The sequence below is a fragment of the Hoylesella pleuritidis genome, from assembly GCF_963541955.1.
Taxonomy (GTDB): Bacteria; Bacteroidota; Bacteroidia; order Bacteroidales; family Bacteroidaceae; genus Prevotella; species Prevotella pleuritidis.
The window spans coordinates 1-57,671 of sequence record NZ_CAUTUT010000012.1 but is presented as its reverse complement, the minus strand read 5'-3'; the positions used below and the strand labels follow the sequence as shown (position 1 = coordinate 57,671).

The 57,671-nt window shown below is 43.2% G+C and carries 49 protein-coding genes and 1 tRNA gene (1 of these 50 running past the window's edge); 36 read left to right on the top strand and 14 right to left on the bottom strand.

The genetic code is table 11. The features are described from left to right. The 8 genes from RWY97_RS06570 to RWY97_RS06535 all read right to left on the bottom strand — a co-directional run. Positions 1-1,196, bottom strand: the 5' portion of a protein-coding gene (locus tag RWY97_RS06570; protein ID WP_315566247.1) for a glycosyltransferase family 4 protein. 79 nt of this gene lie to the left of the window's left edge; 1,196 of the gene's 1,275 nt are visible here — the first part of the coding sequence; the start codon lies at positions 1,194-1,196; its stop codon lies beyond the left edge, outside the window. A 687-nt stretch (positions 1,197-1,883) separates the two neighbouring features. Then, complete coding sequence (locus RWY97_RS06565; RefSeq protein WP_315566219.1) at positions 1,884-2,963, bottom strand: DNA/RNA non-specific endonuclease; 1,080 nt, start codon at positions 2,961-2,963, stop codon at positions 1,884-1,886. 38 nt (positions 2,964-3,001) lie between these two features. Next, a complete protein-coding gene (locus RWY97_RS06560) occupies positions 3,002-3,574 on the bottom strand; it encodes a chromate transporter (protein WP_314078810.1) in 573 nt (190 codons plus the stop codon). Positions 3,575-3,599: 25 nt separating this feature from the next. Next, entirely contained in the window at positions 3,600-4,169 is a 570-nt protein-coding gene (locus RWY97_RS06555) for a chromate transporter (RefSeq protein ID WP_315566217.1), read from the bottom strand. Continuing rightward, positions 4,148-7,936, bottom strand: a complete 3,789-nt coding sequence (gene purL / locus RWY97_RS06550; RefSeq protein ID WP_315566215.1) for a phosphoribosylformylglycinamidine synthase — start codon at positions 7,934-7,936, stop codon at positions 4,148-4,150. Before purL ends, RWY97_RS06555 begins: the two co-directional genes overlap by 22 nt. A gap of 160 nt (positions 7,937-8,096) precedes the next feature. Further along, positions 8,097-10,643, bottom strand: a complete 2,547-nt coding sequence (locus RWY97_RS06545; protein WP_315566214.1) for a M1 family metallopeptidase — start codon at positions 10,641-10,643, stop codon at positions 8,097-8,099. A gap of 117 nt (positions 10,644-10,760) precedes the next feature. Next, entirely contained in the window at positions 10,761-11,246 is a 486-nt protein-coding gene (locus RWY97_RS06540) for a hypothetical protein (RefSeq protein ID WP_315566213.1), read from the bottom strand. A gap of 561 nt (positions 11,247-11,807) precedes the next feature. Next, positions 11,808-12,692: a helix-turn-helix domain-containing protein gene (locus RWY97_RS06535; protein WP_315566212.1), complete on the bottom strand. Its 885-nt coding sequence runs from the start codon at positions 12,690-12,692 to the stop codon at positions 11,808-11,810. Between the two features lie 150 nt (positions 12,693-12,842). On the opposite strand from RWY97_RS06535, the gene RWY97_RS06530 reads away from it, so the two are divergent. The 27 genes from RWY97_RS06530 (at position 12,843) to RWY97_RS06405 (ending at position 40,308) form a co-directional block, all read left to right on the top strand. Continuing rightward, complete coding sequence (locus tag RWY97_RS06530) at positions 12,843-13,373, top strand: L-asparaginase family protein (RefSeq protein ID WP_315566210.1); 531 nt, start codon at positions 12,843-12,845, stop codon at positions 13,371-13,373. 24 nt (positions 13,374-13,397) lie between these two features. Then, positions 13,398-14,588, top strand: coding sequence for a porin (locus tag RWY97_RS06525; protein ID WP_315566207.1), 1,191 nt, complete (start codon positions 13,398-13,400; stop codon positions 14,586-14,588). 237 nt (positions 14,589-14,825) lie between these two features. Continuing rightward, a complete protein-coding gene (locus tag RWY97_RS06520; protein WP_021583791.1) occupies positions 14,826-16,238 on the top strand; it encodes an aspartate ammonia-lyase in 1,413 nt (470 codons plus the stop codon). A gap of 111 nt (positions 16,239-16,349) precedes the next feature. Further along, positions 16,350-17,345 carry a YqiA/YcfP family alpha/beta fold hydrolase gene (locus RWY97_RS06515; protein ID WP_315566205.1) on the top strand — a complete coding sequence of 332 codons (996 nt, stop codon included), beginning with the start codon at positions 16,350-16,352 and terminating at the stop codon, positions 17,343-17,345. A gap of 479 nt (positions 17,346-17,824) precedes the next feature. Then, positions 17,825-18,469: an acetyltransferase gene (locus RWY97_RS06510; RefSeq protein ID WP_024992233.1), complete on the top strand. Its 645-nt coding sequence runs from the start codon at positions 17,825-17,827 to the stop codon at positions 18,467-18,469. An 11-nt stretch (positions 18,470-18,480) separates the two neighbouring features. Beyond that, entirely contained in the window at positions 18,481-19,494 is a 1,014-nt protein-coding gene (gene neuB, locus RWY97_RS06505) for an N-acetylneuraminate synthase (protein ID WP_024992234.1), read from the top strand. A gap of 1 nt (position 19,495) precedes the next feature. Beyond that, the gene (locus RWY97_RS06500) at positions 19,496-20,194 is read left to right on the top strand and encodes an acylneuraminate cytidylyltransferase family protein (protein ID WP_315566203.1); all 699 of its coding nucleotides are present in this window, start codon (positions 19,496-19,498) and stop codon (positions 20,192-20,194) included. A gap of 140 nt (positions 20,195-20,334) precedes the next feature. Further along, positions 20,335-21,489: a UDP-N-acetylglucosamine 2-epimerase gene (gene neuC / locus RWY97_RS06495; RefSeq protein ID WP_315566202.1), complete on the top strand. Its 1,155-nt coding sequence runs from the start codon at positions 20,335-20,337 to the stop codon at positions 21,487-21,489. A gap of 25 nt (positions 21,490-21,514) precedes the next feature. Beyond that, the gene (locus RWY97_RS06490) at positions 21,515-22,405 is read left to right on the top strand and encodes a hypothetical protein (RefSeq protein WP_315566200.1); all 891 of its coding nucleotides are present in this window, start codon (positions 21,515-21,517) and stop codon (positions 22,403-22,405) included. Positions 22,406-22,408: 3 nt separating this feature from the next. Beyond that, on the top strand, positions 22,409-23,665 hold the full coding sequence (locus RWY97_RS06485; protein ID WP_315566199.1) for a lipopolysaccharide biosynthesis protein: 1,257 nt from the start codon (positions 22,409-22,411) through the stop codon (positions 23,663-23,665). A gap of 15 nt (positions 23,666-23,680) precedes the next feature. Then, the gene (locus RWY97_RS06480; RefSeq protein WP_024992235.1) at positions 23,681-24,682 is read left to right on the top strand and encodes an acyltransferase family protein; all 1,002 of its coding nucleotides are present in this window, start codon (positions 23,681-23,683) and stop codon (positions 24,680-24,682) included. A gap of 10 nt (positions 24,683-24,692) precedes the next feature. After that, complete coding sequence (locus RWY97_RS06475) at positions 24,693-25,574, top strand: glycosyltransferase family 2 protein (protein ID WP_315566198.1); 882 nt, start codon at positions 24,693-24,695, stop codon at positions 25,572-25,574. Further along, complete coding sequence (locus tag RWY97_RS06470; RefSeq protein WP_315566197.1) at positions 25,571-26,572, top strand: O-fucosyltransferase family protein; 1,002 nt, start codon at positions 25,571-25,573, stop codon at positions 26,570-26,572. Before RWY97_RS06475 ends, RWY97_RS06470 begins: the two co-directional genes overlap by 4 nt. Further along, complete coding sequence (locus tag RWY97_RS09925) at positions 26,535-27,080, top strand: acyltransferase family protein (RefSeq protein WP_051522084.1); 546 nt, start codon at positions 26,535-26,537, stop codon at positions 27,078-27,080. Before RWY97_RS06470 ends, RWY97_RS09925 begins: the two co-directional genes overlap by 38 nt. 22 nt (positions 27,081-27,102) lie before the next feature. Then, entirely contained in the window at positions 27,103-27,549 is a 447-nt protein-coding gene (locus RWY97_RS06465) for a DUF418 domain-containing protein (protein WP_315566196.1), read from the top strand. Further along, on the top strand, positions 27,550-28,815 hold the full coding sequence (locus RWY97_RS06460; protein ID WP_024992238.1) for a glycosyltransferase: 1,266 nt from the start codon (positions 27,550-27,552) through the stop codon (positions 28,813-28,815). Positions 28,816-28,820: 5 nt separating this feature from the next. Continuing rightward, positions 28,821-29,963, top strand: coding sequence for an EpsG family protein (locus RWY97_RS06455; protein WP_315566194.1), 1,143 nt, complete (start codon positions 28,821-28,823; stop codon positions 29,961-29,963). Between the two features lies 1 nt (position 29,964). Beyond that, positions 29,965-30,834, top strand: a complete 870-nt coding sequence (locus RWY97_RS06450; RefSeq protein ID WP_315566193.1) for a glycosyltransferase family 2 protein — start codon at positions 29,965-29,967, stop codon at positions 30,832-30,834. Between the two features lie 54 nt (positions 30,835-30,888). After that, positions 30,889-31,992 (top strand): glycosyltransferase, encoded by a 1,104-nt coding sequence (locus tag RWY97_RS06445; protein WP_315566192.1) that lies wholly within the window; start codon positions 30,889-30,891, stop codon positions 31,990-31,992. Positions 31,993-32,095: 103 nt separating this feature from the next. Then, positions 32,096-32,314: a hypothetical protein gene (locus RWY97_RS06440; RefSeq protein ID WP_315566190.1), complete on the top strand. Its 219-nt coding sequence runs from the start codon at positions 32,096-32,098 to the stop codon at positions 32,312-32,314. Positions 32,315-32,356: 42 nt separating this feature from the next. Next, positions 32,357-33,040 carry a BT4734/BF3469 family protein gene (locus tag RWY97_RS06435; RefSeq protein ID WP_315566188.1) on the top strand — a complete coding sequence of 228 codons (684 nt, stop codon included), beginning with the start codon at positions 32,357-32,359 and terminating at the stop codon, positions 33,038-33,040. Continuing rightward, complete coding sequence (locus RWY97_RS06430) at positions 32,958-33,956, top strand: VapE domain-containing protein (RefSeq protein WP_315566186.1); 999 nt, start codon at positions 32,958-32,960, stop codon at positions 33,954-33,956. The genes RWY97_RS06435 and RWY97_RS06430 overlap by 83 nt, the downstream gene beginning before the upstream one ends. 122 nt (positions 33,957-34,078) lie before the next feature. Further along, positions 34,079-35,230 (top strand): glycosyltransferase family 4 protein, encoded by a 1,152-nt coding sequence (locus RWY97_RS06425; RefSeq protein ID WP_315566185.1) that lies wholly within the window; start codon positions 34,079-34,081, stop codon positions 35,228-35,230. 71 nt (positions 35,231-35,301) lie between these two features. Then, on the top strand, positions 35,302-36,234 hold the full coding sequence (locus RWY97_RS06420) for an NAD-dependent epimerase/dehydratase family protein (protein WP_315566184.1): 933 nt from the start codon (positions 35,302-35,304) through the stop codon (positions 36,232-36,234). 7 nt (positions 36,235-36,241) lie between these two features. Then, positions 36,242-37,189, top strand: a complete 948-nt coding sequence (locus tag RWY97_RS06415; RefSeq protein ID WP_021583827.1) for an MraY family glycosyltransferase — start codon at positions 36,242-36,244, stop codon at positions 37,187-37,189. Between the two features lie 86 nt (positions 37,190-37,275). Further along, the gene (locus RWY97_RS06410) at positions 37,276-39,198 is read left to right on the top strand and encodes a polysaccharide biosynthesis protein (protein ID WP_315566183.1); all 1,923 of its coding nucleotides are present in this window, start codon (positions 37,276-37,278) and stop codon (positions 39,196-39,198) included. 21 nt (positions 39,199-39,219) lie between these two features. After that, positions 39,220-40,308, top strand: coding sequence for a nucleotidyltransferase domain-containing protein (locus RWY97_RS06405; protein ID WP_273176701.1), 1,089 nt, complete (start codon positions 39,220-39,222; stop codon positions 40,306-40,308). Positions 40,309-41,181: 873 nt separating this feature from the next. On the opposite strand, the gene RWY97_RS06400 is transcribed toward RWY97_RS06405, so the two are convergent. From RWY97_RS06400 to RWY97_RS06390, 3 genes are all read right to left on the bottom strand, one after another. Continuing rightward, on the bottom strand, positions 41,182-41,640 hold the full coding sequence (locus RWY97_RS06400) for a plasmid recombination protein (RefSeq protein WP_315566182.1): 459 nt from the start codon (positions 41,638-41,640) through the stop codon (positions 41,182-41,184). Beyond that, the gene (locus RWY97_RS06395; RefSeq protein WP_315566181.1) at positions 41,607-41,753 is read right to left on the bottom strand and encodes a plasmid recombination protein; all 147 of its coding nucleotides are present in this window, start codon (positions 41,751-41,753) and stop codon (positions 41,607-41,609) included. The genes RWY97_RS06400 and RWY97_RS06395 overlap by 34 nt, the downstream gene beginning before the upstream one ends. Before the next feature lie 271 nt (positions 41,754-42,024). Next, positions 42,025-42,097: transfer RNA gene (locus RWY97_RS06390), tRNA-Pro, on the bottom strand. Between the two features lie 162 nt (positions 42,098-42,259). Here RWY97_RS06390 and RWY97_RS06385 point away from each other — a divergent pair. The 9 genes from RWY97_RS06385 to RWY97_RS06345 all read left to right on the top strand — a co-directional run bounded on the left by RWY97_RS06385 (position 42,260) and on the right by RWY97_RS06345 (position 55,211). Then, on the top strand, positions 42,260-43,411 hold the full coding sequence (locus RWY97_RS06385) for a zinc-dependent metalloproteinase lipoprotein (protein ID WP_315566180.1): 1,152 nt from the start codon (positions 42,260-42,262) through the stop codon (positions 43,409-43,411). 30 nt (positions 43,412-43,441) lie between these two features. Further along, the gene (locus RWY97_RS06380; protein WP_315566178.1) at positions 43,442-44,692 is read left to right on the top strand and encodes a 3-phosphoshikimate 1-carboxyvinyltransferase; all 1,251 of its coding nucleotides are present in this window, start codon (positions 43,442-43,444) and stop codon (positions 44,690-44,692) included. Positions 44,693-44,705: 13 nt separating this feature from the next. Continuing rightward, complete coding sequence (locus RWY97_RS06375; protein WP_273177970.1) at positions 44,706-45,095, top strand: hypothetical protein; 390 nt, start codon at positions 44,706-44,708, stop codon at positions 45,093-45,095. Positions 45,096-45,107: 12 nt separating this feature from the next. Continuing rightward, positions 45,108-45,935, top strand: coding sequence for a metal ABC transporter permease (locus RWY97_RS06370; protein WP_273177973.1), 828 nt, complete (start codon positions 45,108-45,110; stop codon positions 45,933-45,935). Between the two features lie 25 nt (positions 45,936-45,960). Next, entirely contained in the window at positions 45,961-48,924 is a 2,964-nt protein-coding gene (gene porW, locus RWY97_RS06365) for a type IX secretion system periplasmic lipoprotein PorW/SprE (protein ID WP_315566175.1), read from the top strand. 135 nt (positions 48,925-49,059) lie between these two features. After that, positions 49,060-50,634 carry a T9SS response regulator signal transducer PorX gene (porX, locus tag RWY97_RS06360; RefSeq protein WP_315566173.1) on the top strand — a complete coding sequence of 525 codons (1,575 nt, stop codon included), beginning with the start codon at positions 49,060-49,062 and terminating at the stop codon, positions 50,632-50,634. Positions 50,635-50,676: 42 nt separating this feature from the next. Beyond that, entirely contained in the window at positions 50,677-51,090 is a 414-nt protein-coding gene (gene tsaE / locus RWY97_RS06355; RefSeq protein WP_025065961.1) for a tRNA (adenosine(37)-N6)-threonylcarbamoyltransferase complex ATPase subunit type 1 TsaE, read from the top strand. An 18-nt stretch (positions 51,091-51,108) separates the two neighbouring features. Further along, positions 51,109-53,100, top strand: a complete 1,992-nt coding sequence (locus RWY97_RS06350; protein WP_315566172.1) for an ABC-F family ATP-binding cassette domain-containing protein — start codon at positions 51,109-51,111, stop codon at positions 53,098-53,100. Between the two features lie 71 nt (positions 53,101-53,171). Further along, positions 53,172-55,211 (top strand): M13 family metallopeptidase, encoded by a 2,040-nt coding sequence (locus RWY97_RS06345; RefSeq protein ID WP_315566170.1) that lies wholly within the window; start codon positions 53,172-53,174, stop codon positions 55,209-55,211. Positions 55,212-55,359: 148 nt separating this feature from the next. Here RWY97_RS06345 and RWY97_RS06340 read toward each other — a convergent pair whose 3' ends face one another. From RWY97_RS06340 to RWY97_RS06330, 3 genes are all read right to left on the bottom strand, one after another. Then, positions 55,360-55,809 (bottom strand): HU family DNA-binding protein, encoded by a 450-nt coding sequence (locus RWY97_RS06340; RefSeq protein ID WP_315566168.1) that lies wholly within the window; start codon positions 55,807-55,809, stop codon positions 55,360-55,362. Positions 55,810-56,085: 276 nt separating this feature from the next. Beyond that, positions 56,086-56,238: a hypothetical protein gene (locus RWY97_RS06335; protein ID WP_315566167.1), complete on the bottom strand. Its 153-nt coding sequence runs from the start codon at positions 56,236-56,238 to the stop codon at positions 56,086-56,088. Between the two features lie 79 nt (positions 56,239-56,317). Beyond that, entirely contained in the window at positions 56,318-57,220 is a 903-nt protein-coding gene (locus RWY97_RS06330; RefSeq protein WP_315566165.1) for a hypothetical protein, read from the bottom strand. Positions 57,221-57,671: the final 451 nt, after the last annotated feature.

The window sequence follows — 57,671 nt, the reverse complement described above, 5'->3', positions numbered from 1 at the left end:
TTCGACTGCACTTTTTGTACTGCATTGCGTCGCAACTCATCGTGATCGGCTTCGTGCAAAACCCAAAACAAGCCTGCCGCAAAGTCTGATGCGTCTTTAAATTCGGCCACATAGCCATTTATCTTATGGTCGATCATCTCGGGAATTCCGCCTACACGGAATCCGATACACGGCACGCCGCACGCCATTGACTCCATAATGGTATTCGGAAGATTGTCTTCCAATGATGGAAGAACGAAAACATTGGCCGAATTATAAATATCCACGAGTCGCTTTTCATCTGAAACGTAGCCCAAAGAATACACTGGCAACGGCAGATTGTCGGTAATTGCCTCTGACTGTCCGCCCAAAATGGCCACGCCTAAATGGTCTTTCAGCTCCGGGCGAGCCTCTATGAGTTTGCCGACAGCTTCGATCAAGAAATCGATACCTTTGCGTTTGTCCGTTACTCGTTGTGAGACAAATAATATCAGCTGCTTATCCGTGATAAGTCCGGCCCTTTGTCGCGCTTCCTTTTGACTTTTCGGACAAAACATTCGCGTATCAATCGGATTCGGAATCGTCACCACCTCCTGGCCCCGAAGCAGTGCGCTCTGGCGCGCTTGTCGGCCAAGCCACTCGCTGCAAGTGACATAATAGATGTTGCGGTTGTGTAAAACGCGTTGCTTCCGGTGCCAAATCTTGTTGGATAGGTCGGTCTTCGAGCCGCCGCCGGGCAACAATGGGCACTCGTGACACGCGGTCTTGAACTTCGGACAACCGTGTGTGTAATGGCAGATAGCCGTAGCCGGCCACGCGTCGTGCATCGTCCAAACTACCGGTTTGCCTGTATCTAAAATCTTGCGAATGCCGTTCAGTGAGAGCATTCCTTGATTGATCCACGCTAAATGAATAACATCTGCCTCTTTAAATTCGGGTAATGACGTGATGTCCGAGCCCGAATTGGCGATGTCTATTTCGAAAAGGTGATCGCGAGAGAAGTGCAATTGCCGAAAGATACACCATCGTTCCCATAGAAAATGCCATCTGAGCATCGGTGAACGAGGCAATGCCGCCACCGTGATATGATCGGTTTGCTTGTCCCGAACCAGCATTTTGGCTTTCACGCCGTTATTGTTCAGTGCATCCATCAGCCGATTGGAAGCTACTGCTGCACCGCCCGTCTTCTCGCTGGTATTCACTATCAATACACGCATTGCTATCTTGTTCTTAATCCGAATACAAAGATAATACTTACCGATGTATTTGCAAAGAAAACCGATTGAAATGCCTTTATTTTCCATTGTGTACGTACACAACTCATTGATTTATGTCAATAAAAGTGCATTTTACTGTAAAATGAAAGGCAAAAGTATTGTGCGCGTGCAAAATTCAGCGTACCTTTGCATCGTCAAAAGGTTAATAGATTGTTTAGGTTAGTAGTAATAGATTTAGGTTTTTAGTTATTAGGTTTAAGGTAGATTTTACAGATTGTTTAACGGGTAACAATGAAGGCCGTGAGGTTTTCATTTCGTTCGAAAAAGATTTAAGTTAAACATAAGGGGTGCGCCGCAGTTCGTTGAGAATTGCGGCGCATCTTTTATATACTCAAAGAGAGTTAAATGGAAGAATAAAAGGGTATGAGTAAAGAATGGCCTCACTCTCTAACCTCTCTTCAAAAGGAGAGAGAAGCAAGTTGCTTTAATATCGCTCATATAATATTTAATAGCTATTGCATAATTCTCCCCTCTCTAAAAAGAGAGGGGTTGGGGTGAGGCTCCTGTCTCTTTGTTGTGTTTTCCTTTGCATTTAACTGTTAATTACCTTGCAACTAACGGTTAAACGGCGTGCGATTAACCGTTAATCGCGCGCCGTTTAACGGCTTTTCATCGTGTATTTAACTGTTAGTTGTTTTGCGAGCGATGATTTTTTATGTGCCGAACAGACTGATGAGGCGTTTTGATACGCCACGCATTGATATTTAACCGGCTTTCGATCTCATCCTCGATGTCATCCGGAAGATTGCAGAAGAAGTCAATACCGGTGCGTCGTTCCAGCTCGTCTATGCTGATGGCATATTGTGAAAAGTCGCCCGAATGTTTCTTTTCATCGTGTAAAGTCCATAGTCCGATGGCCTGATAGTGGCCGTCTTTCTTGCACAATACAGCCATATAAAAGTATTTCGGGATAAGTAACCCCGAGCGCGTTGTACCTGAAATCTGGTCGTCTCGGTCTATCGTGGCGGCCTTGACGACAAAAAGCGTGTCGCGAAAAGCCGTGTTATTCCACGCGCGTACCTGTGTTTCGAGTCGCTTCCAGACGCCGGCATTGTGGCGTTGGTACTGCGGTTGCATATTGCTTAGATAGAAAGTTTGTTGGTTCTGAACCTTAGAACAGCGTCGATCTGCTGCCGGACAGAGATGTCCTCGTGAAAAACCGGAACCTACATACTGGCTGAGAACAGTACGATAGGCAGTCGGAATGTCTTCATCTTCTCTGAAAGTATTGTTTCGTTTCTCGTTATCACAAGTGTTTCCGTCATACATTTGATAGCACGTCCAGCGATTGGATTTCTTTGAACAGTCCCATTCAAGGCTGTAAGTATTGCCGTATTCAGGTGTGGAATGCTTGATAAGAAGATTCATTTCGCCCTCTTTTCGATGTGGAAATTCCAATTGTGAGGCTTGCGGATCGGTGTTCCGATTTCGGTTTACGGCTCTATTGGATGGGCTGTTCGGAACGGATGAGTTTGCGATATAGACGATGCTGTCTATCCGATGATTGAGAATAGTATGTCGGGTATTGTCTGTATAACGAATCAGTGTCAGCGAATCGCCGAGATACGTGATTCTTTTCAGTCGGTCGAGTACTACATCATAGGTTGCCTGCCGATGCAGATAATAACGCAGGATGCCGCTTGCAGTTTGGCTGATAGCCGCGAGTGAGATGGTGAGCGACAAGAAAATGATCGATAGTTTTTTCATAAATCAGATGGATTGGATGACTGATAGATTGCCGATTCTTAATACAAAAGCAGAAGACCGGCTACGGCTGCATAACCGATCATCCGTATAGGATTGATTCGTATTATCTTTGTGCCGACGAAAGTGGCGATGAACAGCCCTATGCTTATGCAAAACTGCCACGGGTGATCGGGGCTGCTGAAGTTTTCGGGAGTCATCAATAGCAGCGCAGCAGCGGCAAGCAGGCCTACGACTGCGGGTCTGAGACCGGCAAAAATGTTTTGAACCGGCGCCGTGTTCATATATTTCATAAACATTTTACTGATGAGTATCATCATAATTAACGACGGAAGCACCAATGCAAACGTTGCGACAGCACTGCCGAGAGCAGCCATCGCATTGCCGTAACCGGCATTATGAACTGCCGTGTAACCGCAATATGTGGCCGAATTGATGCCGATCGGTCCCGGCGTTATCTGTGAAACGGCTACGATATTGGTAAATTCGGCGGCCGAAAGCCAATGGTGATGTGCTACCGTTTCGGCTTGAATGAGCGATAACATACCGTAACCGCCGCCGAATCCGAATAATCCTATCTCGAAGAAAGTGATGAACAAATAGACGAAAAGCATATTTTGAGTTTATGAGTTGTTGCATTCAGGTTTCTTTTAAGAACTTCCCGTAAAGATAACCGCCTATTCCTGCGATGATGATTACGTACACGGGATTAACGCCCAAGAGCCAAATTGCAAGGGCAGAGACCAACGGAATCCAACAATTTGTTAGCGAAATATTCGTACTTTTAGCTAAACTGAACGTGGGAGCGGCAATCAATGCCACGACGGCCGGACGTATGCCGCGAAACATTGCAGCTATAATCGTATTGTCTTCAAATTGCTTGAAGAACATAGCTATCAGCAGAATGAGCAGGAACGAGGGTAAGGTTGTGGCCAAACTCGTGCACAATGCACCTCGGAGTCGGCGTAGTTTGTAGCCGATAAAGATGCTCATATTGATGGCGAAAACGCCCGGACAGCTCTGGGCAACGGCAATTAGATCGATGAAATCTTGTTTTTCGAGCCATTTGTATCTATCAACGACTTCGGCTTCGATAATGGGGATCATCGCATAACCGCCTCCAAGGGTGAATGCTCCTATTTTAAAGAAAGTCTTGAAGCTGTTCCAATAGAATCTGTTCGTGTTGCTCATTTTCTCTCTTCTATCCATTTTCGTGCATTGACAAACGCCTCAATCCACGGTGTGATGTCATCAGCGCGGTGCTCATTAGGGTAGAATGCGTTCTGCCAGGGAAATATGGCGCGTTCTAAATGAGGCATCATTGCGAGGTGACGGCCGTTTGCTGAGCAGATGGCTGCAGCGTTATAGTCGCTTCCGTTGGGATTACCGGGATACTCGGCATAGTTATATTTGGCAACGATTTGGTATTGGTCCTCGGGCTCGGGTAAGTAAAATCGTCCTTCGCCGTGGGCGACCCATAGTCCGAGTTTGCATCCGCTGAGACTGCCGAACATCACACTGTTGTTCGATGGGATGCTTAATGTGAGATAAGCACTTTCAAATTTACGCGAGTTATTGTGACAGAGATGGCCCCGATGACGGTGTTCGGGATTGATTAAATTCAATTCTGCCATCAATTGACACCCGTTGCAGATACCCAGGGATAATGTATCGGAACGCGAATAGAAACGATCGAGCGCCTCTTTGGCTTTCGGATTATAGAGGAAAGCACCTGCCCAGCCTTTTGCCGAGCCCAAAACATCGGAATTGGAAAAGCCTCCGCAGAACACGATCAGGTGGATTTCATCCAATGTTTCGCGGCCGCAGATAAGATCGGTCATCGTGACATCTTTCACATCGAAGCCTGCGAGATAAAGTGCATAAGCCATTTCGCGCTCACCGTTGGTTCCTTTTTCGCGGATGATGGCAGCTTTGATACCGGTCGGTTTACGACGGTCGGCATCGAGGTCGTATTGAGAAAGCCTCCCCGTAAATTCCTTTTTAAATTTGAACTCGATAGGTTGCTTCTTGTAATTCATGTATCGTTTCTTTGCCATTCCGTTCAAACTCTGCTTGGAATCGAGCAAATAAGAGGTCCGGAACCACGTATCGCGCAAGGCATCTATATCGAATGAATGTGTTATTTCGCCTTTCTTAACGATGAGTGTGCGTTTATCAGGGGTCGGATAACCGATTTTTGCAAATCCGATTCCTCTTTCTTCTAAGTAGTTTTGCAGTTCGTGCTTGTGCGAATCGGCCACTTGGATAACGATTCCGGGGTTTTCGGCAAAGAGATTCTTCACTAAGTCGTCGTCTGCTAAATCGTGAAGATTGATGTGTAAACCGCCTTTTGCATTGGCAAAAGTCATTTCCAACAATGTGACAATCAGTCCGCCGGCACTGATATCGTGTCCGGCCATAATCCATTTACGGTTGATCAACTCCTGAACAGCCTCGAAACAATCTGCGAAATATGCAGCATTAGATACGGTCGGCACGTCATCGCCCACCTTTCCGAGGCTTTGTGCAAAGGCAGAACCGCCTAACCGCTGAGCATCGAAGCTGAAATCAATGTAATAAAGAGACGAGTTCTTATCGTTAATAACCACCGGTGACACCACGTTACGCACATCTGAAACCTCACCTCCACTCGTAACAATAACCGTTCCGGGCGCAATCACTTTTTCACCATCAGAATATTGTTGAGTGAGTGACAGCGAGTCCTTACCCGTCGGGACGTTGATTCCAAGTTTGCAACAGAAGTCCGATAAGGCTTTCACAGCCTGATAGAGTCGCGCATCTTCGCCTTCGCGCGACCGACAGGGCCACATCCAATTGGCCGAAAGCGACACACTGCGCAGTCCTTCACGCAAAGGTGCCCACACAATATTGGTCAACGACTCGGCAACTGACAGCACTGAGCCTGCCGAGGGGGATGCAAGCCCCGCCTGGGGAGCGTGCCCTAAGGCTGTAGCAATACCCTTACGACCGCGGTAGTCGAGTGCAACCACACCGCAATCTGATAACGGAAGCTGGATCACTCCTTGACATTGCTGCCACGCAACCTTACCAGTCACGGAACGGTCTACTTTATTTGTCAGCCAGTCTTTGCACGCAACGGCTTCTAATTGCAGTACGCGTGCAAGGTATTCATCGATTTTTTGCAGGTCGTAAGATACGTTTTCATAGTGTCGTTCTACCGTCTTGTCCGTCATTATCGTCTTAGGCGAATGACCGAACATCTGTGATACATCAAGATCGAACGGCTTGACGCCATCCTTTTGGACAAAAGAGAAATGCGCATCGCCTGTCGTTTCGCCCACGACATACAGTGGAGCACGTTCCCGTTCGGCAATTTTTCGTACGCGATCGATGTGTTTTTCATCGATAAGTAAGCCCATTCGCTCCTGGCTTTCATTTGCAATAATCTCCTTGGCAGAGAGCGTTCGGTCGCCGATGGGTAGTTGATCCATCTCTATTTTACCGCCGCATTCCTCGACAAGTTCCGACAAACAGTTGAGATGTCCTGCTGAACCGTGGTCGTGAATGGACACAACGGGATTGTCATCTGCCTCTACCAAGGCACGCACAAGGTTGTAAGCACGCTTCTGCATCTCCGGATTGGCACGCTGAACGGCGTTGAGCTCAATGCCGTTGGCATATCGTCCTGTATCAACTGACGATACAGAGCCGCCTCCAAGACCGATTCTGTAATTGTCACCACCCACAACTACCACTTTATTTCCAGGCTGCGGAGCTTTCTTTAAACAGTCTCTTCGGGTGCCGTAACCGATTCCTCCTGCCAACATAATCACTTTATCATAAGCCAAGAGAGAGTTATCTATTGTCGCTTCTCTCGTAGAAGAAGGAGTTTTAGCAGTCGTTTCTTGGTGTTCAAAAGTAAGAACGGAACCGCAAATGAGCGGTTGTCCGAACTTATTTCCAAAGTCAGAGGCTCCGTTCGAGGCTTTAATCAAAATCTGTTCAGGAGTCTGATACAGCCATTTTCGTGCGGGAATCAAATTCTCCCAATCACGAATCACGGAGTCTTCTGCTCTTACCTGAGATAAATCGGGGGTGAGTCCGGCCTCTAATCTCGGGTAAGCTGTCATATAAACAGCCGTTCCCGCGATGGGCCAAGAGCCCGTTCCGCCTGCCATTCGATCACGAATCTCACCGCCTGTGCCTGTTGCAGCACCGTTGAAAGGCTCCACTGTGGTAGGGAAATTATGTGTTTCGGCTTTTAACGAGATGACACTCTCTACATCTGTCACTTGGAAATAGTCGCTTGTCGACTGATCCTTAGGTGCAAACTGTTCGATGATCGGCCCCTGTGCAAAGGCTACATTATCTTTATATGCACTCAAAATACTATTCGGATTCTCATTGGTTGTCTTCTTAATCATTGCAAATAGCGACGACTCCATCTCTTTTCCGTCGATGACGAACGTACCTCCGAAAATCTTATGACGGCAATGCTCTGAATTGATTTGCGCAAATCCGAAGATTTCTGAGTCTGTCAGCGGACGTCCGTTGGCCTTTTCAATGGTGTGAAGATATTTTATTTCCTCCGGCGAAAGCGCTAAACCTTCCTGCTCATTATATGTTTCTATATCGTTGATATATTTGATCGGTTCGGGTTTACGGTCTATCGTGAAGATGTTCTGATCCAAATCGTCATACATTCGTTGCAGCATTGGATCGTGTTCGGCTTCTTTTGAAGCAACGGGAAAATATTCCTCAATACGCAAAATGCCGTTAAGATTCATATTCTGTGTAATCTCAACGGCATTCGTACTCCACGGAGTGATCATCTCTCGACGCGGTCCCACGTAATAACCGGTCAGTTCCGGTGTATCGATCAGCGTGGCATCGCCATACAACCAGCATAGTTTGTTTGTCTCGTTTGTACTCGGCCGATGGTCGAAAGCTGTTGCAATCACGGTCTCTTTGGATGTTTTGAAGAAAAGAATCATAGTCGTTCTGAATATAATTAGGTAATGAATGATGTTGCAAAGATACGCCAATTCGGTTGAAGAACAAAATAAAATACAGAGTTAATTGCCTGTTGACGACTAACCATTGATGATTGATGGCCTTTCAGATGTATTGCAGACAAAATTCAGTTCTACCCCATTATCTCAACAGATAATAGGCATTCTCTTTCAGTTTATTCATCAATGATACCGGATAATGGGGATGAGCAGCAATCCATTGCTGTACAATCTGCTTGGCTTCGATACTTTTGTGTCCTGCAAGCAGTGCTGAAAGCCAGTAACCGGGGAAGAAAATGTCACCTGTTTTCTGCACATCTTGCAAAGCATCTAAGCCCGGCCGGAGATACCGATTGCTGTGAGGCTCACGCGTAGAAGCGTTGAGCAGGGCGAGCATTGACTGTGCCCACGGCTCAACGGAGCGATTCTCGCGTTGCAGCAGACTGTCAAACAGTTGCCGTTGAACCAACGTGTCGGGGTTGCAAGCACGTGACACGAAGTCGAACTCACGTGTTTGGTCGGTGTTTTTCAGTCTTGTGCGTTGCACGTCCAGTATCTCTTGCCATTGGGTGGGAAGCATAATAGCTAAGTGATAGGCAATATGCGTATAGTCGTTGACGGTGATCGACGAGTCGGCTTGCGTCTTCCAGATTTCGTAAATCTTGCTGATGATATCGGGGGCAACGGCTGATGTACCCAAGACTTGCAGTATCTTCTTCCGCACCGATGGCAATTTGTGGTGATAACCGTATGTCCACAGATTGCGTTCGGCATCCATTCGCCGATTATCGGGTGTTCCATAAGAGGGCATCTCGACCGAAATACGCCGCAAATAATCAATGCATGTAGAGGCAATTAGGTCGTTTCGTTCATCGAGAAAGCCTCGGAACAAGTATTGAAAAGCATGTTTCGAGTTAATATTGCGGGCTAAATAGTTCTCGTAGAGTGTCATCATTAGTGCAAAACGAGATGTTTCGGGCTGTGTAAACCACGCCGCAAGTGCTTCGGTCTGCGATTGATCGGCCGTCAGAAAGCGACCGTAACCGCTGCCATCATAGTTAGAAAAGAGTGTCAAGGGCTCGTTTGAGAGCAGTGTTTCACAATGACCTGCCTCCACATTTTGCGGGATTCGGCACAGCGAGTCACGATAAACCGCTCCAACAACGAACTGTTGCGGCCAGACAAGTCCGCGTCCGAAAGGATCAGTTTGGGTCATTCTGATCTTCCCATTTGTGTATTGACAAACAATTGTCGGCATCCCTTTCTGTTTCACCCATATCTCACTGAAAGCGGGGAGAGCGGCTTCCGGTTTCACACTATCAAGTATTTGGATGAGCGAGTTCCACGTTGCATTGCCATAACTGAACCGCTTCAGATAACATTGCAGCCCTTTTCGGAAAGCCGATTCGCCCATTCGCTGCTCTAATTTGAGCATCATCACGGGTGCCTTGTGATAGATAATGTTGCCATAAAGCAGCCCGGCACGATTGAGATTAGCTAATGATTGCTGAATGGGATGTGTACCTTCAGTGCGGTCGGTATTTATTGCGCGAGTCTGATAACTCTTTAAGAAGTTGAGGTCGTGGTTGATTTCGGGAAACTGTTCACGTGCAATCTTCGAAGCCATCAGATTTGCAAACACCTCTTTTGTCCATACATCGTCGAACCAACGCATTGTAACCAAGTCGCCGAACCACATATGTGCCGTTTCGTGTGCAATCAATTCAAGGCGCTTAAGTTCTTCATCGGGTGTGGGATTAGGGCCGAGAAAGAGCGTGCGATCACGATATTGAATAGCCCCCGGATGCTCCATTCCGCCGAATTGATACCCCGGAAGAATTGCAAATCCATATTTCTTGAAAGGGTAAGGAATGTTGGTGTAACGTTCGAGCCAACGTAATGAGAACGCAATTTCATCGAAGATTTTATCCAATTGGGCCGTTTTCTGCGGGTCGGTCTCACGATACAGGGCTTCGAGTTCGCGCCCGTCGCGCATTGCTTTGCGTGTTCGAAATTTACCGGCAGTGAAAGAAAAGAGATAGGTCGGTATCTTTTCTGTCTGCGAAAATGTATATATATCATTTTTATATACTGTATTCGCACTTTTATTCAATCGTTTTCCGGGAGCATTAGACAATACTTTCCAACCCTCAGGAACAGTAAGTGTGAGTGAGAAATGCGCTTTCAAATCAGGCTGGTCGAAGCAAGGGAACACGCTCCGAGCGTGATCCGGCACGAAGAGTGTGTACAAATAGTCGGCGCTGCGATTAAGAGACTTATTCTCGGAAGTGCCTGCTAACACGATCTCATTATACCCCTTATGCAGCCATTTACCGGGAATGACGATGTGTTCGTCAATCACCTGCAATGGTCTTAATTCGCCATTGATACGCGATGCACCTGTTTGCAGGGTTCCTTGGAAATCGAGTTGCAGATCAGTTGTAGTATTTCGATTAAAGCGAATGGTATCGATGAATGTTATATCTTGGGTTAATCGCAATGGAATTTCAAATGAAATGTGATACGAAATATTGTTGATTTCGCGTGCTCTGACTGTTGCCAGCTCTTTCGATACGCCCTTTTCTACTTTCACATTCATAGCTGTTGCAGGTCTTGAAGCCTGAACTGGGAGCAGCACAGACAGTATCAGCACTGCAAAAAAACATCGAAACGTCTTACTTGTTTTCATTTTTTGTTTGTTTGATTGTACAAAGTTACAATTTATTTTGTCATTTTGTGCAATTTGATTCGATATGAATTGAAAAATCTAAGATACTTAAACACACAAAAGCTCATAAGTCCTTATTCAGTAATTTTCTATGGCCTTACGTCTCTTCGCACGCTCTTTCTTCGATACGTATCCCTTTTCAAAGATGCGTAACCAGCCGAGGAAGTTCATCCCCGAAGGTTGTTGAGCGCTCTCGAAAGCGCTCTTTTTAACGCTTTTCATTATATCGGGGCTGATACGTGGGGCTTTTGCAGTGATGATAACTTCGTTGACCGTAATGCTTTTCGGCAATAAAAATATTGTGTCCTGCATCTCTTTTCTATTTAAGATACGGCGGATATAATTGCCGTGAGTAATGGTTACACTTCCGAAAGTCGTCGTAATGATAAACCGGCCGGCCTTATTCGTTGTGAAAGTTTTATTGTTGTCGGTAAAGATATTTACGTTTGTGATAGGCAAGCGGGTCTGGATGTCTAATACGATACCCGCAGTTTGTGCCTTGCCCACGTATTGGTTGAGAGCAAGAATGCTGATAACGGCGAGTCGTAATTGTGCTTGTCTCATCTTCTTATATCGCTTTTCGATAAACAAATATAGATGAAAAATTCTCTGATTGTATCAAAGAAACGGCAGATTTAATGATATTTAAAGAGAAAAGAGGGAATAAAGGGAAAGACAAGTCACTTCTTTTCCTCTTCGGAGGAGCTGGAAATGGTAGGCCGGAAAGCTATTGGCAGAGATTGTTTTCGATTTATATCTAAGGAGGCAAGCACACAAATTAAAAAGAGGATTGTATATAGTTGATTTTCAATAAGATATAATTCTATTTCCAACTAACGGTTAAATATGTTGCAACTAACGGTTAAACGCACTGCGTTTAACTGTCTTTTACAAGGCGATTAACGGTGTTTCGTAAACCCCTTTGATATGGGCGATATTGCATAGAAAGATGAGGGGGTGAAAGGGGAAAGATGAAATAGTGTGTCGGTGGGGGAGAGAAGGACAAATGATGGATTGTGAATAATGAGTCGTGAGTTGTCAAATGCTCTCCGTCTATAAATTGTAGGTCGTCTGATTGAGAGACCTCAATTGAATCGTCAGGAGGCGATTATAAATGTCTGCGTGTTATTCTCGGTTGCGATAACTCAATGGGGAGATGCCGGCACGGCTTTTGAAGAAGTTGGTGAAGGCCGAGATGTCGTTGAAGTGGAGGCTGTCGGCAATCTCGCCAATGGTGAGATCGGACGTGCGGAGCAATGTGCAGGCCTCGTTATAGGTAAGAAGTGCGAGATGATCGTAGATTGTTGTGCCCGAAATTTCGCGCACTGTACGCGACAAATAAGTGGTTGTCATATTGAGTTTGTTAGCATAGAAGCGGATTTGTCGCTCTTTTCGGAAGTTGGAATGAGCCAAATGGATGAAGATTTTAAAGATGTTTTCCTTGTGCTTGAAGTCGTGTGTGAGCAGGCTGTTGTCGTAAGGCAGCTCGGTGATAAACAGTAAGCAGACGTGAACCAGCGATTGGAGAATCTCTAATTTGTAGAGATGAGGCTGGCGAACGACCTGCTTGATCTGGTGTAAAAGCTCAATGAAAGAGCTTGTCTGATGGTGGTCGAGATGGAAAACGAGGTTGGAATGGGTGATCACTGTGGGCATCATCACGTCGGTTTCGCGGTCGATCGAGCGCAGACCGGCATAGAAATGAGTCTCGATGAGCAACCCTTCCACCTCTGTATGAGTATCAGTGGGGCGGGTAACGACGGGTTGAAAGGGGGTGAGCAGCAGCAAATCGCCGGCCTGTAACGTGATGTTGTTATCGCCGACACATACTTCCATCTTCCCTTTTTTCACCAACAGTACCTCGTAAAAGCTAATTCTCCCGCTGAAAGTGAGCATCGATGCACTGTTGCCGGAGGCTGAATGGAAATAAACCAAACAGGCTCCGAAGATGTCTTCAATGGCATAACGCGCTGCCATCTGCTGTAAATTCAGGATTCCGTTGTTGCTCATTGTTGTGCTTTGGATGCAAAAATACGAATAAGTTTCGTTATTTACAAAAAATGAACAGATATTTATAACTCTCGCATTGATGATTTTTCCTATCTTTGCCCATAACTACTGAACCGGTAACTATTGCCGTTCGACAAAGAAAGAAACTTTATGTTGACAGCCCTTATACTGTTACAATTGACCATTGTACTGACTTTGATCTTCATCGGAGCACGTGTCGGAGGCTTCGGGTTGGGTATTCTCGTGGGCGGACGGGGCATTGAACTTAAAAGTACGGAGCAGAACCGGCACACTGCACAGCGTGAGTTCAGCGTGGATAATATCGGCAAACTGTCCCGCGTGGGCATTGTTTATGGGTATGCCGACTGTTCGTCGGTGCCGATGCGGGCTTTTACCGATGCTGGATTCAATGGTATTGTATGGGGTGGCGTGGGTGATGGCAGCTTCTATAAAGATGTGTTCGACGTGGCGTTGAAAGCTCGTGCAAAGGATATCAACATTGCTTGCTCGTCGGGTATACCTATGGAGACTACGTGTTTGAGCGGAAAAATAGACGATGCTCAATATCATTTCGTGGCTACACTCACACTGAATTTGAAGAAAGCACGTGTGCTCTTGATACTTGCTCTGGCAAAAACGCGCGTCTGGCAACGTATTCAGGAGTTTTTCAATAAGTATTGATTTCACCTTAAAATATACCGACCGATGAAACGAAAACAATTCTTCCTGATGGCCGCGGCACTTTCGGCAGTCTTGCAAGTCAATGCACAGGGCAACAATACAGATATGGGCGGCCCTGACGGCGATTATCGGTCGCTGGCCGACCGCGTGCTGAAATTAGAGAAAAAGACCGATGCTTTCAATCTCTATCTCAACTACGCGGCGGCTGCTCAAGTACGAGACGAGAGCGGATCGTGGATCAGTGGTTTTGTCAACAAGCAGTTACGACTCGAGATCAAGGGAAATCTTACCGACCGACTGTTCTATCGTCTGTGCCACAGACTCAACAAATCGAATACTGCCAAAGGGGCCGACAACTTCGCAAAAGCTACGGATATAATGCTTGTGGGGTATCATCTCGATAACAAGTGGACTGTCGAAGCCGGTAAGATATGCCAACACTGGGGCGGATTCGAGTTCGACATCAATCCGATGTACATTTACGAGTTCTCGGATATGGTGGGATCGATGGACTGTTATATGGCTGGTGTGTCGGTGGCTTACCGCCTTGTGCCTACGCAAGAGTTGGTGGTAGATATTACGAACACCGACAATGGTACCTTAGATGAAGATAATGCGGCCCTGACTTTGCGTAATATTCGGGCGGCTAAACGCCCGTTTACCTACATTGTCAATTGGAACGGCAGCTTTTGCGGTGATCGGTTGCAGACTCGTTGGTCGTGGGGCTTGCAGACGCAAGCGCAACATAAATATTCGCGTATGCTCATTTTGGGGCAGAAACTCAATCTTCCCACTTTTCAATGGTATGTTGATTATATGGGCGAATTTGATAGTTTCGACCGGCTCGGTATTGTTTCTGCCGAGGTGAAAGATGTTGCCGGTACAGCCGGTGCCCCCGCAATGCATAGCTATACACCCGTGCACTATCACTCGTTGATTACCGAAGCCAACTGGCAATTCCGTCCGCGGTGGAACGTTTTCGTCAAAGGTACCTACGAAACGGCCAGTATGCCACACTCCGATAACTTCAAAGACTATCGTAAATCGATGAGGTACTTGGGCGGAGTAGAGTATTATCCTGATCCGACACAAGACTTTCGTGTGTCACTCAGCTATATCGGACATAACCATAAATATACAAGTGCATCAGCCTTGACCGATAACCATACCAACAGAGTGGAACTCGGGTTTATGTATCGCATTAAATGCTTTTGATAGATAATAGGTGAAGGATTTTGGATGAATGATGAAATGAGCAATGGAAGTCTGATAGCTATTGGGGATGTACGATGAAAGTCGATGTCATTAATGGCGGGGTGATATGCTGATAGTTTTTCTATAAAGATCGTGGAAAGTTCCTGCAACAACTCAATAACTTACAAACTTAGAAACTCAAAAATAAAACAACAATTCAATAACTCATAAACTAAAACATTTAAAAACTAAAACACGATGTCAGAACAAAAATTCAGAGTAGAGTCCGACCTCTTAGGCGAACTCAAAGTGCCCGCAGAGGCTTATTACGGAGTACAAACCCAGCGTGGTATTAACAACTACCACATCTCGCGGAAGAAGATTCGTGACTATCCCGATTACATCATCGCGATAGCTTATGTCAAGTTGGCGGCCGTACAAACCAACCACACATTGGGGGTGATCAACGACGAAATAGCAGGTGCTATTTCGCAGGCTTGCCGTGAAATTATTGATGGTAAGTTCCACGAAGACTTCCCCATCGATATGATGCAGGGTGGTGCGGGTACGTCGGTCAATATGAATGCCAATGAGGTGATTGCCAACCGTGCCCTTGAAATTATGGGACATAAAAAAGGGGAGTATCAATATTGTTATCCCAATGATCATTGCAACTGCGGCCAGTCTACCAATGACGTCTATCCGACAACCATTCGTCTGGCTATCATTCGAATGAACAAAACGCTTGTTGCCAGTCTCACGGGGCTCATTTCAGCCCTCCGTTACAAAGGTGATGAGTATAAAGACGCTTTGAAAATGGGGCGGACCCAATTGCAAGATGCCGTTCCGATGACCGTAGGACAGGAGTTTAACGCTTACGCTACCAACTTAGAAGAGGAAATTCTCAATCTCGAACGCAACGTGAAATTGCTCCACGAGATCAATATGGGAGGTACTGCCATCGGCACAGGACTCAATGCCGTGCCTGGATTTGCAAAGCTCTGTGCTGCCAATTTGAGCAAACTCACAGGCGAAACATTCACTCCCGCATCCGACCTCGTTGAAGCAACGCCTGACACCGGGGCCTATGTGAGCTATTCGTCGGCACTGAAACGCTTGGCCGTTAAGCTCTCCAAAATCTGCAACGACCTGCGACTGATGGCGTCGGGACCGCGTTGCGGCTTGCACGAAATCAATCTTCCGCCCAAGGCTCCTGGATCGTCCATTATGCCGGGAAAAGTGAATCCTGTGATTCCTGAGGTTACCAATCAGGTCTGTTTCAAGGTGATCGGTAACGATACCACGGTTTCTTTCGCCGCCGAAGCCGGTCAGTTGGAACTCAATGTGATGGAACCTGTTATCACGGAGTCGCTCTTCGAGAGTCTGTGGTGGTTGCGCAACGCTATCGATACACTGACGGAGGAGTGCATTCTGGGCATCACCGTCAACAAGGAACATTGTTATGAGATGGTCAAGAACAGCATCGGCATCGTTACGGCACTCAATCCTTACCTCGGATATAAGACTTGCAGTAAGGTGGCTAAGGAAGCTTTGGACACCAACCGATCTGTTTACGACATCATTCTCGAGCAGAAGCTGATGACGAAAGAGAAGCTCGATGAGGCGCTTGATCCCAAACAGATGCTCGCATCTCATCAGTTTATGAAATAAGTTTGCATAATTAAATAGGTTGGGAGGTCGTATTTGTCAGTTCAAATGCGACCTCTTTTCATCTCTTTTCTGTAATTTTGCAGATGTACCTGTATGAAATATATCAGCAAAATGGAAAATCCATATATCAAACAATATCCCGATCTGATGGCGGGGAAGAAGATTTTGTATGTTCACGGATTTGGTTCATCGGCCCGATCGGGTACGGTGATTCGTATTCAAAGTGCTTTGCCCAATGCCGAAGTTATTGCTTATGATCTGCCGCTGCATCCTGCGGAGGCAATGGAACTGTTGCACCGGGTGTGTAATGAGCAACAGCCCGATTTGATTATTGGTACATCTATGGGTGGAATGTATGCTGAAATGCTCTATGGTTATGACCGGATATTAGTGAATCCGGCCTTTCAGATGGGTAAAACAATGCACGAACACAATATGATGGGTAAGCAAACGTTTCAAAATCTGCGTGCAGACGGTGTACAGGAATTTATCGTCACGAAAGCCTTGGTCAAGGAATATAAGGATATTACCGAACAATGTTTTTCTGATGTCACGCCCGAGGAGCAGCAACGCGTATATGGTCTCTTCGGCGATGAAGACACCACAGTACATACATTTGACTTGTTTCGCAGTCATTATACCAACGCAATACATTTCCACGGCGTTCATCGGTTGGATGACCGATCGCTGATGCACGGCGTGATACCTGTTGTCCGTTGGATGGATGATAAGCAGGAAGGACGGGAACGGAGCATCGTCTATATCAGTGTTGATACATTGGCCGATGTGTATGGCAAACCGAAGTCGAGTCTCAATAAGGTTTATGATTATTTGATAGAGCATTATGATGTTTATATCGTTGCTCCCGCTCCGACCGATGATCATCCTTATCTCACGCAGACACAGCAGTGGGCGGAGCAATACCTGAGTACGCCTGCTCACGATCGTGTCATTTTCTGCAACCGTCATTCCCTTCTTTATGGCGATTATTTCATTGCTTCCATTCCCGATAAAGATTTTATGGGCACTGGAATTGCTTTTGGAAGTGATGAATTCAAAACGTGGGAAACCGTACTCACGTTTTTTGAACGGGTGAATGGGGGATAAGTAAAAGTGAACTATTTATTGTCATATTTTAATATTGTGTTAAAATATCTCTCTAAATGTTGTTTTGTTGCTAAAAAAGGCCTATCTTTGCAGGCGAAATAGAGATATAATATCTGGTAATCAGCAACTCTGCGGGTATACAAAATACCCTACGGCGGAGACGGTTCTCAGAAAAGAAAGTTTATCCTGATGTGAGATACTCATTCAGGGAAAAGGAAGTTTAACTTTAAAATAAACATTCTTTTAGAGAGTTATTGAGCGTTTTGCTTTGGGGTGAGAGAATACGCGAGAGAGTCATTGTTCGTATTCTAATGGTAATTTTTTTTTAGAATTTAGTGGGAAATGTTTCCGATTTTACTAATGATGCAGTAAAACTGTATGTTGATCATGTATATGAAAGATGTACTCAGATTTATACCGATATAATTACAAATGTAATCATAGATTATTTGTATTAATAAAGTATTGGATAAAAATAAATGAAAAGCCTAATTATTATTGGAGCTGGAGGATATGCTAAATCTGTCTTAGATTCTGTAGATTATATGAACTTCAAGATGGAGGGTTTCCTTGATGATATAAAACCTATTGGGACAGAGCATCTTGGCTATCCTATAATAGGAAATAAGGTCGAAGATATAGAGCATTATAAAAACTATGTATTCTTTGTTGCGATTGGAAATAATGCAAAACGAAAGTTGTGGTTTGAGAAATTAAAATTATATGATCTATCACTCATTAATGTTATAGATCATTCGGCTATAGTATCTAAATATGCTACTATGGGAGAAGGATGTTTCGTGGGTAAACTTGCCATACTTAATCATGGATGTATTGTAGGTGATAATTGTGTTGTTAATACGAGGGCTTTAGTAGAACATGGCTGCAATATTCATAATCATGTTAATTTATCTACTAATTCGACACTTAACGGGGATGTTATTGTTGAAGAGGGAGGATTTATTGGTAGCGGGACCGTTATTAATGGACAAATCACAGTTGGTAAATGGGCATTAGTAGGTTCGGGAGCCGTGGTAATTCGTGATGTCAAGTCAAATACAACTGTCGTTGGTGTCCCAGCCAAAGAGATCATTTCAAATAGTCATAAATACAACTCTTTTTAAAAATAAGAAAGATGCAACATATTTATATTATTGCCGAAATAGGTTGTAATCATTGTGGTGATCCTATTCTTGCAAAAAAAATGGTTGAAAAGGCGAAATTGTGTGGTGTAGATGCCGTTAAATTTCAAACCTTTAAAGCCTCTGCGCTCATTTCAAAATATGCTCCTAAGGCAGATTATCAGAAAATCACTACAGGAGAAAATGAAAATCAACTTGAGATGACACGTAAATTGGAACTTCCTTTTGCTGATTATGAAAAATTAAGAGACTATGCTATTAGTTTAGGATTGGACGTATTCTCTACAGCATTTGATATGGAGTCTATTGATTTACTGGAGCAAAGTGGTCAATCCATTTGGAAGATACCTTCTGGTGAGATTACTAATTTACCGTATCTTGAAAGAATTGCTAAGATAAGGGTCACAGGTAAGAGAATCATTCTGTCAACAGGAATGTCAACAATAGATGAAATTCATCAGGCTGTAGATACAATATTGCAATATGAAGTAAAAGAAAACCTTACAATCTTGCATTGTAATACTGAATATCCTACCCCGGATGAGGATGTCAATCTAAGTGCTATTGATACGCTACATCAAGAATTTCCTAATTTCAAAATAGGATTTTCAGACCACTCTATTGGAACTGTTGCAACAATTGGCGCATGTATGAAAAATATAGTTCTTATTGAAAAGCATTTTACATTAGATAAGAATCTTGAAGGACCAGATCATAAAGCGTCAGCTACTCCAGACGAACTTCTTCTGTTATGTGAATCGGTAAGGAGGATAGAAGTTATTGCGGGAGGGAATGGAAAACGAGTAACTGCATCTGAACGTAGAAATATCAATATTGCACGTAAGTCTATCGTTGCAAAAACAACCATTAGGAAAGGAGATATTCTATCTGAAAACAACATTACTTGTAAACGGCCAGGTAACGGTGTTAGCCCTATGAAATGGTATGAGGTTTTGGGAACTAAGGCAATCAAAGACTTTAGTGAAGATCAACTCATAGAATATTAAAATGAAGAGATTGGCAATAATACCAGCGAGATCTGGCAGCAAGGGACTTAAAGATAAGAATATTATTGAACTCTGTGGAAAACCGATGATTGCTTATTCAATTATCGCAGCAAAAGATAGTGGTCTCTTTGATAAAATATTAGTTTCTACAGATTCTACTTATTATGCTGAAATTGCAGAGTCATATGGTGCAGAGACGATACTGAGAGATGAGATACTTGCAAGTGATCAAGCGACTTCATTTATGGTTATTGAGGACGTACTAAATAGACTAAATGCCCGTTATGATTATTTTGCCTTGCTCCAACCTACATCTCCTCTACGTACAGCTAATCATATACAAGAAGCTGCAGCCAAATTTGAGGATAAATATGCAATTTTTGATTTCTTGGTATCTATGAAGAAGTTGGAATTTAACAAAGATTTGGTAAATATGATTGACGAAGATGAAAGCCTTAAGTATTTTGACAAGGACTTTTCCTGTTATCGTCGCCAAGGTTATTCTTATTATTCACCAAATGGAGCTATATTCATAGGGAAACCCGAAGCATACCTAAAGCACGGACATTTCTTTGGTGCACGGGCATTGTCCTATATTATGAGTGATATTGACTCTGTGGATGTCGATCATTCTATTGATTACGAACTTGCTAAGATTTTGATGGGAAAAAGGATTATTCGTGAGAGTCTTTTCGATTGAGAATCTCAAAGAGGTCTGAATTCTGCCCATTATAGTTAGTATCTTTTCTTGGGTACAACAGTGATTATCCTTTAATCTTTATTACGCATTGTGTATTATTAATAACTAGTATATTTTATAAAGAACGAAGGCTGAGATATATGCATAAATATAAAGTCTGTTTCGCAACAGGTTCAAGAGCTGATTATGGTATAGTAAGATCCTATCTTCGATTGCTGAACGAGGATGACTGTATCGATTTATCTATACTTATTACAGGCGCTTTATTGGATACTAAGTATGGTAAGGCGAAATCTATCATCCAAGATGACGGTTTTAATATTGGTTTTGAATGTCCTGTACCCTTAAAGGTTGAAAGATTATGTGATACGACATTGACAATGTCTGCTGTACTTGATCAGTTCGGTAAATATTTTGAAGAAAACAGGTACGACTTGGTAATTATTCTTGGCGACAGATATGAAATCTTTTCCGTTGCTATCGCAGCTGCAATGCAACATCTACCTATTCTACATTTACATGGTGGAGAAATTACTTTGAGTAACTATGATGAATTCATACGGCATAGTATTACCAAGATGAGCCGATTCCATTTTACCTCTACTGAAGAATATAGAAATAGGGTAATACAATTAGGTGAAGAACCTTCAAGGGTGTTTAATTTGGGAGCGTTAGGAGCAGAGAATTGTCTCTTTATAGATATGGGACAGGTTAATGAAGACATTAAGCTACTGCCTGAAAAGAGATGTTTTACGGTGTTATTCCATCCAGAAACATTAAATGTACAGTCCCCACTTATCCAAGTAAATGAACTTTTAACCGCTATAGAGAAGTATTTGCCTAATTATGAATTTTGTTTTATAGGTTCAAACGCCGATACAAAATCAGATATTATTAGAGAAAGGATACAAGTATTTTGTGGGAATCATAAGCACACACGCTATTACGAAAACCTGCATCCTGATGCATATCATTATTTAGTAAAAAAATCTATAGCATTGTTAGGTAATTCAAGTAGTGGAATTATTGAGGTACCATCACTAAACTCATTGACAATAAATATTGGTGATCGCCAAACAGGTCGTGTAAAAGGGAATAGCATTATTGATGTGCGCTGTAATACTAATGACATAATAAGGGGTATTGAAAAGGCCATAAATAGTGATCAAATGGTTATAATAAATCCGTATTTAAAAGAGAATTCTACAAAGCTCTATTACGAAGCGACAATTAAAATTTTAATGAGATCAATAAGTAGTAGGTATAAAAAATTTTACGATTTAAAAATCGAATAATAATAGCCTTATGATATAAATAGTTATGATACAGAGATTCCGTCACATCGTTCATTTTATATTAGCTTTCCTTTCGGATTATCTTTATTTATTAGGAAGGCCTTTGTTTTATCAAATTCAGTTCCAATATTTTAGAAATGAATTTGATAAAGAGAAGCAGGCTAATAGATTATGTATACTTGGTAATGGACCAACTTTTACTCAAATAGAAGAACATTTAAGTGAACTAAGAGATGTCGATTTTTGTGCTGTCAATTTAAGTGTAAATACAGAAATCTTTTTTCGTATAAAGCCCAGAATGTTTGTTATTGTGGATATGATATTTTGGCAACAACCGGAAAAGAAGGGTATAAAAGAATGTTGGGAGAATATACAAAAGATAGATTGGAATATAACGATTTGTATCCCATATAATTTCCCGAGCTATATGAAGAAGACTTTCGAGAAAAATCCTTTTGTCAAGGTTTGTAGATATAGTAACAATGCTTGGGAACCTGAATTGAGAAAAGCAAAGAAATTGAAGATGTGGCTTTATAAAAGGGGCTGGGTATCTCCAAATGGTTCGAATGTCAGTATTGGAGCAATTTATTCCGCTATATTGAATGGATATAAAGAGATTAATCTTTTAGGACTTGAGCATTCTTGGATGAAAGATATCAGAGTTAATGATAAGAATGAAGTTGTTTTGATAGATCGTCATTACTATGGTGATGTAGAACACGTCTGGTTAGACTATGAAGGAAATCCTATCAAACTGATAGATTTTTTATCTTCACAATTAGTAACATTTACTGGTCACCTGAATCTAAAAAACTTTGCTGATTATTTGGGTGATGTCAAGATAATTAATCGTACAAAAGATTCCTATATAGATGCTTATGAACGGGCTTCTTTCGAAAGTCTTTTGAATGAGTAATAGATGGATAAGTTTATTGACAGACTCTTACATAATAAAACCATAAGAGATGGAGGAGTCTTTGCTTTCTTCTCTTTCCTAAATCAAGGACTCAATTTCTTCTTGTTAATCATCCTATCTTGGTATATACTTCCCGCTTCTTATGGTAAATTAAACTTGTTTTATACAAGTGTGAGCGTTGTTTCATTTGTCATCTGTTTATGCACATCGGGAATTGTTAGTATAAAGTATTTCAAGGTGACAAGGGAAATTTTGTTAAAATACATAAACGTTGTATTGTTAACAACCCTCATAATATCAGGTCTGTTACTGCTATCTATATCTTTTTTTTATCCATTTCTTACGAGGATTGCCAATATAGAATTATCTATGCAGATATGGTGTGTCTATTTATGTGCTGTATCAGTGATGTATAATCTCTTGCTAGATATATATAGATTAGAAGAAAAATCAATTAAGTATGGTGTTTTTACGATAATATCAACATTACTAAATATATGTGCATCTCTAATTTTAGTTGTCGCGTTAAAACAAGATTGGTATGGACGTGTTGAAGCTAATATAATTACTTCAACAGCCTTTTTGTTTATAGGGATATATCTGCTTTTTAAGAAAAAATATTTAACCTTGGAAAAACCGACGAAGGAGATTTATAAGGAGACATTATCTTATGGAATTCCACTGATCCCACATAGCAGTAACGGTTTTCTCAGACAAGGAATGGATCGCTATATTATTAATTCACATTTTACATCGTCATCAGTCGGACTATTCAGTTTTGCTATTAATTTTGCCTTTATTATATATTCTGTAGGTTCTGCTTTCAATAAATCAAATTCTGTATATATATATAAGTCGTTATCGTACGGACAAGAGGGTGTCAAGGCTAAATTGAGAAAGCAGACTGTCTATATACTAGTATTCTATTTAGGATTTTCTCTTCTACTTTGTATCTTATGCAGACTTCTCATACCCATTCTTTTCCCTAATTATAAGGACTCTGTTATATATCTTTTCCCTCTTTGTATGAGCTGCTTCTTTCAATGTGTTTATTTGCAATTCTGTAATTTTTTGTTTTATTTCAAAAAGACAAAAGAGTTGATGTATATGACAGTAGGAGTTTCGTTAGTGCATCTGCCTTTATCCTTATTGTTAACAAGATATTCCGTGTTGTATGCAGCATATATTAGTATGTTGTCTTCTTTCATTGAGGCCTTGTTGGTATACGCATATTCACGCAAATTATATAAAATCATTTAGAATGCATAGAAAACCATGAAACAGGAAAGAGTACATTGGGTAGATATTGCAAAATGCTTATTAATAATCTGTGTAATAGTGTATCATATCCCTGTTTTTGCCGAACAAAATGGAGTTCACGGATTGGAATGGATGTATGGTATGAGACCTTTATTTCGGGCTTATTTTATGCCTGCATTTTTTGTGATAACAGGGTTTTGTAGTTTATTTAATGCTTCTTCTTTCTGGAGTTTTGCTTATAAGAACTTTAAACTTCTGATGATTCCTAATTTTCTACTTGTGGTTGGCACGCCAGTGAGTTCTTTTCTTTTAAGTAGAAATATGAACATTGTAGTTTATATCGAAGCAGTTAAGGACTTTTTTATTTCAGGAGGTTTTTGGTTTCTTACATCGCTTTTCTTTGCTAAGTTGGTATACTATGCAATGAAACGTTTCGGTAAATCAATGTTGTTATTAGGGGTGATGTCTTTGGGAATAATGGTTACAGGAATTATTCTTCATGATATGGGAGTTCTTAATTTTTGGTGTTTTCAAAACACTTTGGTGCTCATCCCATTTCTCTGGATAGGTCAGCTGATATATAGGTATCAAGTAATGTTGTTTAGATTTAAGAATCTTATTATGCTAAGTTCTTTATATCCAATTGGGCTTTTATTGTTTTACTTGATATGTAAAGGTGATGAACCCTTTGTAACACTTCACGTAACTGTTGGTATAAAAGAGCTTCCTGCATTCTTGATCTTAACGATATCTGGTACATTCCTTTGTTTTACGGTATCTAGATGGATTCCTCAAAACAAAGTAATGGAATACATTGGCAGGGAGTCTTTAACTATTTATCTTTTCCACATGTATTTTCTACTGAAGCTTTTACCCCATTTGTCAAACGTAATTGTTTCTGGTGTGATGAGGTGCGTTTCAGGTATCCTAATAGTAATTGCCACCCTTGTTTTCTGTACGATAGTTAATGTTATTCTGAATACTAAGTATCTTAAATGGGTACTAGGTAAATTTTAAACTTCTTGAAATGGACGTTTCCGTAATTATAGTAAATTATAATACTAAAACTTTAACTTCAGACTGTATTGATAGTATTATAGAAAAGACTCAAGGAGTCGACTATGAAATAATTTTGGTGGATAATATGTCTGAGGATGGCTCAAAAGAGTTTTTTGAGAGTGATGAACGTTTATCAACATACATTTATAATAATACAAATTATGGTTTCGGTATTGCTAATAATATAGGGATGAAAGCGGCTAAAGGGAAGTATTTTTTTTTGCTTAATTCTGATACCTTACTGGTCAACAATGCAATAAAGGAATTCTTCGATTATGCGGAGAAAAACGATGATGGTTCTGTATACGGTTGTTATCTTGTAGATAAAAATAATGCAGACAATCTTTCATATTTTGATTTTCCGGCATTTACAGTATCTGAGTTTATCAAGAAAAGATTTTTCAGAACGTTAAAAAAAGAAGACTACTCAATTAAGTATGTTGAGGCGATAACGGGAGCGGATCTTTTTGTTCCACGGCGTACAATTGAATTGATTGGTGGTTTTAATCCTAATATCTTTTTATATGGTGAAGAGAGTGAATTACAGTATAGAATGAAAAAGAAAGGAATAGCCCGGATTATTTTACCAATGCCTAAAATTATTCATTTTGGGAAACAAAGTATGACTTTCTCTGTTTTGAAGCAGGTGAAAATGCTGGATAGCAGTTTTACAGTTTTAAAGCTACATATGAATACACTGACTTATCTACTTGCAAGAATATATTATGCTGCAAATTATTCATTGCGTGCTTTGTTATGTTTGCTGAATGGTCGGAATGGAGCAAAAGAGATATTCTTAGGAGCTTTCAGACGGGTGGAACTCAAAGATTACGATTTAAAAATTCTATGAGGATTAAATATTGGATAGCTTATTTCTTGGATTTATTTATTCGAGAACCGAGACTGATTCTAAAATATTACAGAACGTTTAGCTTTTCCCAACGTAAGGTAGCTGGAGAGCGTTTGATTTTTATGGCTGATGGAAAATTTCCTCATGGGGGTATGTTCGATCGTTTGAAAGGAGCAATCTCTGTATATGCAGTTTCTAAGGTCCAAGGAAAGGAGTTTAAATTGAATTTCTCTTCGCCTTTTAGTTTAGAAAGGTATTTAGAACCCAATCTATATGATTGGACTATTAATCAAACAGAACTAAATTATCATTATCCTTCGTCTCGTCCCCTTTTCTTATATGGGGAATGTCTGCATCCTTGCCGGCTTATTAAAGTTCGGAACTGTGAAGTACATTTTTATTATGGTTATGACTCTCTTGATTATATAAATTCTAAGTATGATGTTGATTATGATTGGGGGAAACTGTATCATGAACTCTTCCGTCCTACCGCTTATTTGCAAAAATATATAGATTTTTATAAGAAAGATGTCGGAAAAGATTATGTTACGCTTCATTTTCGCTTCTTAAATCTTTTGGGTGATCGTACAGAATTTGATATAAATCCCACTTTATGCACAGTGCGGCAACGTGAGTTGATGGATCTGTCTGTGGAAAAGATGAAATGTATAAAGGCAAAATATCCGTTTTATCGAATAATGTTGGCTACGGATAGCAATCGTTTTACGGAATATGTCAGAGAACAGCTCCCTGATGTATATATTGTGCCAGGAGAGATACGCCATATTGGTACAACCGACGAAACGAATGATACTGAAAATATAAAAATGTTTATAGACTACTATCTGATAGCGGGAGCCAAGAAAGTTTATAATATTGTTGGGCCCGGAATGTGGAAAAGTGCATTCCCTAAGTATGCTGCAAAAATAGGAGGTGTAGAATTTGAAAGACTCATAATAAATGGAGACAGTGATAAAACAGAGGGTCTTATATCTTGATGTTGTTAAGTTTGTTGCGATTACACTTGTTTGTATAGGGCATAGTTATCCTTTGACAATAGGTTATGAAAGTCATTTGAGGCCAATCATCTATTCTTTTCACATGCCGTTGTTTATGCTTATCTGTGGATATTTTTCTGTATCTTCTTTTCAAAGAAACTTTAAATACTTCTTGAAGCAAAAGACAACACAATTGTTAATTCCGGCTTTCTCCGGAATAATGCTATCACTTTGCTTGATGTTTATTCTTGCAAGTGAAAGTATTTTCTTGTCTACCGTTGTCGCTGAATTATATGGAGGGCTATGGTTTTTAAAGACCCTATTTATTTGTTATCTGATCGTTTACGTTTTCAAAAGATTTTATTTGCCAGACTGGTTTGCCTGTCTTAGTTCGATAATCCTTTTTCTAATTCTTCCATACGGAGGGACATTACAAGTGAATTTTCTACTTATAATGTTTTGGATGGGTTATTTTGTTAATAAGAGTAAATGTGCGGGGGGGGGGTAATTGCAAATTACTATTAACGTCAATGTCGCTATTACTATTTATACTCGTAATATATATTGGTATGGCTCAGCCTGTGCAACAAATTACATCAGAAGTCATATTTACTCATCCTTTAGATTTGGTTCGTCAATTTTTTGTAGGTATTGCAGGTTCAATCTCTATGATTGGTATTATCTATTATATATGTAGAAAAACACCGGTAAATAGTACTTTTTATAAAATTCTTACATGGTTGGGGACTGTCGGGCGTTATACTTTGGGAATTTATGTTGTTCAGACGTTACTTTTAGAGCGTCTGTTTTATACACTATGTCCAAAGATTAATCATTTTGCATCATATACTCTGATTGATTTTGTTTTTACACCAATAATTGGTATTGCCTTTTCTTTTTTATCATACTATACTGTTTTATTTTTGAAAAATAATAGGTATATGAATTTACTGTTATTTGGAGGAAGTTATAAATAGATGAAAATCATATTAATATCAAATATGACACCTTATCGGGAGAATTTTAACGGAACATCTGCTCTCCCTTATCATCTGCTTTATCGCCGTAATGCAGGGACGGAAAGTACGAATATTGCTATCGATTCAGAGTCTTGCGATACGCAGAAGGAAAAAATCGAAGTTGAAGTCTATTCATTTAATATTAATAGATTACCTGACGAGAAGATTCGTGAAGCAGAAAAAGAATTGGGGATAAAGATTCATATTATGCCTTTGTCAAGGTGGTTTGTATTCCTTTTTAAGTTCCATTTACTTTTCTTTCGTTTATTCTTAAAGTATCCTTTACACTATTATTTGAAATTATCTCCGTTCTATATAAAAGAGATTGAGAGGTTGCATCCGGATGGAATATGGGTATATGGAGAAGAAATGTCTCGTGTTATAAACCAATTCTCCGGTTTGAAACGTGTACATACAACAGTAGATTGTACTTCTTTATATTATCACAGATTGTTGAAATCCGGGTTACTGTATGGTTGTGCAGATAGACTGAAAGCTAAAATTAACTACCGTAAATTTTATAGACTTGAAGAACATTATTTGAATGGCAAAGACGTGAAATACCATTTGGTCGGGCAGGCAGACCGTGATTTCCTTGTGGATCATAATTCCGAATTACAGGCCTATTTTATCAGGCATCCCCATTATGAGGTCGTTGATAGTGCTGAAAACAGAGAGTTTCATACTTCCATACGTTTGCTCATAGCAGGACAATGTAATCTATATATGCAACGAGATACAGAAGAATTGGTAAAAGAACTGTGTCTTTTCAGTGATGTATTGTCCGATGGGGGAGATATTCGTGATTGCTATGAGTTGCTGTTTTTAGGAAAGGGTTGGGAACAATCCGTAGAAATTTTAGAGACGAGCGGATGGAAGGTTAAGCATATTCGGTTTGCACCAGATTATATTAAGGAGATCAAAAAACACGATATTCAGCTTACACCGATATCTATCGGCACGGGTACAAAGGGAAAAGTGCTCGATGCCATTGCCAACGGATTGCTTGTGATAGGTACCCCCTATGCTTTAGAAAATATTGCCGTAAAATCTGGAGAGTCGTGCATTGAATACCATTCTACGGCTGAAGCCATAGACATTTTACGGAAAATTCCAATGGAAAGGAAAAAATATGAACAGATAGCCGAACAAGGAAGAGAAGCTGTATGCCGATATCATAGTCGTAAATTAATTTCCGAACAACTCTTTAATTTATTTAAATAGGCGCAATGTATCTTTATATCCTCATATTCGTTTTTGTCTTATTGGCATATTTGTTTACCTTTGAAAAGAGTGGCATCAGTAACAAACAACTTGCGTTATTGCTGGGAGGCTTGGCCGTATTTGTAGGAATTGCAGATATGCTCGGTGGCTTCGATAGGTATAGTTACGGTATGCTTTTCGATGATCTGGCAGATGGCATCCGAAACGAGGATAGTTTCTGGGACAGTATGATCATTCAAACATATCCGAAAGAGTTGGGGTATGTTGGTCTGAACTATCTGATTGCTACCTTTACAGCCAATCGATACATATTTATCTTTATCGTCACGCTGGTTATATATGCTCTATTTTATAAATCTCTTATAGATTATACGGACAATTATCCTTTTGCCGTATTGTTGTTTTTGGGCTTGTTATTCTTTTTCTCTTTTACCTATTTAAGACAAATATTGGGAGTCGGTATAGCATGGATTTCTATTAAATATGTGTATGAACGTAAGTTATGGAGATTTCTGTTGATTATGTTTATCGCATTCCTGATGCATAATTCCGCTCTGATATTGGTGCCAGTATATTGGCTACCGATAAGAAAATTTAGCAAAGGAACCGTGCTGCTCGTGTTAGCTGTTTGTCTTGTTTTAGGTATTTCAGGTTTACCGAGCTCATTGTTCGAAATATATGGCTCCGCTTCGGATATGGAGATGAGGGCTTCCCGATATACAGAAGATATGGGATTTCGTGTAGCTTATTTTGTAGAAGCTGTGTTCTTCTTGTTCTTCATTCTAATCAATTATCACAAAATACCGAAAGAGCCTAAAAGAATCGTATTACTCAATGTTGCCCTGATGTTTTGTGCAATATTGCTTGTTTTCATAAAATCTGAGAATGGGGGACGCTTGGGATGGTACTATATGATTGGTATTATTTCCACATTGACTTATCTCGCTGTAGTCAAGCGGAACAGCCAGATTTATCGTTTCTCTATGATTATAGTTTCCGCTTTGCTTTTTCTTCGTATTCTGCTGCAATGGGACAGTATGCTTTATCCCTATAAAACGTTCTTTACTAATGGGCATAGAGCAGGTGATCCCATATATGAAATGGACGAATATGATGAACAATACGATTTAGATAAATTTTATCGGTAAAATGCAGATAACCGTATTTACCCCAACTTATAACAGAGCAAGTCTATTACCAGCATTATATCAAAGCCTTTGTCGGCAGATATTTTCCGATTTCGAATGGCTTATTGTCGATGATGGTTCGGAAGACGATACAGAGAAAGTTGTCGGAGCTTTCGTTGAAGAGCATAAGATCCCGGTCCGGTATATCAGACAGGAAAATAGAGGAAAGCATGCAGCCATAAATTTAGGGGCGGATGAGGCGCAAGGAGAGTTGTTTTTCATTGTCGATAGTGACGATAGTCTACCCCGGAATTCTTTGGAAATAATCGATTGTTTTTATTCTCAAATTGCGAATGACGTCTCGTTCGGAGGAGTTTGTGGATATATGTCTCATCACGATGGCACGGTTATAGGTCGTGGAAACGAGGATGAAATTCTTGACGCCAGTTCTGTCGATCTGCGATATAAATACAATGTTGTCGGTGATATGGCAGAGGTTTTCAGAACAGAAGTCATAAGAAAGTTTCCTTTTCCAGTGATTCAGGGTGAGAAATTTTGTCCGGAAGTGTTGATATGGAACAGAATATCTAAGGAATACAGATTGCGTGTTTTTAAGCAAGTAATATATTATCGGGATTATTTGCAAGGCGGTCTCACCTCTAAGATGACAGAAATAAGGATGAAAAGTCCTATTGCATCTATGATGTGCTATGCAGAAATGAATGTTTTGGATATTCCTTTTAAGGATAAATTGAAGGCGGCTGTCAATTATTGGCGTTTCTGGTTCTGTTCGAAAGCGGGAGATAAACCCAAGATAGGTAAGTCGTGGAGATGGATTAAATTCTTTGGATGGCTAATGTATAAGAGAGATTTAAGTCAATGCAAAAAGTAACATACGGTAGGATGTTATGTAAAAACGACATCTTAGGAAGAACGATTTGACATTATGAAGATACTGTACGTTATAACATCTCTCTTGATGGGAGGAGCCGAAAAGCTTGTGGTGGATATGATACCACGCTTGAAAGCTGATGGACACACCGTAGATTTGGCGGTCTTTAACGGAGAAGATACGCCGCTGATGCGGAAACTGTGCGCCGAAATTCCCGACGTTAAAATATATAAACTCGGTCACGGATACTATAACCCACTGTACATATTAAAGCTGGTTAAGATTATGAGACAGTATGACATCGTGCATACGCATAACTCTTCACCTCAATTATTTGTAGCAATTGCGAGTGTGTTATGCTCGGTGGAGCTATGCTCCACCGAGCATACCACTTCCAACCGCAAACGCGGTTGGAAGTGGTATGCCCCCGTTGAAAGTTGGATGTACGGCCGATATGATCGTGTGATCTGTATCAGCAAGATTGCAGAACAGAAGTTGCGGGAATATATGGGGGGAGATTGGCTTGATGACAAATCGGAGAAATATAATCGTATCTTAACCATCAACAACGGAGTAGATGTGGAAGCTGTCCGTAATGCACAAGCTGATCAGGCGTTGGTGCAAGTTAAGGAACATCGGACTGCAATCTTGATGGTGGCCGGGTTTCGTGAAGCTAAGGATCAAGACACGCTTATCAGGGCCTTGCGTCTTTTAGGTGAGCAATATGAAGTCTGGTTTGCAGGTATTGGTGTGAGAATGGATCTTGTCAAAGAGCTGGCCCGGGAACTCCACGTGGAAAGTCGGGTAAGATTCCTTGGATTGAGAACAGACATCCCTAATGTCTTAAAAGCTGCGGACATTATTGTGATGTCCTCCCATTGGGAGGGATTGTCACTTTCTAATGTAGAAGGAATGTCGGCAGGCAAACCTTTCATTGCCAGTGATGTGAATGGGCTACGTGAAGTAACGAAAGGATATGGACTTTTGTTTCCGAACGAAGATGAGGAAGCTTTAGCCGGGATGATTCGTAGATTGCACGACGATGTCGATTTTTATCAAGAAGTGGCGGAGCGGTGTTATCTGCGAGCGAAGGAGTTTGATATCGGGCAGATGGTAGATGGCTATGAACAGGTTTATCTACAACTCTTGGAAAATTAAAGGCTGATTTTATATACATATTATGCATTCATCAATAAGGCGTTGATTTATAAGTAATTAAGGGGGTGAATGAAAAATAACACTTAATACATCTATATACACAATGACGAAAGTAACACTTATTCGGAAAGGCCAGAGAATCCCGACTTATATCCGTATAGATCTGAAAAGTCTATACCAAGACATTCGTTCGGGAGCTTATCTTAATATGGTTGAGCAGGTGAGGGAAGACTATCCTCTCACGCTGCTTCATAATGGTTGGAAGCTGACAGATATGGAACGGCTGGATAAAGTACCCCGTATCTGTTTTGCCTGTGAATAGCGTAAAAAGAGAAATCAGGCTTCTATTGATGCATTCAATGGATTGATTTTATTGGAAATCAATAGTTTGGCTGATGTGGATGATGTGCAGAGTATTCGTACAAAAGCGGCGCAGATTCCTTATTCGCTGTTGACTTTTATTGGTGCGACGGAACATTCCGTTAAGATCATCTGTCAGGCACAGCGTCCTGACGGTTCGTTGCCGGTGACCCGGGAAGAGCGTGAAACATTTTTGGTTGAAGCTTACGACAAGTTGCATTATATTTACAGCACCCAGTTGCAGATGACGGTGGATAATATTAAGCCGCAATTAGACTCTTCCTGCTATGTCTCTGTTGATGAGGGGGCTATACTAACGGATAATGCCGTTCCGATCATCGTAACCGTAGCAGACCGCACCCCGCACTTGCACCATACTGAAATGAAAGTAAGCAGTAAGGAACTTCCATTATTTAAGGATAGGGGAGAAGCTGAAACTCAGCGATTATTATTCCATTATTGTTTGTTGGATGCATTGAATGATACGCGTCTTGAAAAAGGTGACGATGCAGAAGAGAAAGTGTTGAATGTCTTGGCCAAATATTGCTGTGAGTCGGGATTGCCGATGGCAATGTGTATGAAGCTGATCAAGTATAATCCGGACTATGGACGTGATGATTTGCTCGTGGAAAATATCTTCACTGCGGTTTATCATAAAAAGCTCATCAAGATATATCCCTATTTATGATCCGATTGATGACTATCTCTCTCATCTTCCTAAATGGGATGGGGGCGAGCGGGTGGAAGAGTTAGCGAAAAGAATACCTACTGACAATGGAAATTTTGCGCATTGTTTTCATATTTGGATGTTATCGATGGTAGCCCATTGGATGGGGCGGATGTCGAGTCAGGCCAATGTTCTCGTACCTTTGCTGATCGGTTCACAAGGATGCGGCAAGAGTTCTTTTTGCGCAGCTTTGCTGCCCGACGAACTTCAACCTTATTATAACGATCGCATTGATTTTCGCAATGAAACTTCGATGCTGATGGGACTTACCAATTTTGCGTTGATCAACATTGATGAGTTCGACTCGGTGAGTCGGGGTAAGCAGCCGCTGTTGAAATATCTTATCTCTACTCCGGCTGTCAAAATGCGAATGCCCTATCAGACGAGTATCTCAAATCGCCGTCGCTATGCCAGTTTTATTGCTACGACCAATAGCCGAAAGCCATTAAAAGATCTGACGGGGAGCCGGAGGTTTCTGTGTGTAGAGATCAATGGGAATATTGATTTTCTTTCTCCCATTGATTATGGCCAATTGTATGCACAGTTGGTAGAAGAGATTGCTGCGGGGGCCCGCTTCTATTTTAATGAAGAGGAGACACGTGGGATAATGGAAATGAATCAGCGTTTCGTTGACATTGATGATTTAGAGTTGCTGATTGACAGTCTGTTCCGTAAACCCAATGGGATGGATGATTTCAAAGAAGTGTCATTGCCGGAAGTCGTTGAGCTTCTCAAACCGTATGATAAGCAACTGCGAGGTAATCGCCAAGACCTGATCAGAATCGGTCGAATCCTCCGGATGAAAGGATTTCAAGTAAAGCGTACAGCCACGGGTATGAAATATAAGGTGATTAACGGTGAATCGGTGGCCATTTAACCGCTTTTTGGCAGGTGATTAACGGTTAAATGTAGTATGGATGTATATATATAGCATTGCGTAAAGTGCTGAATTACAATGCACTTTTTGTTAAATGTAGGTGTGTAGGAGAATTTGGATTTATGGATTATAATAAGAAAAATATCTTACATGTAGTAAACATTTATTTCGTAATACCTTATTTTATAGGCGGCCAGTTCAGGTATTTCCGCCAAAAGGGATACAATCTGCATGTGGTATGTTCCCCGAGTTGTTATCTGAAAGACTATGCCAAGGAGCAGAATTTCGATTATCGGGAGATATCGGTACTGCGGTCGATCGCTCCGTTACAGGACATTAAGTCTATTATACATATCTGTCGATACATCAAGGAAAAGGACATCGGCATCGTAGTAGGGCATACCCCCAAGGGAGGATTGCTTGCTATGCTTGCCGGATGGCTGATGCGTGTGCCGCAACGCATCTATTTTCGCCACGGGCTGGTATACCAGACGGCGAAAGGGCTCAAGCGATTTATCTTGATAACGGTAGATCGAATAGCCTCGCGCTTGGCAACAAAGATTGTTTGTGTTAGTCCCTCAGTTTTGCAGCATAGTATAGAAGACCGCTTGGCACCTGTACGCAAGCAGCTTATTTTGGGCAAAGGCACCTGCTCGGGTATCGATACGCAGGGCAAATTCAATCCTGCAAATATAAACGCCCGTAAACTGTCGGAGATGAAAAGACAGTGGGGAATAGCCGAAAGCGATTGGGTTATAGGCTATACAGGCCGACTTGTGAGAGATAAAGGTATTATCGAACTGGTTGAGGCTTTCAGAATACTGAAAGAGTATGATCCTCGTTTCAAGCTTCTGTTGGTGGGTATGTTCGAGATAAGGGATGCCCTACCCGAAGATGTGCAGCAGGATATCAGGAATGATCCGCAGATTGTGTGGACTGATTTCCAGAATGTAGATATGGAATACTTTTATTCTATGATGAACGTCTATGTGCTTGCGAGCTATAGAGAGGGCTTCCCAACGGGTGTACTCGAGGCTCAATCAATGGAAGTTCCTGTGGTTACAACCAGAGTAACGGGCTGTTGCGACTCGATACAAGAAGGGGTGACGGGTTTATTTGTACAACATAATGCTCGCGAGTTGGCAGCCTGCGTTTTTAAAATACGCGACGGAAAGACTGAAATATCGGGAGCCCAGGCGCGCGCCTGGGTGGTAGACAATTTCGATAACCTGAAAGTATGGCGAGAAATCGAGAGGTTATTCGAAGATAAATAAGCGGTTTTTGAAATTAGCAGGGGGTAACTCTTTAAATTCCCTGAACTTCTTAGATATATACAACTATAAAAATGAAGATATTGATAACCGGTGTCCGCGGCTTTGTAGGGAAAAATTTAGTACCTGCCTTGTCTGCCCACCACACCGTATATGGCCTTGGAAGAACCGTAGAAACAGTGGCCGGCATAGAGAGAATGTACACTTGGGAGGATTTAGATTGTGGTGCAGTGCCCGAAGTAGATGCCATTATCCACCTTGCAGGCAAGGCCCACGATACGAAGAAGCAGACCGGAGCTGAAGTCTATTTTGTCGTAAACCGTGATCTGACCATCAAAGTGTATGATTACTTTCTGCATTCTGCATCCCGAAAGTTTATCTTTTTCAGTTCTGTGAAGGCTGTTGCCGACTTTGTAAACGGTACTGTGCTCACGGAAGATGCGGTGCCTAAGCCCGTGGGAGCCTACGGCGAGAGCAAGATAGAGGCCGAAACGTATATTCTTGGCCATCCTTGTGAAGGTAAAGATGTGTACATCTTACGCCCCTGTATGATGCACGGACCGGGCAACAAGGGCAATCTTAACCTGCTTTACAAAGTTGTTCGTAAAGGCATTCCGTGGCCTTTGGGAGCTTTTGAGAACCATCGTTCCTTTGCTTCTATCGGCAATGTGTGCTACGTGGTGTGCCGTTTGTTAGAAGAACAGATACCGAGCGGCGTCTATAACTTGGCCGATGATGAGCCCGTTTCTACCAACGAATTGATTTCGATTATCTGTGAAGTATTGGGAAAACAGGCTTGTATTCTCAATATACCCCCTTTGTTGATGAAGAGCGCTGCGAGGATAGGCGACTTGCTCCATCTGCCTCTCAACACTGAGCGAATAGAGAAACTGACGGAGAATTACGTTGTTTCGAATACAAGGATTAAAAGTGCACTCGGTATAGAGGTTATGCCAACCGCAGTGAAAGTCGGCTTGAGAGGAACCATCGAGTCGTTTAACAAATAAATCTGCTATGTCCTATATCGTTATTGCACTGCTCCTTCTGGCGCTTGAATTACTTTATTTCAAGGTAGCCCGTCGGTATAATATCGTTGATAGACCTTCGGAGCGCGGATCGTCTAAAAATATAACCCTGAGAGGTGGCGGCATCGTGTTCTTCTTCGGAGCTCTTGCCAGCTTTGTTTATTCGGGTTGGCAGTATCCGTGGTTCATTGCAGGACTTACGCTGGTGTCGGTCGTCAGCTTTTGGGATGATATTTGCTCGTTGAGTCCGCGGATCCGATTGCTGATACATTTCACGGCCATGCTTCTGATGTTCTATCAGTTAGACCTGTTTACGGCTGACCGTTGGTGGATGATTGCCGTTGCACTCGTGGTATGTACCGGGGCAATGAATATTTTCAACTTTATGGATGGCATCAATGGCATCACCGGAGGCTATGCATTGGTCGTTTTAGCAGCCTTAGGCTATGTAGATATGCGGGTTACGCAGTTCGTAGACGTCCGTTTTATCCTGATTACAGCCATCGCAGTTGCTGTGTTTTGCTTCTTTAATTTCAGAACTAAAGCTCGGTGTTTCGCCGGTGACATCGGTGCCGTGGGCATTGCATTCATCTTACTTTTCTATATCGGATGTTTGGTTCTGCACACACATGATCTCTCGTGGTTCGCTTTTCTTGCCGTGTACGGCGTAGACGGCAGTCTTACAATTATCCATCGTTTGCTGTTGCACGAGAACATATCCCTCCCGCACAGAAAACATACTTATCAAATTATGGCCAACGAACTGCACATTCCGCATATTGTAGTTTCGGTAATCTATATGTCTATGCAAGGAATAGCCTGTATCTGTTTCCTTCTTAGTCCGGGATATTCTGCTTTCCTGCTGATTGTAGCGACACTTGTTGTTATGTATATCTTGTTTATGAAGAAATATTTCCATCTTCATCAGGTAAATTAGCGACAGAAAGAATAATTTTTAAGCTGATATTTGATATTGTCCTAAAAAATCTTTAACTTTGCTTTGTTTTAATAAAGAAGAGTGTTATGAGTTGTATAAATAGACTTGTTAATTGGTATTTCAAGAGAGAATCCTTGCCTTACTGGTGTATTTTGTTTATCGATAGTCTGATCTGTTACATATCGGGCATATTCGTATGTTGGCTCTTCTTCCGTGGGGCAATCACCTTAGACAATATCGTTCCCATCACCAGAACCCTTCTTTTGTACACGATATTCAACCTCTTAGGGTTTAGAATTTTTCATACTTATTATGGCGTAATTCGTTATTCCTCGTTTGTAGACCTGCAACGTGTGGGGTATGCTATGGGGGTGAGTTTCATCTGTGTGGCTATCTTGCATTATCCCATTATCTGGGGGAATGGCTGGAATGGCTGGCTCGTTCCGCTGCATCTCCGTCACATCATCAGTATATATATTGTTGCCACGGTTTGGATGTGGGCATTCCGTGTCATTGTAAAGATGGTTTATGACACGACATTTGATAATGAAAGTGCTGTGCGGACACTTATCTATGGTATCAAAGATGGCGGGATAGGGCTGGCAAAGAGTATCAATAACGAAAAGCCGCAGCGTTTTCAGCTCAAGGGGTTCATTGCTCACGATCCTACAATGACTGATCTGTACCTCCTGGGACAACGTGTTTATCCTGCCGACGAGGGACTGACCGATGTCATTGTGAAGCAAAAAATCAAAGCTGTGCTTATCTCTCCGTTGCGCAATGACGAGTTCCGAAGTAATGAGAAACTGCAAGATATCCTCATCAATGCCGGTGTGCACATTTATATGACCGAAGGTGCACGCGAATGGAGCAGTGATTCTGAGAATATGGCAAAATCGACCTTGAAGGAAATCAGTATTGAGGATCTTTTGCCACGTGATGAAATTCAAGTAGATATGGAGAGTGTCGGTCGATCGATTCAGGGTACTCGTGTACTGATTACCGGATCGGCGGGTAGTATCGGTTCTGAGATGGTCAGGCAGATCAGTCTGCTTCACCCTGCGGAATTGATGCTTATCGATCAGGCTGAGACGCCACAGCACGATATCCGGTTGATGATGGAACACGATTATGCGGATATCAGGACTTCGACGATCGTTACATCAATCACGAATCGCGAACGGATGGAGAATATTTTTGTTGACTTTCGTCCGGACTATGTTTTTCACGCTGCTGCTTACAAGCACGTCCCGATGATGGAGGATAATTCCAGTGAGAGTGTTCTTAACAACGTTAACGGCACCAAGATTATTGCTGATCTCAGTGTGAAATATGGTGTCAAGAAGTTTGTGATGGTTTCTACCGATAAGGCTGTCAATCCGACGAATGTGATGGGATGCTCCAAGCGTATCTGTGAGATCTATGTGCAGAGTCTCGACAGGGCAGAAAAAGAAGGTAAGGTACAAGGAAATACGCAGTTTGTTACCACGCGTTTCGGAAATGTCTTGGGTTCTAACGGATCAGTTATCCCCCTGTTTAAAAAACAAATCCGCGAAGGTGGGCCCGTTACCGTCACAGCCCCGAACATTATTCGATTCTTTATGCTTATCCCGGAGGCCTGTAAATTGGTGCTTGAAGCGGGTACCAAGGGTAATGGTGGAGAGATTTTCGTCTTTGATATGGGCAAACCTGTGCGTATTGCCGATATGGCTGAGCGAATGATTCGCCTTTCGGGAGCTACTAATGTCAAAATTGAATATACGGGGCTGCGCGCCGGTGAGAAACTTTATGAAGAGGTTCTCAATGATAAAGAGGATTCATTACCATCGTTTAATCCGAAGATTCGTATCGCTAAAGTGCGTGAATACGATTATCGTGAAGTTGACAAACATATTACCGAACTGATCACTGTGGCCGGCGGATTTGATGATATGGCAATTGTGAAGAAAATGAAAGAACTCGTACCTGAATTTATCAGTAACAATTCTGTGTATTCCGTTCTGGACTGATTGTCTTTGGATATACTGACAATGACGCTTACTGACCATCTTTTTGCCCTTCTGCGTAATGCTCTTTGGGGAGAGGATTTACCGCAAGAAACGGTTACTACCCCTCCCTTTCAGGCGTTGATGCAGGTGGCTGAAGCGCAAACTGTGAGTGGACTGGTTTGCGGTGCACTCATTCGCAATAATGTTCAGTTGTCGATGTCTGATGCCATCACTACGTTTTCGTATGTCAAACGTATTGAATTGTCAAATCTTCGGTTACAGGCCCAATTGTCAGCACTTCTCGATTTGTTTGCCGAGTACCGACTTCCGTTAATTGTTTTCAAAGGGCAGACGTTGGCGACACTTTATCCAAATGCAGCCGAACGCGTGCCGGGGGATATTGATTTCTATTGTGATGAGAAGCATTTCACACAGGCGGTGACAGCTTTGCAGGAGACGTGGAATCTGAAACTGAATACCGGTGAGTCCTTGCAGCATATTGATTTTGAATACAATGGGGTACTGTTTGAGTTGCATTTCAATATGATCAATTTCAACTGTACTGCGATCCAACGTACTTGGGATTGGCTTTTGGCCGAAGATCCCGGAACTGTGGTTGCTGTCGGGAAGTTGTCTGTCCCCACGTTGAGTCCGACTCTCAACATCATCTACACTTTCTTACATCTTTATCATCATCTTGTAGAATTGGGGGTTGGACTGCGCCAGTTCTGTGATATGGCTTGTCTCATCCATCATTACCACGCCGTAGTAGATCGTGCAGTGCTTGGCCGGCAACTTGATGCATTGGGATTTACCCGCGCTTTCGCTGCTGTTGGTTGGGTATTGGTCCATCGGTTGGGACTGCCCATTGATGAGTTCCCACTTCTGATTACGGCAGAAGACAAGAAATACGAACGTATAATCCTCAACATCGTTTTCACAGGCGGTAATTTCGGCAAGTATGGGCGTAAAACCGTCGTGCGTTCAGGACTCGGTTATTATATCGAAACGCTCCATTTGAAACTCGTCCATTATCGTCTTTTTTGGCGATTGTCACCTCGTGAGATCCGTGCGACACTTTTACACGAAATTCCTAAAAAGATATTGATGGCTTTTAAGCAGAAAAGGTAAATTAATGTGAGTTCGATACAAGAAAGTCGCTTAAGAAGTTGTAGGAGTGAGATCTTTCTGTGACTTTATAGATGGAAATCAAATAGTTGCAAAAATACCCACTTCTGTAACTGATTCAAATTTAATTGAAATTATTGCTGTCCGGTAAAATAATATAATTTCGGGCTAAGTACCTAAAACACAAGAGACTGTGATGTAATGTAGATCGTATAGGTAACGATTTCGAAATGAGCGGAGTACTTTGAAAGTACATTGTTTTGTATGGCCAAAGGACGCTCACTTTTATCACTTGCAAAGATATATATTTGTGTGGAAAAATGAGCGTTCTTTCGTGATTTTCTTTTCAGAAAAGTTTTGTTGGGACATAAATACAACGATGAAAGGGAAAGAGGACTTTTCGGTTTTTTATTTACAGTCGTTGCGAATGATTGCGGTTAATAAGTCGTTCCCATTTCTGTTCGCACCAATTGGTAATGGGAAGTCCATTGATGGTAAGGATAGGTTGGTGTTTCTCGTTGGTGGTAATGCGTAGCTCGGCATTCTCCTCACTAAAATTGCGTTTGTATATTCCCGAATATGCCGTGCCCGTACCACGCCACGGACTATATTTTGCTTTTTGTACATTTTGACCACAATGTCGTCGTCAAAACCCATCTTACAGAGCATCAAGCAAGAGATAGAAGCTGTGGAAGAAACGCTTGATCAAACTCCGCTCTTCCTCATACACCTTGAGTTATCGTTGTTGTTCAGTGATAGTCTTGTCCTTTCCCTTGATAGTGTCTTGCGGGAGAATGACTTTCTTGCGGATTTCCTCTTTTTCCTTTTTCGAGAGATAGCGTTGTTGCTCTGCTTTTTCCCTAATTCTGCAATGCGTTACTCTGCCTTGTCGAGTTCGGAGTTCCCAAAGAGTGAATAAAGCGTACCTTTCATTCGGAGTTTTCCTGCCTCTAACTCCTTTATCTTGGCAGTGAATTCTGCTTCTTGTACCTTTTTCTCTTTCGTGGATTTGAGCACATACTTGTAATAGTTTATATTAGAGCAGTACTTTGCTTCCGAACCATACACTCCTCGCACCAATCCGAACGAACTCATCTGCTTGGCATAGGTCGTTTGGTACTCCTCCAACTTCTTGGGAAAACACATCATCGGCAGAAAGTCGCACCTTGTCTTTCTTCGTTTTGTACTTCCTCTTGCCATTCTCAGCTTCTGCCTTGGCTTTTGTCTCTCTTCACGCACTATCGGTACTACCGTTGCGTGAATATGCGGTGTCTCCTCATCTACGTGTAGTATGGCTGCCACTACATTTTCCTTACCAAAGTGGTGTAAAGCCATTGCATCGTGCTGTCGCACCACTCATCTGAGCGACCTTCGCTTTCAAATTGGAGTATATTTTCGGGCGAACCCAAGAGGACAAAGCGTAGTGACTTGATTTGATTGTCTGCCACCTTTCGGTAGGTTGAAGACTGTCCGCCGTTAAGCAAGGCTAAATACTATATTCTTGTGTAGACGTGTTAATAATAAGCGGTTGTAGTGTATCAGTATGGGTATATGAATGTTATCGACAATACATTGTCTTGATCAAGGTTGGCAGTAGGGTAGAAGGCGTCTTACAGGCTATCCTTTATCTTCAATGAAGGGAAGACTTTGAAGACATCTTAATGAGGGAAAATAAAAAGGAGTTGCAATCAAATGATTAGCAACTCCTTTTCTGCAAAGTCGGGATTACTGGACTCGAACCAGCGACCTCGCGCCCCCCAGACGTGTGCGCTACCAACTGCGCCAAATCCCGATTTATTTGTTGTTCGGTGTGCAAAGGTAAAGAGTTTCGATGATATATGCAAATTTATCTCATTGTTTTTCATTTATTTTTCTTATTTGATGCGATTCCGATCGAATCTGTTTTGTCGTGCGGGTTTTATTTACTAAATTTGCAATGTTTAGTTGAAGGATTATGAAGTACTGTTTTTTTACGGCTTTGGCTGCGGTTTGTCTGATGTTCACTGCGTGTGGAGAAGCAAATGCTCCGACAGAAGAAGATGAGATTATCAAGAATCCACAGGAGGAGATTGACCCAAAAACGCTTGAAAACGACTATGTTTATACATTGCCGGTGATTTTTCACGTGCTTTACATCGACCCGAATGACGCTACGCAGTATGTGTCTGCGACGCGACTGAAAGACATTTTGAATAATGTCAACGATCTTTATGCAGGCAATGTTTACGGGCCGAGTGAGGCAGTCAATGTCAAGTTTACCCTTGCCACGCACGATGAGAATGGGCGTAGGCTCGGGACGCCAGGGGTGGAATATGTACAGTGGAAAGAGGAATATCCTATCGATGTGAATGCTTTAATGACCGATAACAAACGGCGATATACCCGATATATCTGGGACCCTAACAGTTATATCAACGTAATGGTCTATCATTTCAAGAAGAATGAAAATATTAACGGCTCGCTTTTAGGTATCAGTCATATGCCTTATACGGTGAAAGGTGACCACGCATTGGCCGGTCTGGATACGGTGACAGTGGCCCAAATCGACAAGAATGCATTGCAATATGCTTATTGTTTGTCTGTCAATAGTCGATATATCAACAGTGAATCGAGTCGTTATACGACAGACCGCGGTCGCTCTTCTTATCAATATCAGCCTACGGATATCAACGTTACGCTAGCTCACGAACTCGGTCACTATCTTGGATTGCATCACGTTTTTGCAGAGAATCGGAGCAAACAGACGCTGACTTATGCCGATGCTTGTTTCGATTCGGACTATTGCCACGATACGCCGAGTTATAATCGAGTTGCTTATGAGGCTGATATAGCGAAATACTTGGCGGCACATCCTGACCCAAACAGTATTTCTTTCGAGCAATTGATTCGTAGAACACAATGCAACGGAACTTTCTTTAACGCTGAGAATCTGATGGATTATGCCATCTGTTCCAGTTTCCGATTCACCAAAGAACAAAAGAAGCGTATCCGGAACGTGCTTCTTTACAGTCCGCTGATACCCGGTATCAAGTTGAATCGCAAGCCGATCGGTCGGTCAGAAACAGTCGATAAGCCGCTGAATCTGCCTATTCGATATGTTAGATAACAGGCAACTACCTTTCAAAACTTTGTCTATATGTCTTACAAAATAAGTGCTCCCGATTTGCTGCGAACCTCAATTGCATTGCCAGCATCTAAGAGTATCAGCAATAGAGCATTGATTATCCACGCCCTTTCGGGTAGTGATATCCGGCCGGAAAACCTTTCCGACTGCGACGACACAGCAGTTATCATCAATGCTTTGCGTGATATGCCCGAGGTAATCGATGTTAAATCCGGTGGAACGGCTATGCGTTTTATGACTGCTTACTTATCTGTCAGGCCCGGCGAGCACGTTATCACGGGTACGGAGCGGATGAGGCACCGTCCGATTCATCCTCTTGTGGATGCGCTGCGCTATCTCGGTGCAGAGATTTTTTATGCAGGCGAGGAGGGATTTCCGCCGCTGCGCATTTGTGGGAAAGCACTTGACGGCGGTCATTTAGAAATTCCTGGCAATGTGAGTTCGCAATATATATCGGCTTTGTTGATGATTGGTCCGGTGTTGAAAGACGGGCTTGACATCCAACTTACGGGCAAAATCATCTCCCGCCCGTATATCGATCTCACCATATGTATAATGAAAGCTTTCGGAGCCGATGCCGAATGGACCGGTTTTGACACGATAACAGTCCGCCCGAAACCTTATATTCACCGTCCTTATCGCATCGAGAGCGATTGGAGTGCAGCATCTTACTGGTATGAAATGATGGCACTCACGGCCGATGATGATGCCCGAATCGTGTTGCAAGGTCTTGAAGACGGATCGCGGCAGGGTGACTCCGTGGCTCGGTATTTATTCAGTCTGTTGGGTGTGAAGACCGCGTTTGCACCTGCAACACAAACCGAGCCCTCCACAGTTACACTCACTCGGCATCGCCGTTCGGTTCCCCGCGTAGACTTTGATTTTACCAATTGCCCTGATCTTACTCAGACATTCACGGTGGTTTGTGCAGTATTGGGCATCCCGTTTCATTTTACCGGCCTTGCAAGTCTTAAAATCAAAGAGACAGATCGCATTGAAGCCTTGAAGCGAGAATTGCTCAAATTAGGCTATGTCATCAAAGATCAGAACGGCAGCGAGCTACTGTGGGATGGCGAACAATGCGAGCCCATACTCGAGCCGATAGACACATACGAAGATCATCGTATGGCAATGGCTTTCGCTCCGGTGGCAATTGCTTGTCCAGGAATACGTATCAATCATCCTGAAGTGGTTTCTAAATCTTATCCCCACTATTGGGACGATTTGCAAAAAGCAGGGTTCTGCATCGACAAACAAGATTAATCATATATCGTAAATGGGTTATCTCATCATTGCACTCATCGCGCTCGGTGTACTCACGGCTGCATTCAGTATGCTCGTTCACCGGAAAGGAGACGACGAAAGAATCGTTCTCCCGTCCTCAGCAGATTGTGCTACGTGCAGTGGCAGCGACGAATGGTGCGAACAGGAATGTATGATGGAGGCTGCTACCAAGCCCATTGAATATTATGATGATGAGGAGTTGGATGTTTTCAGAGGCCGACCGGCCGACCGATATACCGACAACGAGGCGGCGTTGTTTGCCGAAGTGCTCTACACGATGCGTCCCGACGAGGTGCGGGGATGGACTCGCAGCCTTACGCTCCGCGGTATCGATCTGCCCAACCAACTCAAAGACGAAGTTTTCTTAATGACCGAAGGATAAACAAGCAATAGTATGGAAATACTTCAATACGCCTTTTTTCAGAACGCTTTGGCAGGTTCTCTGCTTGCAAGTATCGTCTGCGGATTCATCGGAACTTACATCGTTACGCGACGATTGGTGTTCATCAGTGGCGGTATTACACACGCCTCGTTTGGCGGAATAGGACTCGGCGTCTTCTCAGGCATCAATCCTGTGATTTCGGCAATGGTTTTTGCGGTGCTCAGTGCGTGTGGAGTGCAGTGGCTTTCTCAACGTGGCGACGTGCGCGAAGATTCTGCCATAGCCGTCTTTTGGACATTCGGGATGAGCGTGGGAATCATCTGTTGCTTTCTTACGCCAGGTTTTATGCCTGACCTTCCGTCGTTTCTTTTCGGTAGTATCCTTACTATCGGCAAAGCCGATTTATGGCTTTTGGCAGGCCTATCAATTGTGGTAATTGCCATTTTCACCTTATTTTATCGTTCCATTCTCAGTGTCTCGTTTGATAATTGTTTTGCACGCTCTCAGCATTTGCCCGTTACTTTCATCGAATATATGATGATGGCGCTTATTGCTATGACCATTGTCTCGACGTTGCGAATGGTGGGTATCGTCCTTGCCATCAGTCTTTTGACCATCCCGCAGATGACAGCCAACCTCTTTACATATAGTTTCAAGCGAATGATTGGCCTCAGCATCGTTATCGGATGGGCCGATTGCCTTAGCGGACTTGCCATCTCTTATGCGCTAAACGTTCCTTCGGGAGCCTCCATTATCTTTGTAAGTATCATCCTTTACGCCCTGTTCAAAATCGCCAAGACACTCACTTCAATGTATAGACAACCTCGTGCCACGGCTTGACAAAAGACATATCGCTCCCTTCCTGATGCTGATACTCAACGTAATGGCAATAGGATGCTCTGTGAAGCAAAACACTTCGCAGAGTAGATTGTGGCACGCTTTTACGGCGAATTACAATACATACTATAATGGTTCGGTAGCTTATATCGACGGCTCATTAGAAAAAGAGAATGGCAATCACGATAATTTCACCGAACTGATACCACTTTATACGGTAGGAAATAAGGCAAGTATAGATTTAGGGAGTGCCAACTTCGAGATAGCTATTACCAAAGCAAAGAAAGCCATACATCAACACAGCATTAAACGACGTCCTACCTGGACACCAGGGCGGCGCAAAACACAGAAAGATATCGAGTGGTTGAGTCGTCGGGAGTATAATCCTTTCCTGTGGAAAGCGTGGTTGCTGATGGGTAAGTCACAATTTCATAAAGGCGCATTCGAGGATGCTGCCTCGACGTTTGCTTATATGAGTCGTCTCTATTCCACACAACCTGCCATCTATGGGAAAGCCCGTGCATGGCTTGCCAAATGCTACATAGAACAAGGATGGATGTACGACGCTGAGGAAGTAATTCGCAATATGCAGCGCGATTCGTTAGATTGGCGAGCTGTCAAGGAGTGGGATTACACCTATGCGGATTATTATATCCGTACTGGTAATTATGAGAAGGCCATCCCTTATCTGCAAAAGGTTATCCGGCACGAACTTCGTCGCAAACAGCGAGCACGCGAATGGTACTTGATGGGACAGTTGGAAGCAGCCTTAGGACGTAAAGAACTGGCCAATAGAGCATTCCGACGAGTCATTCGTCAGCATCCTCCTTACGAACTGGCGTTCAATGCTCGCATTGCGATGACAGAGGTTTCGGCCTCAGGTCAAGGCAAGAAACAGCTTCATCGACTTGAACGAATGGCCTCATCGGATAACAACAAGGATTTTCTCGACCAAATCTATTATGCCGAAGGCAATATCTTCTTGGCCCGACGAGATACTGCCCGCGCCATCGCTGCATACGAAAAAGGAAATCAAAAGAGCGTACGTAATGGCACGGAAAAGGGTGTTTTACTGCTCAAATTAGGTAATTTGTATTGGAAAAAGCAACGGTTCAGCGATGCCCGACGCTGTTATGGCGAGGCCATCGGTCTGCTTGACAAAGATCGCAGCGACTATGAGCAACTCAGTGAGCGGTCGGCCGTGCTCGACGAATTAGTACCTCACATTGAGACAGTCTATCTGCAAGACAGTCTTCAAACGTTGGCAAGGATGGATGAGAAAGCTCGCAATGCTGCCATTGATCGCGTGATAATAGCCTTGAAACGACAGGAAAAAATGCAACGCGATGCTCTCGATTCTACAAGAACGATCCAATCGTCTAACGAAAGACCGTTAATTGCCCTGCGATTGACCGTTAATCGCACTGCGTTTAACGGTCAATCGCAGGGCGATTTGTGGTATTTCTATAACCCATTGATAATCAATGAGGGAAAGACCGCATTTCAACGACTTTGGGGAAGGCGTGAGAACGTGGACAATTGGCAACGAATCAACAAGACGGTAGTGGCCGGTCTCAATACGGAAGACCGCCGATCGAAATGGGATCGCGACTCCCTTGTATCTGAGGATCCGCTCCTTGCTCCGCCCCAAGCGTCCAAAGACAGTGTACAAAACGATCCGCATCGTCGCGAATACTATTTGGCACAAATTCCGTTCACGTCAGAGCAGTTGGCTGCCAGCAACCGACTGTTGGTCGACGGACTGTTTCACGCGGGCGTGATTTTCAAGGACAAACTCGACAACTTAACTTTGAGCGAGCGGGAACTCACGCGAATAGTTGCCGAATATCGCACATTCGAGCATTTGGATGAGGTTTATTACCATCTGTTCCTGCTCTATTCGCGGTGCAATCAACCGACCCAAGCCGGACTATTTCTGCAAAAACTCAAAGCAGAGTATCCCAAAAGTCAATGGACAAGCATCTTGTCAGACCCTTATTTTAGAGAAAATGCCCGCGTAGGAGTGCATTTGGAAGACTCGCTCTACACAGCTACGTATGCGGCATTCAAGGCCGGTCGCTATGCCGAAGCAATGGGAAATGTCCATCTCTCGGCACAGAAGTTTCCCAAAGGAGCCAACCGCGATAAGTTTATATTCATCAACGGACTGAGCAAACTCAATGAAGGCGATGCGCAGGCGTGTCTCAACAATATGACCGAAGTAGTGACCCGATATCCCGAGAGTTCGTTGAGTGAAATGGCAGGAATGCTCATTAAAGGGGTGAATGCAGGTAGGCGACTGCACACAGGGCAATTTGACATCGGCGATGTGTGGGCTATGCGTAGCCGGGTGGGTGCAGACAGCGATTCGATTACAGTGCACACATTCAGTAACGATCGCAATGCCGATTTTCTGTTTGTCATTGCTTACCGACCGGATTCAGTCGACGAGCATCGTCTTTTGTTCCAACTTGCCGGATTCAACTTTACGAGTTTTCTCGTGCGTAACTTCGACATCGGTATCGAAGATGTAGAAGGAGTGCACCGGATGCTGGTGAGCGGGTTTCGTAACTACGATGAGGCGTTACAATATGCACGCCGACTTTATGGTCAACGCGGTATTGTCCGACTGATGAAAGAAGCTCGCAAATTTATCATCAGCAGGTCGAATTTGGAGTTGATTGGGCGTGGTTACAGTTACGATGATTATGACCGGTTTTATGCCAAGCACTTTGCATCACTTAAAGTGAGTATGCTCCCGTTACTCATTGAGCCCGAAGAGGTAGCTACAAAGCCTGATAGTATGGCCCCGACTGTGCCCAAAAGAAACGAAACCGGCCTCTATTTCAATAATGTATTAGACACGACTGTCAAACCGAAAACGGTAGACAAGAAAACGAATAAGAAACAACCCATCGTCAAAAAAACGGAGAAGAAGGAGAAAAAAGCTTTCGATCCGGAAGATGAATATTACGAATTGGAAGGATTTTAGAACTAAACTTTCGTAAGTTCAGCAGTAGACGAGTGGACAAGTAGATGAATAAACAAGTGATATGCTCGTTAACTCGTCAACTGGTTAACTTGAAAACAGACAAGTTGAGCTTGCGAAACTTGAAGATTTTGAGATATGAACAACGGATTATTACTGTGGACAGACGACGAGATTGAGCTGCTCAGAGGGCACATCTTGTTTCTGCGCAGCAAGGGATATGAAGTCGTCACAGCCAGCAACGGTACTGATGCCATCGACCTTTGCAGGCAACAGACATTCGATTTGATACTTCTCGACGAAATGATGCCGGGCCTGACAGGCCTCGAAACACTGCAATGTATCAAGGAGATTCAACCCTCTACGCCTGTAGTAATGATCACCAAGAGCGAAGAAGAGGATATAATGAATCAGGCAATAGGTGCTAAAATTGCCGACTATCTCATCAAACCGGTCAATCCCAAACAGATTTTGCTGACATTAAAAAAGAATATTCACAGTAAGGATATCGTGAAAGAAGCTGCTCAAAGCGGTTATCAGCAAGCCTTTCAGCAAATCTCCGTGCAGATGAGTGAATGCCGCTCGTGGGCTGATTGGATGGAAGTTTATAAGCGATTGGTACATTGGGAACTCGAACTTGCGGGTTCAGACAGTGCGATGACAGAGTTGTTGGCAATGCAAAAAGAGGATGCCGACACACAGTTTGCCAAATATATCAAGGCACATTATCTGTCTTGGGTGACTCCACGGCAGGCAGATAGCATTTCGGACAGACCTCTAATGAGTACCGATATTTTCAAAAAGAAGGTGTTCCCATTGTTCGATTGTGGTGAGAAAGTGTTCTTAATCGTTATCGATAACTTCCGTTTCGATCAGTGGCGAATGGTTTCCCGCGAATTGGGTGAGCGCTTCGACATCAGTGAAGAGATGTACATCAGCATCCTTCCCACAGCCACACAATATGCTCGCAATGCTATTTTTAGTGGTCTGATGCCTGCTGCCATCGCCGAAATGTATCCCGAACTCTGGGTGGATGAGGACGAGGAAGAAGGCAAAAACATCAATGAAAGTCCGTTGATACAGACCCAATTAGACCGCTATCGGCGTCATAGTACATTCACTTATACTAAAGTGAACGACTCTGCAGGTGCAGAACGATTTGTCGAGCGGCTCAATGACATCCGCAATAACGATTTGAATGTGCTTGTTGTCAACTTTATCGATATGCTGTCGCACGCTCGTACCGAATCGAAGATGGTGCGCGAATTGGCCAATAACGAGTCGGCTTATCGCTCGATTACACAAAGTTGGTTTCGCCATTCAGCCCTTTCTGAACTCTTTAAACGACTTGCGGAAATGGATTATAAAGTTATTGTCACCACGGATCATGGTTCGATACGGGTTTCGAAGCCTGTAAAGATTATCGGAGATCGCAATACCAACACCAATCTCCGCTATAAATTGGGTAAGAATCTCAATTATAATCCTCGCGAAGTGTTCGTGATCAAGACGCCGGCTGAGGCGCAGCTACCTGCGCCTAACCTCAGCACGAGTTACGTTTTTGCTTCGGGTGCAGCTTTCTTTGCTTATCCCAACAATTACAATTACTATGTACCTTATTATAAAGATACGTTTCAGCACGGCGGAATCTCAATGGAAGAGATGCTTATTCCGTTAGTTACGCTCACGCCGAGAAGACGAATGGGAGGATGAGAAGCGTAGTAAACGAGAGAACAAGTACAAACAATAAATAGAATGGAAATTAAAATCACATCATTAGACTACATTCACGAAGCTGCCCGAGAGTTCATCGCCGGGATGGGCAAGGCTACTGTCTTTGCGTTCTATGGCAAGATGGGTGCCGGAAAGACCACGTTTATCAAGGCGGTATGCGAAGAGCTCGGTGTGGATGATGTCATTACGTCGCCTACTTTTGCTATTGTCAACGAATATCGATCGGCAAAAACAGACGAGCTTATTTATCATTTCGACTTCTATCGCATCAAGAAGCTTGAAGAAGTGTATGATATGGGCTACGAAGATTATTTTTATAGCAGAGCCATCTGTTTCTTGGAGTGGCCTGAACTCATTGAAGAACTTTTGCCCGAAAATGCCGTTAAGGTGACAATCGAAGAGCAGGCGGATGGCACAAGGTCTGTAACTTTCTGATGGATAACGTATAGAGAGATGATCTCAGTAGAAGGATTGAAGGTAGAATTCGGTGTGAAACCGCTGTTTGAAGATGTGGGTTTCGTCATCAATGACCGCGACCGAATTGCACTTGTGGGAAAAAACGGTGCCGGAAAGTCAACGATGTTGAAGATTCTTTGCGGCGAGCAGAAACCTACGGCGGGCGTAGTGGCTGTGCCAGGCGACACTACGGTGGGCTATCTGCCGCAAGTAATGGTGTTGCAAGACGATACAACTGTGCGCGAAGAAGCCCGCAAAGCGTTTGCCGATAACACTCGGATGAAGGAGCACATCGAGCAGATGAACCGTGAATTGACCGAACGTACAGACTATGAAAGCGAGGATTATCTCGCTCTTGTAGAACGATTCACACAAGAACAAGAGCGCTTTCTGATGATGGGTGGCGAGAATTATGAGGCAGAAATCGAACGCACACTTACGGGATTGGGCTTTGAACGCACAGACTTAGAGCGCCCCACGGCAGAGTTCAGTGGCGGATGGAGAATGCGAATCGAGCTGGCTAAGATTCTATTGCGTCATCCGGATGTATTGCTTTTGGATGAACCAACGAATCATCTCGACATCGAATCGATTCGCTGGTTAGAACAGTTTCTGGTGCAGTCGGCCAAGGCTGTGGTGCTGGTGAGCCACGACCGTGCGTTTATCAACAATGTTACCAATCGCACTTTGGAGATTAGTTGCGGACGCGTAATTGACTATCGCGTGACGTACGACGAATATGTGGAGTTGCGTAAGGAACGGCGCGAACAACAATTGCGTGCTTACGAGAACCAACAAAAGGAGATTGCCGACATCAAAGCTTTCATAGACAGATTCCGTTATCAGGCAACTAAGGCCGTGCAAGTGCAACAACGCATCAAGCAGTTGGCTAAAATTGTGCCGATCGAAGTGGATGAAATAGACAACAGTGCAATGCACTTGAAGTTCCCGCCGTGCCTAAGAAGTGGCGATTACCCGATTATTTGTGAGAATGTAGGAAAAAGTTATGGAGGGCACACTGTCTTTTCTCACGTTACCTTTACCATTTCACGAGGTGAGAAAGTGGCTTTTGTCGGGCGAAACGGAGAAGGTAAGTCTACGTTAGTGAAATGCATAATGGGCGAAATACCTTATTCGGGAGTACTCAAAATAGGACACAACGTGCAGATCGGCTATTTCGCACAGAATCAGGCACAGCTACTTGACGAGAATCTTTCTGTCTTCGAGACGATCGACAACGTGGCACGCGGCGATATCCGACTCCGTATCAAGGATATTCTTGCCGCATTTATGTTTCGCGGCGACGACATCGATAAGAGAGTCAAAGTGCTGAGTGGCGGCGAACGTAGTCGTCTGGCGATGATTCGGTTACTGTTAGAGCCGGTCAATTTATTAATTCTCGACGAGCCGACCAATCATCTCGATATGCCTTCAAAAGATGTTTTGAAAGAGGCTATCAAAGCCTTTGAGGGCACGGCCATTATCGTGAGTCATGATCGCGATTTCTTAGATGGCCTTGTGACTAAAGTTTTTGAGTTCGGGAACGGGCGTGTGACGGAACATATCTTAGGCGATGCGATTCCGTCGCAGAGGCGCGGCGCGGCTATCGAAGCTGTATTGCGGAAGATTGATGGAGCCGGCTTGGGCAGTTTTCCTGCACAAGATGCACCGAAACAGGTTGCGGGTTCGTCGCGCAGTGAGAACACAGACGTGAAGCGGGATGCAGCCTCGTTCTCTTATGCCGAGCGCAAAGCGCAGATGAAGCAGCGCAACAAAGCAGCTAAGGCTGTGAAAGATTGTGAGCAGAAAATTGCGTCGATGGAGAAACGGATCGCCGAACTCAACAGCTTGCTTTCCGATCCTGCGAATGCTTCGGATATGACGCTCGTCACAGAATATATATCTACCCAGCGTACGCTGGATGCAGAGAACGAGCGCTGGATGATGCTGGCAGAAGAATTAGAACGGATGGAGTTAACGGGTTTATGAGTTGTTTGTAACCTCGTTCACTTGTCTACTTATAAATTAATAAACTTACTTACCAATTAAATAGACCAATTATGAGAATGAAAAGAATGATTCCGCTGCTGATGTTGGCAACCACTCCGATTGCGGGAATGGCGCAGAAGCAGCTGAAGTCGGGCGTCGACCCGGCTAACCTGAACCCAAGTGTGAAAGCCGGTGACGATTTTTACGAGTTTGCTTGTGGTGGCTGGATGAAGAACAATCCCCTACCCGCTGCTTATTCACGTTTCGGTAGTTTCGATCGTTTGGGACAGGACAACAACAAACGTATCAATGCTATCCTTGCTGAGCTGATGAAAGGCTCGTACGCCAAGGGTACGATCGAGCGGAAGCTGAGCGATTTCTATAAATTGGCGATGGATTCCGACCGACTCAATCGCGAGGGCGTGTCGCCTGTAATGCCGTTCATTCATTCGTTTGAGAGTGCTAAAAGCGTGGCCGATCTTGAAACATTGCGATTGAAATATGCCCCCTACGGTATCTCGGGCTTTATGAATACCAGTTTTGATGCCGACGAGAAGAACGCCAAGATGAATATCTTGCTTGTGCATCAGGGCGGACTCACGCTGGGGCAAAAGGAATATTACCTCGACACTGATTCGGCTACGACGGCCATTCGCGAAGCGTACAAGCAGCATCTCGTGCGGATGTTTCGTTTTTTCGGTTTTACAGCAGCACAGGCCGAGACCAAGATGCGCGGTGTAATGAACATTGAAACTGCGCTGGCACGTATCAGCAAAAGTCGTACTGAACTGCGCGATGTAGAGGCCAACTATCACAAGATGACGCTGAAAGAATTTGAGAAGCGCTACCCGAATGTACAGTTGGCCCGCGAACTCAATGCCGAGGGTGTAGACAGCAAGTATATTCAAACAATGGTCGTAGGGCAGCCCGCATTCGTAGCTGGTGTTGATAAACTCATCACCGCGATGAATGCAGACGATTATCGTGCCTATATCGAGTGGAACTTTATAGATAGTTCGGCCGGTTATCTGAGCGATCCTATCGTAGCGGCCAACTTCGACTTCTTCGGAAAAGTACTTTCCGGACGCAAGGAGAACTATCCTCGCTGGAAGCGCGCTACCAATATGGTAGAGCAGCAGATGGGCGAAGCGCTTGGTAAGATGTATGTAGAGCGTTACTTCCCCGTTTCGGCCAAGGCCCGAATGGAGGCGTTGGTGAAGAATCTGCAAGTGGCACTGGCCGAGCGAATCGGTGCGCAGACGTGGATGAGCAAGAAGACAAAGGCAGCTGCGCTTGACAAGCTTCGCACATTCTACGTCAAAATAGGCTATCCCGACAAATGGAAAGACCTTTCGGGTCTCACAATAGATGCAGAGCAGTCGTTACTGACCAATGTAATGGCGTGCCGAAAGTTCTGGACGAAATGGGAGATTGATCACCGTGCCGGCAAGCCCGTGGACCGCGACGAATGGCTGATGACGCCGCAGACGGTGAACGCCTACTACAATCCTACAACTAACGAGATCTGTTTCCCTGCCGGAATCTTGCAGGTGCCGTTCTTCGATATGTCGGCGGATGATGCTTTCAATTACGGAGCTATCGGTGTAGTGATTGGCCACGAGATGACACACGGATTCGATGATCAGGGCCGCCACTACGACAAGAGCGGCAATATGACCGACTGGTGGACCAAGAGCGATGCCGCCAATTTCAATAGCCGAACCGGAAAGTACGCCGACTTCTTCTCGGCCATCAAGGTCTTGCCCGATCTCAATGCCAATGGTCAGCTCACTCTGGGCGAGAATCTGGCCGACCACGGAGGCTTGCAAGTAGCTTACACAGCCTTTAAGAATGCAACGAAGAATCATCCGCTGCCTACAATCGATGGTTTCACGCCCGAGCAGCGCTTCTTCCTGGCTTACGCCGGCGTATGGGGCCAGAATATTACCGAGCAGGAAATCCGCAACCGTACCAAGAGCGATCCGCACGCATTGGGTCGCTGGCGCGTCAACGGTGCGCTACCTCACATCGACGCCTGGTACCAAGCTTTCGGCGTGAAAGCTGATAACAAGATGTTCCTGCCAAAAGAACAGCGCCTGCAATTGTGGTAAGCAGATAGAAAATAACCCCCTATCTTGTTCGCAGACAAATGCGTACAAAAAAGAAGATGACGAATTGTTCTGATATAGGAGCAATTCGTCATCATTCATTCTACATTGTATTGAGGGCAGTCATTCAATATCCCTCTATTCGTAATTCTTATGGTTTCGGTTTCGGTTTCGGTTTCTTCTTCACGCCTTTCCACTCTTCCCACTCGATACTCACATCCGTGAGATTGCGGGTGGCACGGCGGCCGGCTGGCGTGCTGCCATTTTGTTTGTAACTCGTCTCAGGAATGAACCGAACGCGCACGCCATTGATCTGTTTGGCAGATACGTCTTCTTCTTTGGCAACGCCGTTTTTATTGGCTGTAGCTGTGAAGTAGAATGAACCTATACCATCAAGCTTTACCGAGCGGCCCTGCGACATATAGTCGCCCAGTACACTACCCAATGACAACAGTACGGCATAGACATCGGCCAGACTCACAGTAGATTCACGTGCGAGCCGCTCAGCCACTTGTTTGGTGGTAACGGGTGTACCTACCAATACCGACTTAGGATACCACAATCCATTGATTTTCATTTTGATTCTTTTCCAAAAAGCCATAGTTTTTATTGTTTTGTGTCTGTAAGAACTATTATAGTTGCTTGTATCAAATATACGACCTGCGGGCGACGGATATACAGTTGTTAATGACGGAAGTATGAGTCGTGCCTCACGAAAGTATAAATCGTCGGTAACGGAAGTATAATCTGTGCACTACGGAAGTATGAGTCGTTGTTTGTTCCTGTTACAGTCCTTGTGCAGACGAGGGTATGGATATTTATTAATTGAATAAAAGTGTTATATAGTGAATTAAAATCTGTTGCAATTGATTGAGATTCACTGGGCAAGCCATAAACGGAATCCGTTGGGACGGGTGAAGCTGTCTATAAGCGCGGTGCCCTCGAACTCGTAGAATCCCAAACCATACGCAACGACTGTATAATGCCACGGACACGGTGAAGACGACCAATAAGTAACCGCCGACGCCAATGAGTTCCGGCTTGCTGCCGGCGTAATAGCCCAGAGCTGATTGTTCCAATGGGGATCGGTTGCTTTGTTTTTTGGGTAATTAGGCTAAATTGTATTTCACTGGTTTGTTCTTGCCGGCTTTGAGAGTTAGGCCAGAGTAGGTTCTAGACTGGGTTTCGATGCTTCCATTGCTATTTTTGAGTTTATATGTCACTTTGAGCGAAGAGTAATAACCCGGTGCCAGCACCATAATGGCGGCATTTTTATCAGGAGAAGGTCTGTCAGGAATAGGGAACTGAGACTCTTGCAATTTCAGTGTAATAGTATTCGATGGAGAGGTAGGATTGTCGGTTTTAAGTCCATTATCATCAAAGTTATAGGTTCCGGCAATGGGTTGGTCTGCTTGAACTATGATTTCTGTAAGTTTCATATTGCTGGAAGAGGTACTATAAGGCATGAAAGTAAGATAAGTGGCTTGATGTTGAAGACGGAAACTGTAATGATGTCTACCATCTTCGTTTTCACCGACATATGTCGCAGTGGCGGTACCACAGTCGCCATCGGTGCCAATATGTTCGGCATCATTAGGCTTGTCTTGTTTTTGCACGGCTTTTATAGTTACTTTGTCAGAAGATGTTATATAGTCACTATAACCATTACCTACATAACGCAGTTTATAACTCTTTTCATTAAGTTCGTAATTATAATCATCGAAATAAAAGGTCGCCTTGGCAGTTCTGGTTCTTACACTACTACTTGATGACTTCATAAGATCACCATTGGACTTTATAAGCCAAATAACATAGTCTTTCTCTGTCCAGTAAAAGTTGATACCGGAACCGCTGTATATGCCTGTGGTGCGAGTTGAAGATGAACTTTCTTGGGTAGTGAACGATGCACGCCCTTTCTTTTCGGTCTTACTGTTGTCTTCTTCTTGTGCACACCCCATCAACATGGCTACAGAGAACAGACATGCCGCCTTGATCAGATATTTTTTCTTCATTGTTTTCTTTCTTTTAAAATCTTATTTGTTTTCCTTTTATATTCACTCTATGGGTTGTCAGTATTGAAATCCCATTCTTCATCATCGAAATCGAACTGTTTGGCGTTCAATTCTCCATCGTCGTACGCCGGGATATGGTTGCAGGACATGGTGATTGGTGGTGCCGCCTTACATTCTACACAGATGGGTATGATTTCCGCTGTCGGTCTTACATACTGTTTTTTTCTTTTTTTTAATTTCATTCTTAAATTGTATTTGGTTTAAATATTATAGAATTGTCTTGTTTGTTTTATCTCTTACAAACTTCACGAAAGGGCATGAAAACAGAACAAAGGGAACTCTGTTGAGCCCTTTGTTTATTGGAGTTTACGCGGCTGTCCTCGCGCGCGTATGAAAGATTTAGAAAATATTTACTACACCAGGTGCGATGTGTGTGTGTGTGTGTGTGTGT

Coding starts and splice junctions, on each gene's coding strand:
- RWY97_RS06565 (WP_315566219.1), bottom strand. CDS start 2,963: ATGAAAAAACTATCGATCATTTTCTTGTCGCTCACCATCTCACTCGCG.
- RWY97_RS06560 (WP_314078810.1), bottom strand. CDS start 3,574: ATGCTTTTCGTCTATTTGTTCATCACTTTCTTCGAGATAGGATTATTC.
- RWY97_RS06555 (WP_315566217.1), bottom strand. CDS start 4,169: ATGGATAGAAGAGAGAAAATGAGCAACACGAACAGATTCTATTGGAAC.
- purL (WP_315566215.1), bottom strand. CDS start 7,936: ATGATTCTTTTCTTCAAAACATCCAAAGAGACCGTGATTGCAACAGCT.
- RWY97_RS06545 (WP_315566214.1), bottom strand. CDS start 10,643: ATGAAAACAAGTAAGACGTTTCGATGTTTTTTTGCAGTGCTGATACTG.
- RWY97_RS06540 (WP_315566213.1), bottom strand. CDS start 11,246: ATGAGACAAGCACAATTACGACTCGCCGTTATCAGCATTCTTGCTCTC.
- RWY97_RS06535 (WP_315566212.1), bottom strand. CDS start 12,692: ATGAGCAACAACGGAATCCTGAATTTACAGCAGATGGCAGCGCGTTAT.
- RWY97_RS06530 (WP_315566210.1), top strand. CDS start 12,843: ATGTTGACAGCCCTTATACTGTTACAATTGACCATTGTACTGACTTTG.
- RWY97_RS06525 (WP_315566207.1), top strand. CDS start 13,398: ATGAAACGAAAACAATTCTTCCTGATGGCCGCGGCACTTTCGGCAGTC.
- RWY97_RS06520 (WP_021583791.1), top strand. CDS start 14,826: ATGTCAGAACAAAAATTCAGAGTAGAGTCCGACCTCTTAGGCGAACTC.
- RWY97_RS06515 (WP_315566205.1), top strand. CDS start 16,350: ATGGAAAATCCATATATCAAACAATATCCCGATCTGATGGCGGGGAAG.
- RWY97_RS06510 (WP_024992233.1), top strand. CDS start 17,825: ATGAAAAGCCTAATTATTATTGGAGCTGGAGGATATGCTAAATCTGTC.
- neuB (WP_024992234.1), top strand. CDS start 18,481: ATGCAACATATTTATATTATTGCCGAAATAGGTTGTAATCATTGTGGT.
- RWY97_RS06500 (WP_315566203.1), top strand. CDS start 19,496: ATGAAGAGATTGGCAATAATACCAGCGAGATCTGGCAGCAAGGGACTT.
- neuC (WP_315566202.1), top strand. CDS start 20,335: ATGCATAAATATAAAGTCTGTTTCGCAACAGGTTCAAGAGCTGATTAT.
- RWY97_RS06490 (WP_315566200.1), top strand. CDS start 21,515: ATGATACAGAGATTCCGTCACATCGTTCATTTTATATTAGCTTTCCTT.
- RWY97_RS06485 (WP_315566199.1), top strand. CDS start 22,409: ATGGATAAGTTTATTGACAGACTCTTACATAATAAAACCATAAGAGAT.
- RWY97_RS06480 (WP_024992235.1), top strand. CDS start 23,681: ATGAAACAGGAAAGAGTACATTGGGTAGATATTGCAAAATGCTTATTA.
- RWY97_RS06475 (WP_315566198.1), top strand. CDS start 24,693: ATGGACGTTTCCGTAATTATAGTAAATTATAATACTAAAACTTTAACT.
- RWY97_RS06470 (WP_315566197.1), top strand. CDS start 25,571: ATGAGGATTAAATATTGGATAGCTTATTTCTTGGATTTATTTATTCGA.
- RWY97_RS09925 (WP_051522084.1), top strand. CDS start 26,535: ATGGAGACAGTGATAAAACAGAGGGTCTTATATCTTGATGTTGTTAAG.
- RWY97_RS06465 (WP_315566196.1), top strand. CDS start 27,103: ATGTCGCTATTACTATTTATACTCGTAATATATATTGGTATGGCTCAG.
- RWY97_RS06460 (WP_024992238.1), top strand. CDS start 27,550: ATGAAAATCATATTAATATCAAATATGACACCTTATCGGGAGAATTTT.
- RWY97_RS06455 (WP_315566194.1), top strand. CDS start 28,821: ATGTATCTTTATATCCTCATATTCGTTTTTGTCTTATTGGCATATTTG.
- RWY97_RS06450 (WP_315566193.1), top strand. CDS start 29,965: ATGCAGATAACCGTATTTACCCCAACTTATAACAGAGCAAGTCTATTA.
- RWY97_RS06445 (WP_315566192.1), top strand. CDS start 30,889: ATGAAGATACTGTACGTTATAACATCTCTCTTGATGGGAGGAGCCGAA.
- RWY97_RS06440 (WP_315566190.1), top strand. CDS start 32,096: ATGACGAAAGTAACACTTATTCGGAAAGGCCAGAGAATCCCGACTTAT.
- RWY97_RS06430 (WP_315566186.1), top strand. CDS start 32,958: ATGGACGTGATGATTTGCTCGTGGAAAATATCTTCACTGCGGTTTATC.
- RWY97_RS06425 (WP_315566185.1), top strand. CDS start 34,079: ATGGATTATAATAAGAAAAATATCTTACATGTAGTAAACATTTATTTC.
- RWY97_RS06420 (WP_315566184.1), top strand. CDS start 35,302: ATGAAGATATTGATAACCGGTGTCCGCGGCTTTGTAGGGAAAAATTTA.
- RWY97_RS06415 (WP_021583827.1), top strand. CDS start 36,242: ATGTCCTATATCGTTATTGCACTGCTCCTTCTGGCGCTTGAATTACTT.
- RWY97_RS06410 (WP_315566183.1), top strand. CDS start 37,276: ATGAGTTGTATAAATAGACTTGTTAATTGGTATTTCAAGAGAGAATCC.
- RWY97_RS06405 (WP_273176701.1), top strand. CDS start 39,220: ATGACGCTTACTGACCATCTTTTTGCCCTTCTGCGTAATGCTCTTTGG.
- RWY97_RS06400 (WP_315566182.1), bottom strand. CDS start 41,640: ATGGCTTTACACCACTTTGGTAAGGAAAATGTAGTGGCAGCCATACTA.
- RWY97_RS06385 (WP_315566180.1), top strand. CDS start 42,260: ATGAAGTACTGTTTTTTTACGGCTTTGGCTGCGGTTTGTCTGATGTTC.
- RWY97_RS06380 (WP_315566178.1), top strand. CDS start 43,442: ATGTCTTACAAAATAAGTGCTCCCGATTTGCTGCGAACCTCAATTGCA.
- RWY97_RS06375 (WP_273177970.1), top strand. CDS start 44,706: ATGGGTTATCTCATCATTGCACTCATCGCGCTCGGTGTACTCACGGCT.
- RWY97_RS06370 (WP_273177973.1), top strand. CDS start 45,108: ATGGAAATACTTCAATACGCCTTTTTTCAGAACGCTTTGGCAGGTTCT.
- porW (WP_315566175.1), top strand. CDS start 45,961: ATGCTGATACTCAACGTAATGGCAATAGGATGCTCTGTGAAGCAAAAC.
- porX (WP_315566173.1), top strand. CDS start 49,060: ATGAACAACGGATTATTACTGTGGACAGACGACGAGATTGAGCTGCTC.
- tsaE (WP_025065961.1), top strand. CDS start 50,677: ATGGAAATTAAAATCACATCATTAGACTACATTCACGAAGCTGCCCGA.
- RWY97_RS06350 (WP_315566172.1), top strand. CDS start 51,109: ATGATCTCAGTAGAAGGATTGAAGGTAGAATTCGGTGTGAAACCGCTG.
- RWY97_RS06345 (WP_315566170.1), top strand. CDS start 53,172: ATGAGAATGAAAAGAATGATTCCGCTGCTGATGTTGGCAACCACTCCG.
- RWY97_RS06340 (WP_315566168.1), bottom strand. CDS start 55,809: ATGGCTTTTTGGAAAAGAATCAAAATGAAAATCAATGGATTGTGGTAT.
- RWY97_RS06330 (WP_315566165.1), bottom strand. CDS start 57,220: ATGAAGAAAAAATATCTGATCAAGGCGGCATGTCTGTTCTCTGTAGCC.